Raw genomic sequence first — 57671 nt, forward strand, 5'->3', positions numbered from 1 at the left:
GTCGGTCCACCAGCCGGCCACCGGCGGCCCGCAGCGCGGCCAGCCCTGCGGCATGCGCCCGTCCGGGGGCGAGCAGCAGAGCGGACACGGCGACGCCCCGGCGGGCCAACCGCTCCCCGGCGTACAACGCGTCGCCGCCGTTGTCACCGGAGCCGACCAGCAGCAACACCCGCCCGCCGTACAGACCACCCCGCTCGACGAGCAGCAGCGCGGCCCGTCGGGCCAGCCCGGCGGCGGCCCGCTGCATCAGCGTGCCCTCCGGCAACGTGCCCATCAGTCCCGCCTCGGCCGCCCGTACGTCAGCCACCCGCCACACCGGTCTCATGCCACCGTGTCCCATTCCCCTCGCGGGCGGGCCGGGACGGCCCACCCGACCGACGTCACCGTTCCGCGACCACCATCGCCGACGCGATCCCGCCGTCGTGCGACAGCGAGAGATGCCAGCGGTTGACCCCACGCTCGAGCGCCACCGCCGCGACCGTGCCGGAGACGGTCAGCCAGGGGCGGCCGTCCGGATCGGGCACGACCTCGCAGTCGTGCCAGCTCAGCCCGGACGGCGCGCCGAGCGCCTTGGCGACGGCCTCCTTGGCGGCGAAGCGGGCGGCGAGCGACTCCGGCGAGCGCGGGTTGCCGGAGCGGGTGTACCGCTCGGCCTCGGTGAAGAGCCGGTCGGCGAGCAGCGGCGTCCGCGCCAGTGCCCGGGCGAACCGGTCCACCAGGACGACGTCGATGCCGACAGCGACGATCACCAGTTCACCCTACCGGCGGCGAAGGCGGCAGATTAGCCGTCGGGCCCGTGGTGGGCAACGCCTGTGGACAGGCCGGGGTACGGCCGCAGCCGGCTGTCCACAGGGCACTTCCGGGCGTCCGTGCCACGCCTAGCGTCGGCGCGTCGATATCGATCGTCCACGGGGGTGTGGTCATGACCGAGGAGCCGTTCGCCGTCCGGCCGGAGGAGCTGCGCGCCGTGGCCGTCGCGCTCGACAACGCGGCGCACCGCTTGGCGCTGGGCCTGGCCGGGTTGCCCGGGCTGCTGGTGCCGGCGCCCGAGTGGCGGGCCGCCGCCGCCCTGGCTGAGCTGGAGGCGGCCGGGCACGCCTGGCTCTGCCGGCTGGGCACCCGGGTGGCGGCGACCGCCGGTGGGGTCCGGGCGGCGGCCGAGGCGTACGAGACGGTGGACGACCGGGCCGCCGGCCGGTTCGCCGGCCTGCCCCGGTGACCACCGTCGGCTACCGGCAACTCTGGGCTGCGGACCCGGGCGGGTGGCGGGCCGCCGGGGCGGCGTGGGCCGGGTTGACCGGGCCGGTCGAGCGGCGCGCAGGCGAGCTGGGTGGGGCCACCGGGCGGCTGCGGGACGGCTGGTCCGGTGCGGCCGCCACGGCGGCGGACGCCCGGCTCGCCGGCCTGCGCGACGAGCTGACCTCGGTCGTTCCCGCGTTGATCGAGGCCGACCAGGTGCTGGCCGAGTTGGCCGGCCGGCTGGTGGTGGCGAAGGCGCGGCTCGGCGAGGCGGTCGCCCTGGCCGATGCGTCCGGCCTGGTGGTGGACCGGGCGGGCGGGGTGCACGTTGATCCGACCCGGGCGCGGCCGACCGAGCGGGCCGGCCTGGCGGCAGCCCGGGTGGCGGCGGCACCGCGGGACGCGCTCGACCGGGCCGGGGCGGCCGACCGCACGGCCGCCGACCGGTTGGACGAGTTGGGCCGAGCCGCCCGCTCCGGCTGGGCGTCCCCGCCACCGCCCGGCCGCCCGGCTCCCGGTGCCGCGCCGGCCCTGGTCCGGGCCTGGTGGTCCGGGTTGACCCCGGCGCAGCGGCGGTGGCTGGTCGGGCACGAGCCGACCCTGGTCGGCCGCCTGGACGGGGTGCCGGTAGCCGCCCGCGACCAGGCCAACCGGCTGCGACTCGGTGCCTGGCGCGAGGAGTTGCTGGCCGAGCGGCGACGGTTGCTGACCCGGGTGCCGCCCGGGCCGGCCGCGTCGGTCCGGCTGCGCGGGGTGGCGGCGCGGCTGGCCGGGCTGGAGGCGCTGGCTGGGCGGCTGGTGGCGGCCGGGGAGCCGCGGGCGTACCTGCTCGGGCTGGACGCGGCCGGGGAGGGGCGGGTGGTGATGGCACTCGGCGACCCGGACCATGCCGACCGGGTGTTGACCTATGTGCCGGGGATGACGGCGGGTCTGGACGACGCCCCCGGCGAGCTGGGCCGGGCGGCGCGGGTCCTGGACCGGTGTGCCGCGCTCGCCCCGGGTGAGCGCAGCTCGGCGGTGCTCTGGCTGGACTACGACGCACCGGACTTCCTGCCCGAGGCGGCCTCGGCCGGCCAGGCCCGCGACGCCGGGCCGGCGTTGCACCGCTTCCAGGAGGGGCTACGGGCCAGCCACGAGGGACCGCCGGCCCGGCAGACCGTCCTGGGGCACAGCTACGGCTCGCTGGTGGTGGGCATGGCGGCCCGGGAGCACGGGTTGGCCGCCGACGCGCTGGTCTTCGTCGGCTCGCCCGGGGTGGGTGCGGCGCACGCCGCCGAGTTGGGCCTGCTGCCCGGGCAGGTCTGGGCCAGCAGCGCCCCCGACGACGTGATCCGGCTGGCCCGCCCCGCCGACGAGCTGGCCCGGCGCGCTGCTCGGCGCTGCCCCGCTCGCCGCCGTGCTCGGCTGGCCCGACCGGGGCGGGCACGAGCTGTGGTTCGGCCACGACCCGGCTGATCCCGGGTTCGGCGGGCGGGTCTTCCCCAGCGACCGGCGCGGGCACGCCGGCTACTGGGACCCGGGCAATCCGGCGCTCGACGGGATGGCCCGCGTCGTGCTGGGCCGCTGACGGTGGCCACTTGTCGGCGGCGAATGCCGGGCTGCGCCCCGTCTGGCGGTCTCCTCGGCCAGGTCGCCACCGCCACCGCCACCGGCACCAGCACCAGCACCAGCACCAGCACCGGCTCGACAAGAAGCCCCGGCCACCGCGGGTGCGGCGACCGGGGCTCCGGAGGTCGGGCCTCGGTTACTCGACGGTGACCGACTTGGCCAGGTTGCGGGGCTGGTCCACGTCGTGCCCCCGGGCAGCGGCGATCTCGGCGGCGAGCACCTGCAACGGCACCGTGGTGACCAGCGGGGCCAGCAGCGTCGGCGTACGCGGCACGTAGATCAGGTGGTCGGCGTACCGGACGACGGCCTCGTCGCCCTCCTCTGCGATGACGATGGTCCGTGCGCCGCGCGCCCGCACCTCCTGGATGTTGGAGACGACCTTGTCGTGCAGCATGCCGCGGCCGACCGGCGAGGGCACCACGCAGATCACCGGGGTGCCCTTGTCGATCAGCCCGATGGGGCCGTGCTTCAGCTCGCCGGCGGCGAAGCCCTCGGCGTGCATGTACGCCAGCTCCTTGAGCTTGAGCGCGCCCTCCAGGGCCACCGGGTAGCCGACGTGTCGGCCGATGAACAGTATCGTCGGCTCGGACTTCAGCTCCCGGGCCAGCTCGCGGACGGGCTCGATGCGGTCCAGCAGCTCGCGCAGCTTGCCCGGCATCTCCTGGAGCTGAGCCACCACCGCGCCCACCTCGTCGGCGAACTTGATCCCGCGCACCTGGGCCAGGTGCAGGCCGATCAGGTAGCAGGCGACGAGCTGGGTGAGGAACGCCTTGGTGGAGGCGACGGCGATCTCCGGCCCGCCATGGGTGTAGAGCACGGCGTCCGACTCGCGGGGGATGGTCGAGCCGTTGGTGTTGCAGATCGCCAGCACCCGGGCCTTCTGCTCCTTGGCGTGGCGCAGCGCCATCAGGGTGTCCATGGTCTCGCCGGACTGCGAGATGACCACGATCAGCGTGGAGCGGTCGAGCACCGGGTCGCGGTAGCGGAACTCGCTGGCCAGCTCCACCTCGCAGGGGATCCGGGTCCAGTGCTCGATGGCGTACTTCGCCACCATCCCGGCGTGGTAGGAGGTGCCGCAGGCTACGATGAAGATCTTGTCCACGTCGCGCAGATCCTGGTCGCTGAGGCGGACCTCGTCGAGGGCGATCTCACCGGTCTCGGTGAGCCGGCCGAGCAGCGTGTCGGCGATGGCCTGCGGCTGCTCCTCGATCTCCTTGAGCATGAACCAGTCGTAGCCACCCTTCTCGGCGGCCGACGAGTCCCAGTCGACGTGGAAGTCCTTGCCGCTGGCGGGCTGGCCGTGGAAGTCGGTGATCTCGATGCTGTCACCGGTGATCAGGACGATCTGGTCCTGGCCCAGCTCGACCGCTTCCCGGGTGTGCTCGATGAACGCGGCGACGTCGCTGGCCAGGTAGTTTTCCCCGTCGCCCCGACCAACCACGAGCGGCGAGTTGCGCCGGGCGCCGACGACCGCGCCGGGCACCGAGGCGTCGACGGCGAGCAGGGTGAAGGCACCCTCCAGCCGCTGGCAGACCACCCGCATGCCGGCGGCGAGCAGCTGCGGGCTGTCCGGCTGACCGGCTGCGCGCAGGTCGGCCAGCGCGGCGGAGAGCAGGTGGGCCGCGCACTCGGTGTCGGTGTCGCTGGTGAACTGGACGCCGTCGGCCTCCAGCTCGGCGCGCAGCTTGGCGAAGTTCTCGATGATGCCGTTGTGGATCACCGCGACCCGGCCGTCGGGGGCGAGGTGCGGGTGGGCGTTGCGGTCGGTCGGGCCGCCGTGGGTGGCCCAGCGGGTGTGGCCGATGCCGGTGGTGCCGTCACCGATGCCGATCGGGCTGGCCGCGCAGGAGGCCGGGTCGTCGGCGGCCCGCTCGGAGAGCACCTTCTCCAGGTTGGCCAGCTTGCCGGCCTTCTTCTCGATCAGCAGCTGGTCATCGCAGACGATCGCGACGCCCGCTGAGTCGTAGCCGCGGTATTCCAGCCGCCGCAGCCCGTCGAGCACGATGCCGAGTGCGGGGCGCGCGCCCGCGTATCCCACGATTCCACACATGGCCCGCAGCCTAACCCAGTTTCGCTCATCATGGTTGCTCGAAAGTCGGCTAAACGAACATTGAATTTGAGCGAACATCCGACGCAGTGCGCCGCCCTGGCCGAATCGCCGGCCGGGCGTGCGACAACACGGGCGTTCGCCGCTCCCCGCCTACCCGTACATTGAGGGCCGCAACCGGCCGGCGGGCGACAACCTCGTCCCGCCGGGGCGGCAGCCTCGCCCCGGCGCCGTGAGCGCGGTGCCCGGGACCGGACGGGGCGCCAGCCGCCTCGGCTGGGCGGCCGGTTGGACCGCTGTCCGCCGTCCGTAAACTGACGGCCGCCGGCCGAGAACCGCGCCGGTCACCCTGAGAGCGGAGTAGTCATGTCCGAGGGACCGTCGCCCTCCGATTCGTTCACGCCTCCACCGACCCCCGTGCACCCGCACTCCGGCGATCCGGCTCCCCTGCCGGGGCACCCCGGTTCGGCGCCGGGTGGGCGCCGGCAAACGGTGATCGCCGCGGCACTCGCCGCCGCGCTCCTGCTCGGCGGCGGTTTCGGCGTGTACGCGTCCTTCCGCCCGGACGACCAGCCGCCCCAGGGTGACCCGGCCGCCGGCGCTGGCGTCCCGGATGCCCCCGCTGCCGCGCCGGCGCCGACCCCGTCGGCCAGTCCCGCGACGACCCCGTCCGCCGGTCCCGGCCAGATAGAGGTGGTCTACGAGGTCACCGGGCAGGGACGCGCCGACATCCTCTACTACGACGCGAACGGCGAAGGCATCTGGCTGGACGGGGCCGCGCTGCCGTGGCGGACGAGCATCCGCACCGACCACCGGGACCAGGTGATGGTGCAGGCTGGCAAGACCGTCGGCAGCGGGGAGCGGATCGCCTGCTCGGTCACCGTCGAAGCGGGCAAGCCGGTGACCGAGGAGACCAGCAGTGCGGGATGGCGGGCGAGCTGCTTCGGCTGAGCGGCCGTGTTGAACCGACAGCGCTGGCCCGTAGGCTGACGCAGGTGACGACGAGCACCGATGTCGACCCGCTGGTGGCCCGGATGCGGCCGTTCGGCACGACGATCTTCGCCGAGATGTCCGCCCTCGCGGTACGGACCGGGGCGGTCAACCTCGGCCAGGGCTTCCCGGACACCGACGGCCCACCCGAGATGCTGGCCGCCGCGGCCGAGGCGCTGCGTGGCGGGCAGAACCAGTACCCGCCAGGGCCGGGCATCCCCGCCCTGCGTGCGGCGGTCGCGGAGCACCAACGGCGGTTCCACGACCTGGCGTACGACCCGGACGGCGAGATCGTGATCACCGCAGGCGCGACCGAGGCGATCGCGGCCAGCATCCTCGCCCTCTGCGAGCCGGGCGACGAGGTGGTCTGCTTCGAGCCGTACTACGACTCGTACGCCGCCTCGATCGCGCTGGCCGGCGCGGTCCGGCGGCCGGTCACGCTTCGTCCCGCCGCCGACGGCCGGTACGCCTTCGACCCGGCCGCGCTGCGCGCGGCGTTCGGCCCCCGCACCCGGCTGGTACTGCTCAACTCGCCGCACAACCCCACCGGCAAGGTGTTCACCCCGGCCGAGCTGGCAATGATCGCCGAGCTGTGCCAGGAGCACGGCGCGTACGCGGTCACCGACGAGGTGTACGAGCACCTGGTGTTCACCGACGCGGCGAGCCCGCACGTGTCGCTGGCCAGCCTGCCCGGGATGCGAGAGCGAACGCTGCGCATCTCCTCCGCCGGCAAGACCTTCTCCTGCACCGGTTGGAAGGTCGGCTGGGTGAGCGGTCCGGCGGCGCTGGTCTCGGCGGTGTTGCGGGTGAAGCAGTTCCTCACCTTCGTCAACGCGGCACCGCTGCAACCGGCGGTCGCCGTGGCACTGGCCCTGCCGGACGACTACTACATGGGCTTCCGGGACGGGCTCCAGCAGCGCCGTGACCAGCTCGTCGGCGGCCTCACCGACGCCGGGTTCGAGGTGCTGGTGCCGGAGGGGACGTACTTCGTCACGGCCGACGTCACCGCCCTGGGCGGCCGGGACGGGGTGGAGTTCTGCCGCTCGCTGCCGGAGCGCTGCGGCGTGGTGGCAGTGCCCACCCAGGTCTTCTACGACGACGCCAACGCGGGCCGGCGGCTGATCCGCTTCGCCTTCTGCAAGCGTCCCGAGGTGCTGACCGAGGCGGTCACCCGACTGCGCGCTCTGAGCCCGAGCCACTGACCGGCCCGGGGAGGGCCGACCCGGGGTCGCTCGACGACTGATCCGCCGTCGATGTCGCGAGCCGGGTCAGCAGTTGGCCCTCGTCACCGAGCAGCACCGACTCGGCGTCGTCCACGAACGACAGGTCCGCCGTCACGTGCCGGCTTGCCGCCGTGAGCAGCAACCCGACCACCGGGTCCTCGACGGCACGGCGTAGGCCGTCCAGATTGCGCAGCTCGCGCAGCAGGTGCCCGCGCTGGTTGCTGAGCACCGCGCGAACCGTGGCTGCCGAGCCGGACCGGGCGGCGGCGGTGACCTTGAGGAAGAAGTCGTCCCGGAATCCGCCGCTGCGCGGACTCGGCTCGGCCAACCACCGCGCCAACTCCGCGCGGCCGTCCGGGGTGATCTCGTAGACCACCCGGTCCGGCTTGATCGGCTGCGGTTGCCGTTCGGCGACGACCAGCTCGTCCCGGGAGAGCCGGTCGAGGATCTGGTAGAGGTGGCCGATGTTCAGCGGCCCCCACTGCGGGCCGACGGCTGCCTCGAACGCGCCCTTGAGCTGGTAGCCGTGGCTGGGGCCACCAGCGAGCAGGGCGAGGACGGCGTGCTGGATCGCCATGTCACCTCCGGTACGGGTCTTGCATTGTCACAATGTATCGCGCAGAGTGGGAGACAGCACACGGGGAGGCGCGACATGCTCGGCTTCATCTGGAGACAGCTGCGCGGCCGTGCGGGGCGGTCGGTGGCGCTGTTGGTCGGCGTGCTGGTGGCCACCACCGGCTTCGTGGTCCTGACCGGCGCCACCACCACCTCCCACCTGGACGTCACCGGCACGGTCGAGCGCAACACCCAGGTCGCCTACGAGATCCTGGTCCGTCCGAAGGGGACCCGCACTCCGCTGGAGGCCGAGCGCGGGCTCGTCCGCCCCAACTATCTCTCCGGGCTCTTCGGCGGCATCACCACCCAGCAGTACGAGCAGGTACAAGCGGTCCCCGGCATCGAGGTGGCGGCCCCGATCGCGATGCTCGGCTATTCCACCACCCTGCTACCGACGCCAATCGACCTCACCGACGCCGTCGACCGATCGCTCGATCGTCAGGTCATCCGGGTCGACCCGACCTTCCACGCCGAACGTGGTCTCTCCCGCGCGCCGGGCAAACCCCGGTACGTGTACGTGACCACGAAGCCGCTGATCTACCCCCGGCTCGACGGGGAGATCGACAGCAGTGCCACGCCGTACTCCGATGGGCGGTCGTACCCCTGGTCGGACACCTGTGGGCTTACTACCCGGGAGGTGCAGCCGGACGGGCGCAGCCTTCCCATCTGCGATCCGCAATTCGCCCTGCTCGGAAACCCGGGCACGCTCTCCGAGCGCGAGCACTGGTCCCTGGACGCCGTGCAACTGCTGCCCGACGGCCGGTTCCAAGGCCCGCCCTACCTGCTGGCGACCGACCGGGACGGCTCCTCGACACCCGCCGACCGGCTGGTGCTGGCATACGACCTGACCGTGCCGTTCCTCCTGGCGGCGGTGGACCCGGCGGCCGAGGAACAGCTGGTCGGCCTCGACGATGCCGTGGTCACGGGCCGAGCCGTCCGCGTGGACGACACGGTCGCCGTCAGACGCCTCGGCACGGCGGAGAACCACGAGGTGCCGGTCCTCGTCACCAACCGACCCTTCATCGACGAGTCGCTGGCGGCCAGATTCACCCGGCTCGCGATCAGTCCCGTCGGCGTGGAGGCAATCGACCTGGAAAAGACGTTGAGCCGCCCTGGTGGGACTCCGGCCGGGTCCAGCCGGTACGACCTCACCGCCGGCCACCAGGCAATGCTGACCGAGGAGCTGTCGCCGGCCGGGTGCTGTGTCGGCCAACTGCAAACCGTCGTGCAGTCGGCCGACGTGCAGTACGACCGGCTACCCGACGGCAGCCTGCGCGCTCGCCAGCAGCCGCCCGGCAACCCCGAGGTGTACGGCGAAGAGGAAGCCTTCAACCCGATGCCCCGACCCTGGCTCGCCGACGACAGCGGTTCGCGATCGGTACGGGCGCTGCCGCTACCCACGGGCGGAAACACCCCCAATCGCTTCTGGCGGGCCATCGGTGTCTTCGACCCGGGCCGGCTGACCGGGTTCAGCGACCTCGGCCAACTGCCGCTGGAGACCTACCAGGCGCCGATGGCGCAGGGTGCCGACGACCGCAGCCGGGCAGCACTGGGCGGTCAGCCACTGGCGCCCAGCGGCAATCCCGCCGGCTACCTCTCGGCGCCGCCGCTGCTCCTCACCAACCTCGGCAGCGTGCCGAAACTCCTTCAGGGCGGCGGCGGGCCACAGGCCAAGGCGCCGATCAGCGCGATCCGGGTGCGGGTGGCCGATGTGGGCGGCTACAGCGAGCATTCCGCCGAGCGGGTCCGGCTGGTCGCCGAGCAGATCGCGGCACGCACGGGGCTGGACGTCGACATCACGCTCGGCTCCTCGGCCGCACCACAGACCGTGGAGTTGCCCGCCGGCTCGTTCGGACGGCCGATGCTGCGGCTGACCGAGAACTGGTCGGCACTCGGCGTGGCATCGGTCATCACGCAGGCGGTGGACCGTAAGAGCCTGGTGCTCTTCGTGCTGGTGCTGGTGGTCTGCGTGCTGTTCCTCGGCAACGCGGTCAGCGCTGCCGTCCGCGACCGGCGCTCCGAACTGGCGGTGCTCTCCTGCCTCGGCTGGCCGGTCCGTCGGATCGCGGCGCTGATCCTCGGCGAGGTCGCCCTGCTCGGGCTCATCGCCGGCCTGTTGTCGCTGACGCTCGCGGTGCCGCTCGGGATGGCGCTCGGCATCGACGTCGACTGGCGGCGGTCGGCCCTGGCCGTACCCATCGCCCTGCTGCTCGCTCTGGCCGCGGGCCTGGTGCCGGCGCTGCGGGCCGCGCGCGCCCACCCGGCCGCCGCCCTCCGCCCGATGGTCGCTCCCGCCGGCTGGGCACGTCGGCCGCGGACCCTCTTCGGGCTGGCCCTGGTCAACCTGGCCCGCACCCCCGGGCGCACATTCCTCGGTGCCGGTGCGCTGGCGATCGGGGTGGCCGCGCTGACGCTGGTCGCCGCTGCCACGTGGGCGTTCCGGGGCGCAATCGTCGGCAGTCTGCTCGGCGACATGGTCTCGCTGAGCGTGCGCGGCGCGGACACCGTGGCCGCTGCCGCCACGGTGCTGCTCGGTGCCGCAGCGGTCGCGGACGTGCTCTACCTGAACATCCGCGACCGGGCCGCCGAGCTGGCCACCCTGCGCGCGATCGGCTGGACCGACGCCGAGCTGGGCCGGCTGGTCGGCTACGAGGGGCTGGCGCTGGGGATCGTGGGGGCGACGACCGGAGCGGCGATCGGCCTGGCCAGCGCGGGCTGGCTGATCGGCGACCTTCCCGGCGCGCTGGTCCTGGTCGCCGCGCTGACGGCGCTGGCGGGCGCGTTGGTCAGCGCCGTCGCCGCGCTGGTGCCCGCCGCTCTGTTGCCGCGCCTGCGGCCCGCCCGACTACTGGCAGAGGAGTAGCAGATCATGAGCGAGCAGAGCGGCAGCGCGATCGCGGTCGACCACCTGATCCGACAGTTCGGCACCGGCGCGGACCGGTTGACGGCCGTCGACGACGTGTCCCTGACCATCGCGGCCGGTTCGGTGGTCGCGCTGACCGGGCCGAGCGGGTCGGGCAAGTCGACGCTGCTACACCTGATCGGCGCGATCGAGCAGCCCGACGAGGGCACCGTCACCGTCGACGGCGTGGTGGTCAGCAGCCTGCGCAGGGCGGCGCTGGCACGCTTCCGGCAACGGGTCGGCTTCGTGTTCCAGCGTTATCACCTGCTGCCCGCGCTCACCGTGCTGGACAACGTGATCGCGCCCGTCCTCCCCCGCCGGGGCCGGGCCGATCACGCGGCCCGAGCCCGGGAGTTGCTGGACGCGGTTGGCCTGGCCGGGCGGGAGCGCGCGCTGCCCGCGCAGCTCTCCGGCGGTCAGCAGCAACGGGTCGCCATCGCCCGGGCGCTGATGGGCGCACCGGGCCTGCTGCTGGCCGACGAGCCCACCGGCAACCTCGACTCGACCACCGGCGGGCAGATCCTCGATCTGCTGCTCGACCTTCGCGACCGGCACGGCATGACCATCCTGCTCGCCACACACGAACAGGCCATCGCCGCCCGCTGCGACCGACTGGTCCGTCTGAACGACGGACGCGTCACCGAGGACCTGGACCTCACCGACGGCGAGGACCCGGCCGAGACGTACGAGCGGGCGGCCCGGCTACGGCTGTGACGGCGCAGCGGGACGGCGGTTTCAGCCGACAGGGCTGGCGGTGCGGACCTGCTCGGCGATCCGCTCGGCGACCTCGCGGGCGGTCTGCTCGGTGGCCGCCTCGACCATCACCCGGACCAGCGGCTCGGTGCCCGACGGGCGCAGCAGCACCCGGCCGGTCTCGCCCAGTTCCGCCTCGACCCGCTCGACCTCGGCGCGTACGGCCGGTGCGTTGGCGCCGACGGTCCGGTCGCCGACGGGCACGTTGATCAGCACCTGGGGCAGCTTGGTGACCACCGAGGCCAACTCGGCCAGGGACCGGCCGGTGGCCGCCATCCGGGCCATCAGGTGCAGGCCGGTGAGCACCCCGTCGCCGGTGGTGGCGTGTGCGGGCATGACGATGTGGCCGCTCTGCTCGCCGCCGAGCGCCAGCCCGGAGCCGCGCAGCTCCTCCAGCACGTACCGGTCGCCGACCTTGGTCTCGATCAGCCGGATGCCCTGTGCGGACATGGCCAGCCGCAGCCCGAGGTTGCTCATCACGGTGGCCACCAGGGTGTCCTGGGTGAGCGTGCCGGCGTCCCGCATGGCCAGCGCGAGGATCGCCATCACCTCGTCGCCGTCGACCTCGTCGCCGTCGGCGGTGACCGCCACGCAGCGGTCGGCGTCACCGTCGTGGGCGATGCCCAGGTGGGCGCCGTGCTCGACCACGGCCTCGCGCAGCGCCTCGATGTGGTTGGAGCCGCAGTCGTCGTTGATGTTCAGCCCGTCCGGCTCGGCGTGGATCGCCACGACCTCCGCGCCAGCCTCCCGGTAGGCGACCGGGGCTACCTCGGCGGCGGCTCCGTTGGCGCAGTCGACCACGACCTTGATCCCGTCGAGCCGGTGCGGCACGGTGCCGACCAGGTGCTGGACGTAGTGGTCCGCACCGTCGAGCAGGTCGTGCACCCGGCCGACGCCGGCGCCGATCGGCCGGTCCCAGGCGGTGGTGGCGTTCGTCTCGACGGCCGCCTCGATCTGCATCTCGATCTCGTCGGGCAGCTTGTGCCCGCCGGCGGCGAAGAGCTTGATGCCGTTGTCCGGCATCGGGTTGTGTGACGCGGAGAGCATCACGCCGAGGTCTGCCTTGGCCTCTGCGGTGAGGTACGCCACCGCCGGGGTGGGCAGCACGCCGACCCGCACCACGTTGGCACCGGCGCTGGTGAGCCCGGCCACCACGGCAGCCTCCAGCATCTCCCCGCTGGCCCGGGTGTCCCGGCCGACCACCGCGAGCGGCGGATGGCTGCGGTCCGTCTCGGCGAGAGTGTGCGCGGCGGCCACGGCCAGCGCGAGCGCCAACTCGGGGGTGAGATCCGCGTTCGCCCGCCCGCGTACGCCGTCCGTGCCGAACAACCGACCCATAGCCGCCAACCTCCGATGACACTGCTGTTGAGGAGAAAGCGGAACGGCCGGCCCACCTCCCCGTTGGAGGGGAGGCGGACCGGCCGTCCGTCAGAAGTACAACGCGCTGGCGAAGATCAGCGCTTCGAGTACTGGGGAGCCTTACGGGCCTTCTTGAGGCCGTACTTCTTGCTCTCCTTGACCCGGGCGTCCCGAGTGAGGAAGCCGGCCTTCTTCAGGGCCGGGCGGTCGTCCGGCTCGTTCACGATCAGCGCCCGGGCGATGCCCAGCCGCAGCGCGCCGGCCTGGCCGGTGGTGCCGCCGCCGCGCAGGTTGGCGATGACGTCGAACTGCTCGGGCTTCTCGGCGGTGACCAGCGGGTCCTTGATCAGCTGCTGGTGCACCTTGCTCGGGAAGTAGGCCTCAAGGTCGCGGCCGTTGCAGGTGATCTTGCCGGTGCCCGGAACGATACGGACCCGGACGATGGCCTGCTTGCGCCGACCCACGGTCTGGATCGGGCGGTCACCACGCGGCGCGCGGGCGACGGGCGCGGGCGCCTCGGTGGCCTCGGGGGCAACCTCGGTCTCGGTGATGTCGGTCATGCTGCTTCCTTCGCCCGCGCTCACTGCGCGATCTGCTTGATCTCGAACGGCATCGGCTGCTGAGCGCCGTGCGGGTGCTCGGCACCGGCGTAGACCTTCAGCTTCTTGATCAGCTGACGGCCGAGCTTGTTGTGCGGGAGCATCCCCTTCACGGCCAGCTCGATGGCCCGCTCGGGGCGCTTGGTCAGCAGCTCGTCATAGCCGACCTGCTTCAGACCACCCGGGTAACCGGAGTGGCGGTAAGCAACCTTGGTCTGGCGCTTGTTGCCGGTCAGCGCAACCTTGCCCGCGTTCACGATGACGACAAAGTCGCCCGTGTCGACGTGCGGCGCGAAAGTCGGCTTGTGCTTACCACGCAGCAACGTGGCGGCGTGGGTGGCCAGGCGGCCCAGCACGACATCAGAGGCGTCGATGACGTGCCACTGACGCTCGATCTCACCCGGCTTCGGGCTGTACGTACGCACAGGTCTACCTTGTCTCGTCGTCGGTCTGGGGTCGCGCGCCGAGGTGACCAGATCTTGCAGGCCGGACCAGCGCGCACGAACGACCAAGCGTACCTGATAGGGCACGCCTCTGGATGTCGTACAACAGCAGGCAACGATACCGGGCGCCCGGTCGGCAGGTCAAAACGGGGGTACGGCCCCGCGCGGCGACCCAACGGCCGTGGCCCAGCTCACACGCCAGCGAGCCCTTCGGCCCTCGGACGACGATACGCGACCCAGGTCACCGCGACACACAGCGCGTACCAGCCGATGAACGCCAGGTAGGCGGCGTCGGCCTTGCCGGAGCCGAGGAACGACTGGCGGAACGCGACGTTGACCAGCACGCCGCCGGAGGCGCCGACCGCGCCGGCAATCCCGATCAACGCGCCGGTCATGCGCCGCGCCCAACGGGCTGCGGCCTCCGGGTCGCGCCGGCCCGCGGCCACCGCGTCCGCCGCCCGGGCCCGGAAGATGGCCGGGATCATCTTGTACGTGGAGCCGTTGCCGATGCCGGAGAAGACGAAGAGGGCGAGGAACCCGGCCAGGTAGAGCCCGAACGAGCGCTCCCGGGCCGCGTACAGCACCGCTCCGGCGCCGGCCGCCATCGCCACGAAGTTCCAGAAGGTCACCCGGGCTCCGCCGAGTCGGTCGGCGAGGTGCCCGCCCAGCGGCCGGATCAGCGAGCCCACCAGCGGGCCGAGGAAGGTCAACCAGGCAGCGTCGACGGGGGTCGGGAACCGCTCGGCGAACTGGAGCTGGAGCACCTGACCGAACGCGAAGCCGAACCCGATGAACGAGCCGAAGGTGCCGATGTAGAGGAGCGACATGATCCAGGTGTGCGGGTCGCGGGCGGCCTCGCGCAGCGCGCCCGACTCGTTGCGCACCCCGGGCACGGTGTCCAACCAGCGGGCCGCCGCCAGCGCGGCCAGCACGATCAGCGGCAGGTAGACCGCCGGAACCAGCCGGGGGTACGCGGCACCGGCGGTGGCCAGCACCGCCAGCCCGACCAACTGCACCGCGGGTACGCCCAGGTTGCCGCCACCGGCGTTGAGCCCGAGGGCCCGGCCTTTGAGCCGCTGTGGATAGAACAGGTTGATGTTCGCCATCGAGGATGCGAAGTTGCCACCTCCGACGCCGGTGAGGCAGGCGAGCACCATCAGCGTGGTGTAGGACACCCCGGGCTCCAGCAGCAAAGTCATCGGCACCGCGGGCACCAGCAGCAGCAGTGCGCTGACGATCGTCCAGCGCCGCCCACCGAAGCGGGCCACCGCCAGCGTGTACGGCAGCCTCAGCACTGCGCCCAGCGCGGCCGGCACCGCGGTGAGCAGGAATTTCCCGGCCGGATCGATGCCGTACTCGGGGCCGAGGAAGAGCACGGTCACCGACCAGAGGCTCCACACCGAGAAGCCGACGTGCTCGGCGAAGACCGAGACCCAGAGGTTGCGCCGGGCGATCGGTGCGCCCGTTGTCCGCCAGAAGTCGGGGTCCTCGGGGCGCCAGTCGTCGAGGCGGTGCCGGCGCCCCGTGGCGCCCGGCGGCACGGCGGTGACTGCGGTGCTGGTGAGCGTGCTCACTGCGGCTCCTCCTCGTCGATGTGACCAGGGGGAACGCTAGGAACACCGGGTTACCGGGCGGTGCCCGTCGCGGGTCGGCCCGGAAACGGTAACCGCACCGGGGGCCGGCAGCGGTAGTGAGCGGGGCACCCCGGTCGGAGGTCAGAGCTCCTGGAGGATGCGCAGCGCGCGGCCGACCCGGAGCATGGTGTCGGTGTCGGCGACGTCCACGCAATCGGTGAACCACTTCTTCATCGGCGAGGAGAGGCGGTCGGGCATCACCACGTAGCGGCCCATCGTCACGGCGAGCGGGGAGTCCCGCAGCAGCGACTCCTCGACCACCTCGACGACGATCACGATCGGCACGTCGGTGGAGTTGTAGACGTCCGAGCTGATCACGAGTCCGAGGCGTTCCCGAGCGCCCTCGATGCGCCAGACCTCACCCCTACGCAGCACGCGGCCGGCCGCGGAAGAGCAGGTCGTCGACCATGCCCACCTCGCGGGCGTCGGCGAGGGCGGCGGACTCCAGGTCCATGCCGGCGCGACCCACGGCGGCGGCGTGCGCGGTGAAGACCTCGCGCAGCGCCTTCTCCCGGGCGGCCTGGTCCATCCACGCGGAGAGCGACAGCCCTTCGCGCTTGGCGAACCGCCGGGCCTCCTCGATCGTCTCGTCTGTGAACGACAGGGTCACCTTGGCAGTCATGCCGAGGAGACTACCCATCGGTATGACCACCAGTCATCCGCGCGCCCGCCAACTCACCCCCGGTCGTCGAAACGCACATTCCGGCCCTCACCGGGTCGACTCGGCAGCCCGGCCGCCGAACACCGCGAAGCGCCATTCCTTGAAGTAGCAGTCGACGTCGACCAGGCCTGCCTCGGCGAGCCACTGGCACTGCTCGGCGACCGTCGTCGGCCGGTCGTGCCGCATCCGCTCCCGGGCGGCGGCGATCTCCTCGGGGGGCGAGCCCAACTCGGTGATCCGTGCCGTCCACACCTCGTCGTAGCGCCGGTCCAGGGCCGGGGTCGGGCCGGCCACCTGCTCGGCGTTGACGAACACCCCGCCGGGCACCAGCGCGGCGGAGGCCCGCCGGTAGAGCGCACGCTTGTCGGCGTCGTCCAGGTGGTGGATCGCCAGCGCGCTGACCACCGCGTCGTACCGACCGGCCGGTAGCGGGTCGGCCAGGCCGGCCCGGACCGTCCGGTGCGGTATGGACCGGGCGTTCAACTGGTCGGCGGCGCGGGCGAGCATCGCCGGCGCGGCGTCCACCAGGGTCAGCCGCACCCCCGGCACCGCCTCGGCGAGCAGGAGCGAGAGCAGGCCGGTGCCGGCGCCCAGATCCAGCACCTCCGGGGCACGCCCGGCGGCCAGTGCGGCGCGCAGGGGTGGAGCGGCCACCTGGACGGCGGTGCCGTAGAAGGCGTCGAAGCAGGGCACCAGTCGCCTGCGTGCCTCGTCGTAGCTGCCGGCAACCGCGTCGAAGGCGTCCGCCACGCTCATCGCACTCTCCCATTCCATGAGAAAACCTTCCCATATGTTAGACACGAACCGCGTGACTGGCGTAGCACCGACCGCACGGTGAGACGCGGACGGCGCAGGCCACGGCTGGCGGACAGCAGGCCGACGGACACCACCCACCCGTCACGTCCGCTGCCCCTGTGCGGTGTGAGCCCCACTTGACAGGACCGAAACAGAAGAGACCCGGACCGGAAACCGCCCGGCGGCACGCTTTCCCGACATGACAGACGGTGCGCGGTCGGCAACTCGCCCGGGGCGGACGCCCCGAGAGGTGGCGACACACTGCCCGTACTGCGCGCTCCAGTGCGGCATGGTGCTGCGCCAGGACGACGACGGGGTGACGGTGCACCCCCGCCAGTTCCCCACCAACCGGGGCGGGCTCTGCCAGAAGGGCTGGACCGCCGCCGACCTGCTCGACCACCCGGAGCGGCTGACCACCCCGCTGCTGCGCGACCCGGCCACCGGCGAGCTGCGCCCGGCCAGTTGGGACGCCGCGCTGGATCGGGTCGTCGCCGGCATCCGCACCGTCCAGGACGGCGCCGGCCGGGACGCGGTCGCCGTCTTCGGTGGCGGTGGCCTGACCAACGAGAAGGCGTACGCGTTGGGGAAGTTCGCCCGCATCGCACTGCGCACCCGGCACATCGACTACAACGGACGGTTCTGCATGTCTTCGGCGGCGGCTGCCGGCCTGCGCGCCTTCGGCGTCGATCGGGGGCTGCCGTTCCCACTGGCCGACCTGGGCCAGGCCGACACCCTGCTGCTGGTCGGCGCGAACCCGGCGGAGACCATGCCGCCGCTGGTGCGCTGGCTCACCGAGCAGCGCCGTAACGGTGGCCGGCTGATCGTCGTGGACCCCCGGGTCACCGCCACCGCCCGCCTGGCCGATCTGCACCTGCAACCGTTGCCCGGCACCGACCTCGCGGTGGCCAACGCGCTGCTGCACATCGCGCTCATCGAGGGCTGGATCGACCAGACCTACGTGGCCGAGCGGACCACCGGCTTCGAGGTGGTCCGTCGCAGTGTCGCCGCCTGGTGGCCGGCCCGCGCGGAGCAGCTCTCCGGGGTGCCGGTGGCCGACCTGGAGGCGACCGCCCGGGCGCTGGGCACCGGCGGGCGAGTGATCATCCTGACCGCGCGCGGTGCCGAACAGCATGCCAAGGGAGTGGACACGGTCACCGCGTACGTGAACCTGGCGCTTGCCCTGGGCCTGCCCGGCCGGACCGGCTCGGGGTACGGCTGCCTCACCGGCCAGGGCAACGGCCAGGGCGGGCGGGAGCACGGGCAGAAGGCCGACCAGCTCCCCGGCTACCGGCGGATCGACGACCCGGTGGCCCGGGAGCACGTGGCCGGGGTCTGGGGGGTACCGGCCGACGAGCTGCCCGGCCCGGGTGTGCCCGCCTACCAACTGCTCGACTCCCTCGGCACTCCCGACGGTCCCCGCGCGCTACTGGTGTTCGGCTCGAACCCGGTGGTCTCCGCGCCCCGGGCGGCCCGGATCGAGCGCCGGCTGCGCGACCTCGACCTGCTGGTCGTCGCCGACCTGCTGCTCTCCGAGACGGCCGCGCTGGCCGACGTGGTGCTGCCCGTCGCGCAGTGGGCCGAGGAAGACGGCACGATGACCAACCTGGAGGGTCGTGTGCTGCGTCGGCGCGCGTTACGCCCGCCGCCACCGGGCGTCCGGACCGACCTGGCCATCATCTCCGACCTCGCGGTCCGGCTGGCCGCTGCCGACCCGGCGGCTCCCGGCGCGGCTGACCCGACAACCGAGGTGCGGAGCCGACCCGCGGCCATCGGGCCGGCCGCGGGGGGACCCGATGCCCCACCGGACGCCATCGCGGCGGCTCGGTTCCCGGCCGACCCGGCCGCCGTCTTCGCCGAGCTGCGCCGCGCCTCCGCTGGCGGGGCCGCCGACTACGCCGGCATCAGCTGGGCCCGGATCGACGCCGCTGACGGCGTCTACTGGCCCTGCCCGGCCGAGGATGGGCCGGACACGCCACGGCTCTTCACCGACCGGTTCGCCACCCCGGACGGCCGGGCCCGGTTCCACCCCGTCGACCACCGGCCGGCCGCCGAGGAGGTCTGCGCCACCTACCCGCTGCACTTCACCACCGGCCGGGTGCTGGCCCAGTACCAGTCCGGCACCCAGACCCGCCGGGTGGCCGCGCTGCGCCGCGCCGCGCCCGAGGCGTTCGTCGAGCTGCATCCCGACCTGGCCGCCCGGCTGGGCATCGACGACGGCGACCCGGTGCGGGTCACGTCGCGCCGAGGCGAGATGCTCGCTCCGGCCCGGCTCAGCGCGGGGATCCGACCAGACACCGTCTTCGCCCCGTTCCACTGGGCCGGGGTGGCCCGCGCCAACTCAGTGACCAACGACGCGGTGGACCCGATCTCCGGGATGCCCGAGTTCAAGATCTGCGCGGTCAGGGTGGAGAAGGCATGACCGCCCGAGTGGTGATCGTCGGCAACGGGATGGCGGGCGCCCGGCTGGCCGGCGAGCTACGCGTCCGGGAAGGGGACCGGAAGGTCACCGTGCTCGGGGCGGAGCCGCACCGCGCGTACAACCGAATCATGCTCTCCACACTGCTGGCAGGTCGGATCGGCGAGCCGGACGTGGAGCTGACCGAGACCGCCGTGCACGGCGTCGACCTGCGCATCGGCGTACCGGTGACCGCGGTGGACCGGTCCGCCCGGGAGGTCCGCACCGCGCACGGCGAACGGATCTCCTACGACCACCTGGTGCTGGCCACCGGCAGCCGGGCGGTGGTGCCGCCACTGCCCGGCCTCGACCCGGGCGACCTACCGGAGCGGGTGGTCCCGTTCCGCACCCTGGACGACTGCCGGCGGATCCTCGCCGCGGCGGACGGCGCGCACAGCGCACTCGTGCTCGGCGGCGGGCTGCTCGGCCTGGAGGCCGCCCGAGGGCTCGCCACGCGCGGGCTGGCCACAACCGTGGTGCACCCGACCGGGCACCTGATGGAACGGCAGCTCGACCCGGCGGCCGGCGCCGTGCTCGCCGGCACGCTCGCCGGTCTCGGCGTCACCATTCAGCTCGCGGTGCCGGCGACCGGCGTGGCCGCGGACGCCGACGGCGTACGCCTCGACCTGGCCGACGGCCGATCGCTGCGCGCCGACCTCCTGGTGCTCTCCTGCGGGGTACGCCCGGACACCGCCCTCGCCGAGGCCGCCGGGTTGACCCTGCGACGCGGCGTGGTGGTGGACGACCGGCTGCGCACCAGCGACCGGCGCATCTCGGCGATCGGCGACTGCGCCGAGCACGACGGCGCGCTCACCGGACTGGTCGCACCCGCCTGGGCCCAGGCCCGGGTGCTCGCCGATGTGCTGACCGGGGCGGACCCGCTGGCCCGGTACCGGCCACGGCCTGTGGTGACCCGACTCAAGGCGGCCGGGATCGACCTGGCCGCGATGGGCGACGCGGTGGGTGGCGGGCCGGGCGAGGAGCTGACCTTCACGGACCCGACCCGGGGCACGTATGCCCGGTTGCGGATCCGGGACGAGCGACTGATCGGCGCGATCCTGCTCGGTGACAACCCGGCGGTCGGCACGGTGATCCAGCTCTTCGACCGCGGTCACCCGGTGCCGGCCGACCGGCGGACGCTGCTGTTGGGCCGGTCGCTCGGCGCGACCGGTGCGGCGCCGGCCGCGTCACCGGCGCTGATGCCGGACGCGGCCACCGTCTGCCAGTGCAACACGGTGACCAAGGGCGCGCTGGTGCGCAGTTGGCGCTCCGGGGCCCGGACGGCCGGCGCGGTGGCGGCGGCGACCCGAGCCGGCACCGGCTGCGGCGGATGCCGGGACGCGGTGGGCGGGATCGTCGACTGGCTGGCCGAGGCGGAATCGGTGGAGGTGACGCGATGAGCGGCGGTGACCTGGTCGTCATCGGCAATGGGATGGTCGGGCAGCGCTTCGTTGACGCGCTGCGCGCCCGTGACCCGCAGGGGCGCTGGCGGGTGACCGTGCTGGGCGAGGAGCGACGTCCGGCGTACGACCGGGTGCGGCTCTCGGCGTTCTTCGACGGGGTGAGCGAGAGTGAGCTCAACCTGCACACCCCGCACGACGGGGTGCGGCTGCGTCTCGGTGAGCCCGCCACCGCCATCGACCGGAGCCGGCGGGTGGTGACCACCGCCACCGGCGAGTACCGCTACGACATGCTGGTACTGGCCACCGGGTCCTACCCGTTCGTGCCGCCGGTGCCCGGCACGGAGCTGCCCGGAGTCTTCGTCTACCGGACCCTGGACGACCTGGCGGCGATCCAGGCGTACGCCCGAGGCCGGCGGGCCGGCGCGGTGATCGGCGGCGGGCTGCTCGGGCTGGAGGCGGCGAACGCCCTGCGGCTGCTCGGCCTGAGCACCGACGTGGTCGAGTTCGCGCCCCGGTTGATGCCGGTGCAGGTGGACCAGGCCGGCGGTGCGATGCTCCGCCGCTACGTCGAGGAGCTGGGCGTGCGGACCCACCTAGGGGTCGCCACCACCGCGATCCGGCCCGGCCCGGACGGCGCCGTTGCCGCCCTGGGGCTCTCCGACGGTGCTGATATCGACGCCGATCTGGTGGTGGTGGCCGCCGGCATCCGGCCCCGGGACGAGCTGGCCCGAGCCGCCGGCCTGCCACTGGGTCCGCGCGGCGGGGTGCTGGTCGACGCGACCTGCCGCACCGCCGACGAGCGGATCTGGGCGGTCGGCGAGTGCGCGGCGGTCGACGGCACCTGCCACGGCCTGGTCGCACCGGGATACGCGACGGCCGAGGTGGTGGCCGACCGGCTGGTGGGCGGCGCGGCGACCTTCCCGGGCGCGGACAGCGCGACCAAGCTGAAGCTGCTCGGCGTCGACGTGGCCTCGTTCGGCGACGCGCACGGCACGACCCCGGGCTGCCTGGACGTCACGTTCACCGACCCGGCCACCCGGGTCTACGCGAAGCTGGTCCTCTCCGACGACGCGCACACCCTGCTCGGCGGGGTGCTGGTCGGCGACGCCAACGCGTACCCGACGCTGCGGGCGAGCGTGGGTGGTCCGCTGCCGGCCGCGCCGCTGGCGCTGCTCGCCCCGGACGGCGGCGGCGCGGACGCGGGCGCGCTGCCCGCCGCCGCCCAGGTCTGCTCCTGCAACGCGGTGACCCGGAGCGACGTGGACGCCGCCATCGCCGGCGGCTGCGCGGACGTACCGGCGTTGAAGGCGTGCACCAGGGCCGGCACCAGCTGTGGCTCCTGCGTGCCGACGCTGAAGCAACTCCTGGACGCGGCCGGGGTGGCGCAGTCCACCGCGCTCTGCGAGCACTTCGACGTCAGCCGGCGGGAGCTGTTCGAGATCGTCCGGGTGCGCGGCATCCGCACCTTCTCCCGGCTGGTCGCCGAGCACGGTCGGGGGCGCGGCTGCGACATCTGCAAGCCGGTGGTGGCTTCGATCCTCGCCTCGCTGGGCGCCGGGCACGTGCTCGACGGGGAGCAGGCGTCGTTGCAGGACACCAACGACCACTTCCTGGCCAACCTGCAACGCGACGGCAGCTACTCGGTGGTGCCCCGGATCCCCGGCGGCGAGATCACCCCCGAAAAGCTGATCGTGATCGGTGAGGTCGCCCGGGACTTCCAGCTCTACACGAAGATCACCGGCGGGCAGCGGATCGACCTGTTCGGGGCGCGGGTGGAGCAGTTGCCGCAGATCTGGCGGCGGCTGGTGGACGCCGGCTTCGAGTCCGGCCACGCGTACGGCAAGGCGCTGCGCACAGTGAAGTCCTGCGTCGGAGAGACCTGGTGCCGGTACGGGGTGCAGGACTCGGTGGGGTTGGCCGTGGCGCTGGAGCTGCGCTATCGGGGGTTGCGCGCCCCGCACAAGATCAAGTCAGCGGTCTCCGGCTGCGCTCGGGAGTGCGCCGAGGCACGTAGCAAGGACTTCGGCATCATCGCCACCGAAAGCGGCTGGAATCTCTACGTCGGTGGCAACGGTGGCTTCCGGCCCCGGCACGCCGATTTGTTCGCCACCGACCTGTCGACGGAAGCGCTGATTTCGCTGATCGACAGATTCTTGATCTATTACATCCGCACCGGCGACCGACTGCAGCGCACGGCCGGCTGGATCGAGGCGATGGACGGCGGCCTGGACCACCTGCGCTCGGTGATCGTGGACGACTCGCTGGGCCTCTGCGCCGAACTGGACGCGGCAATGGCCCGGCACGTGGCGTCGTACTCCGACGAGTGGCGCGACGTGCTGAACGACCCGGATCGGCTGCGCCGCTACACCTCCTTCGTCAATGCTCCCGAGGTACCCGACCCGTCGATCACCTTCGCGCGGGAACGCGGCCAGCCGGTGCCGGCGGGCGGCCACACCCCGACCCGACCCCAGCCGGTCGCGCTGGGCCTGCCGGAGGTGCGGCGATGAACCACGCCACCACGCTGGGCTGGGCCCCGGTCTGCCCCCTCGACCGGCTGGAACCGGACCGGGGGGTCGCCGCCCTGGTCGACGGGGTGCAGGTCGCCCTCTTCCGGACCGCGGACGGGCTGTTCGCGATCGACAACCGCGATCCGGTCTCCGGGGCGTACGTGCTGTCCCGGGGCATCGTGGGCAGCCGCAGAGGGGTGCCGACGATCGCCTCGCCGCTGCACAAGCAGGTGTACGACCTCCGCACCGGGCACTGCCTCGACCTGCCCGGGGTGGCCGTGACCCGGCACGACGCGCGCTGCCGCGGCGGGCTGGTCGAAGTGCGGCTGCGACAGGAGGGCTGATGCGGGAGGAACTGGCCGGCTTCACCATCGGGGTGACCGCCGACCGGCGGCGCGACGAGCTGGCCGCGCTGCTCGAACGGCGAGGCGCCCGGGTGGTGCTCGCCCCGGCGCTGCGGATCGTGCCGCTGTCCGACGACACCGAGCTGCGCGAGGCGACCCGGGCCTGCCTGGACCAGCCACCGGACATCCTGATGGCCAACACCGGCATCGGCATGCGTGGGTGGCTGGAGGCGGCCGAGGGCTGGGGGCTGGCCGAGTCGCTGCGCTCGGTCCTGGCCAGCTCGTACGTGGTCGCCCGGGGCCCCAAGGCACGCGGTGCGGTCCGGGCCGCAGGGCTGCACGATCAGTGGTCGCCTGCCTCGGAGAGCTGCGACGAGGTGGTCGACCACCTGCGCCGGCGCGGCGTGGCCGGGCAGGTGATCGCCATGCAGCTGCACGGCGAGCGGCAGCCGGAGTGCACGCTCGCGCTGGAGGCGGCCGGTGCCACGGTCATCGAGGTGCCGGTCTACCGCTGGGCCCCGCCGACCGACCCGGCGCCGCTGCACCGACTGATCGACCTGATCGCCGGCCGGCTGGTGGACGCGGTGACGTTCACCTCGGCGCCGGCGGCCGAGGCGCTGCTGCGGGCGGCCGGGGACCGCACCGACGCAATGGTGTCCGCGTTTCACAAGGACGTACTGGCCAGTTGCGTCGGCGCGGTCACCGCCGAGCCGCTGCTGCGGCGCGGGGTGCCGGTCTGCGCGCCCAGCCGGGCCCGGTTGGGCGCGCTGGTACGGACCATCGTCGAAGAACTGCCCCGCCGAACCATGACGTTCAAGGCCGATGGGCACCTGCTCACCCTGCGCGGGCACGCCGCGGTGATCGACGGCGAGCTGCGCCCGCTCGCCCCTGCCCCGATGGCGGTGCTGCGGGCGCTGGCCCAGTCGCCCGGCCGGGTGCTGTCGCGCACGGCGCTGCTGCGGGCCCTGCCCCGTGGCGCGGACGAGCACGCGGTGGAGATGGCCGTGGCCCGGCTCCGGGCCGCCCTGCGCGCTCCCCGCGTGGTGCAGACCGTGGTCAAGCGCGGCTACCGGCTCCGGGTCGACTGACGCGTCGCGGCCGGCCGGAACGGACCGGCCGGCCGCCTCGGGTCAGCCGACCGGCGTGGGGAAGCCTCGACCCTGCTCGGACTGGAGCCGGAGCATGGCGTGCTCGACCACCGTCACCAGCACCTGCTTGACCGACTCCCGGTGCCGGGCGTCGGTCATCACCAGCGGCACGTGCGGCGAGATGGCCAGTGCCTCGCGGACCTCGTCCAGGTCGTACTGGGGAGCGCCGTCGAACCGGTTCAGCGCCACCACGTACGGCAGGTTGCGGTTCTCGAAGTAGTCCAGCGGGGCGAACGCATCGGTGATCCGGCGGGTGTCCACCAGCACGGCGGCACCCACCGCACCCCGGATGATCTCGTCCCACATGAACCAGAACCGGGTCTGGCCGGGTGTGCCGAAGAGGTACAGGATCAGGTCCTGGGCCATGGTGATACGGCCGAAGTCCATGGCGACCGTGGTGGTCTCCTTGCCCGGCACCTTGGACGGGTCGTCGATGCCGACACCGGCCGCGGTCATCACCGCCTCGGTGGTCAGCGGTGTGATCTCGGAGATCGAACCGACGAGTGTCGTCTTGCCGACGCCGAAGCCGCCCGCGACGACGATCTTCGCGGAGACGATTCCCCGGCTCTGCCGCCCCCCAGCGGGGTCATAGCCTGCGAAGTCCACTTAGCACCCTTCCAAGCAGTTCCATTCGCTCCTCGAATCCCTCGGCGGGAGCAGCAGTGTGTAACGTCAGCAGGCTCTCGGTCACCATGTCGGCGACCAACACCCGGGCGACGCCCAGCGGCATCCGGGTGTACGCGGCGATCTCCGCCAGCGACTGTGCCCGGCCTTCACAGACCGTGGCGATGCGGTGCTTGTCATGCCCGGCGAAGCGGGACTCGGCGACCTGGGTGGGAGAAGCCGTGAGGACCGCCTCGAGAGCGATGTCCTGCCGGGGCTCGGTACGACCACGGGTGACCGCGTACGGACGCACCAGAGCGCCGCGCGGGTCAGCGCGTCGTTGGTCCATCCCCGATCACCTCCTCGTCCCCCTGCGGAGCCGGTCCACACCGCCTCCCGTCCCTGGTCCGGCACGCGGGCCGCGCGCCGTGTCTAGTCGCTACGAGCGCACCGCATCCCGTGGCAGCGGCACCAGCGCGGCACCCACCCGTTCGACCAGCAGCGCCATCTCGTAGCCCACCTGGCCCACGTCGCAGCTACGCGCGGCCAGCACGGCCATCGACGAGCCGTCGCTGATCGACATGAGGAAGAGGTAGCCGCTGTCCATCTCGATGACGGTCTGCAACACCCCGCCCGCGCTGAACATCCGGGCCGCGCCCTCGGTCAGGCTCACCACGCCGGAGGTGATCGCGGCGAGCTGGTCCGCCCGGTCCCCGGGCAGATCCCGGGAAGAGGCGAGCAGCAGCCCGTCGGCGGACACCGCCACCACGTGGGCGATGCCCGCCACGCTGTCGGCGAAGTTGGTGAGCAGCCAACCCATGTCCTGCATGGCAGCTGGCCTGTTCATCGGCTCTCCTTGGTCGAGGTGCTGTTCAGGTCCGTACCGGCCGTCCGGCCGCGCTGTACGCCGCGGTGGTAGGCCGACAACAGGCCGCGTACTTCATCGGGGGTCCGCCGGCTGCGATCCCGGCCGCTCTTCGGTTCGATACCGCCCGGCACGAGCTGCGCCTGCGGCACCCGCTTGGGCAGCCCGGAGCGCGTTGTTCCGGCCGGGGCCGGCTCGGCGGCCCGGCTGGCCCGGGACCAGCCCTCGTCCGCCGCCGTCCGCCAGGCGTCCGGGTCCGTGGCCGGCCTGGCGGGCGTGCTCGGACCGGCGGGCGCGGATGGCGCCGTTCGGGCGGCCGGCGGAGGGTTGTACGACGGCGGCGCCGTGCCGGCTCCACCCGTGTCGAACCCGTTGATGCTCGCGGTGCCCGACGGCCCGAGACCGTCGGCGTTGGAACTGCCCGGGGTACGGGTGGGCAGCGGCGGTCGGGCCGGTGCCGCGGCCGGCGCGGACGCGGTTGCCGGATAGCCGCCGTTGCCCGTGCGCAGACCCGCATCGGCCGACCCGGCGCTGACGGTGGCCGGCGGCGAGTCGAACTTCGGTCGGGTGAAGATCGCGGTGGCGTCGTCGCCGTGCGACCGGAACCAGACCGCCTCCATCTCCCGGAAGATCGGCGCCTCGGCGGGGAACTCCGGCCGGGTGCTGATCGGTGCGGCCGGCGCCGGCAGCGTGGCCGGCGGTGCGACCGCGCCGGGGCCGGCGACCGGCCCGACCGGCAGCACCGGAGCGCTCCGCCCGTCGGTGGCGTCCGCCGCGGAGCCGCGCCGGGGCAGCGGGTCGATCGTCGGGTAGGCCACGGTCGGGCTGCCCACCGAGGCACCCGTGGTGTTGCTGTACGCCGGCCGGGCCGGCGCGGCCGTGTTCGCTCCGCTGAAGCTACCGGCCTGCACGGCCGGGGCGGTGTCCCGCGCATCCAGCGGGGACTGCCACTGTGCCGGCGCCGGCGCGCTGGTCCGCCACTGGTCGGGCAGCGTCGCTGCCGCGGTGGTGGCGCCGGCGAACGGCTCGCTGTGGCCGGCCGGGGTGAGCGGCGCCTGCTCGACCGCCATTGGCTGGCGTGGCCGGGTGAGCACCTGGTCGCGGCCCCGGTTGGCGGGCAGCACCACGGTGGCGGCGGGCAGCGTCACCTGAGCGACTGTGCCGCCCTCGACGTTGCGGCGCAGCTCCACCCGGATGCTGTAGCGGGAGGCGAGCCGGCTCACCACTGCCAGACCCATCAGCCGGAACGCGGCGACGTCCACGCTCGGTGGCGCGGCCAGTCGCCGGTTGAGTGAGTCGAGCTGCTCGTCGCTGAGGCCGAGCCCCCGGTCCTCGATCTGGATCAGCACGTAGTCGCGGATCCGGCGACCGTCGGCGACCACCGTGGTGTTCGGCGGCGAGAACCGGGTGGCGTTGTCGAGCAGCTCAGCGACGAGCCGCACGACGTCGTTGACCGCGTGCGCGGCGACCGAGATGTCGGTGTCGACGGTGCCGAACTCGATCCGGTTGTACAGCTCCACCTCGGACTGGGCGGCGCGCAGCACGTCCACCACCAGCGCGTCGTCGCGACGCGGTACGGCGGAGTCGGCGCCGGCCAGGACCAGCAGGTTCTCGTCGTTGCGGCGCATCCGCGTGGCCAGGTGGTCCAGCTCGAAGAGCTGTGCCAGCCGCTTCGGGTCCTCCTCGCCGCGCTCGATCGCGTCCAGCTCACCGATCATCTTGTCGACCAGGCTCTGACTACGGCGGGCCAGGTTGAGGAACATCGCCGAGACGCTGGTACGCAGCGCGGCCTGCTCAGCCGCGACCCGTACCGCCTCCCGGTGCACGACGTTGAATGCCAACGCCACCTGACCGACCTCGTCGCGGTTGGTGAGCTGGATCGGGTCCCGGACCTGCCGGACGATCTCCTCCACCCCGCCGTCGCCCACGCTGCCCATGTTCTGCAGCCGCTTGACCGCGTCGGGCAGGTCGTGGTTGGCCACCGAGAGCGCGCCCTCACGCAGCCGTCGCAGCGAGTGGTTCAGCGACCGGGCCAGCACCACGGCCAGCGACACGGCGATGAACAGGGTCAGCAGCACCAGCACCGACTCGACCACGGCCTGCTGGATGACGTCCGAGCGCGCCTGGTCGGCCTGCTCGAACAGCCGGTTCTGCAGTTGGACCTCGGCCCAGCGCATCAGGTCGTTGACCGCGCCGATGGCGGCGGTGGCGTCCTGCACGCCGACCAGCGAGCGCCGCCCCACCGAGCGGGTGATGTCGGTGGCCACCCGGTCGGCCAGGCCGACCGCGTCACCGGAGACGGTGCTGTTGACCAGGGACCGCTGCACCGGGTCAGCGGCGAGCGAGAAGGAGACCAGGGCCTCCTGTTGGCTGGTCAGCGTGGCCACGAAGGAGGAGAACTGCTCCGAGTCGAGCTGGCCGGCGGTCAGCGCGGTGAAGGCGACCGCCTGCTCCTCGGCGACGGACGCCTTGGCCCGCGCGAAGGCGGCGACCGCCCGGCGGCTGTCCGACAGGCTCTCCTCGCCAGGCAGCTGGGCCAGCCCGTCGCCGTAAGCGACCAGGTCGGTGAGGATGACGCCGTAGCGCAGCACTGCCTCGGCGACGGCCATCTGCCGACGGTCGAGCACCTCCTGACGGGTGGCGTCCAGGGTGGCCAGATGGTCGTCGATGGCCGCCAGCCGGCCCCGCAGCGCCGCCGGCACCTCGCCGATCCGGCCCCGCTCGGTGCGGTACTCGTCCACCCGCTGCTGCGTCTGGCGGACCCGCAGGTTGTACGAGTCGGCCGGCTGCTGCGGGGTGGCCAGGTAGGCCGCCGCGGCCATCCGCTCGGAGTGGAGGTCCTGCGTCAGCGCGCTGACGTCGATGGAGAGTGCGGTGAGTGACCGCGCCCGAGTGGCGTCGAGGGCGCCCTCGCCAACCGAGATCAGCCGGACCGTGGCCAGCGCGATCACTGCCGCCACCGGGACGACCAGGATCAGCGCCAGCTTGGACCGGATCCGGGCGTCACGCAGTCTCGGCAACCGTCGGCGCGAGGGCCGAGCGCTGTCGCCGAGCGCGGGCAGGGTCGTCGGTCCGGTGCTCACGACATCGCCTCCGTCGTTTCTTCCCCGCCTGACCCGCCGAGCCGTGCCGTAGGCGGAGGGGACCACGCGCGGCACGGCCGCGATTTCATCAGAGAAGATCCTGTTTGGGAAGCCGCAGTGAGGCAGGAAACGGTCGGACGGCGCGCAACCCGTGATCCGGTCAACTGATACCTTCATTTCCGCAAGCCCCTGAACAGGGCATGTGACTCCAGAGTGGTCACGCGTGTATGCAAAGTGAGCTTTTGCAAACATTGCGTTACCCCAGCATGTGGGATGGTCGTCCCGAAAGTGCAACCAGGGTCCGCGCTTGACCACAGCGCCGGCCATTGGCAAGGTTTTGCAGGCTTCGCGTCACACCGTACGGCAGACCGATCCCGTCCCTCTACTGAGGACGGATTAGCGGCGGTGACCGGGCAGCGCCCGCGCCCGCACCTGGAGGACTGAGTTGAGCCCCATCCGCTCCGCGACCATCGCGGCGCTCGCATCGGCCGTAATGGCCACCACGCTCACCGGCTGCCAGTTCGGCGAGGCAGAGCAGGACACGAGTCCGATCGTGATCGCCGCGGACCTCGAACTCTCCGGCGCCGCCGCCCCCGTCGGGCGGGCATACCAGCGCGCGCTGGAACTCAAGAGGGACCAGTTGAACTCCTCCGGAGCACTGAACGACCGGAAGATCGAGCTGAAGGTGAAGGACAACCGTTCCGACGCCGCCGAGTCACTGCGCAACGTCGTCGACTTCAGCAGCGATTCCCGGGTCAGCGCCATCATCATGGGTGGCTGCAACGAATGCGCGGTCGGCGCGGTCGGGACCATCAACGAGAAGAAAATCCCCACCATTGCCCTCGCCGCTTCCGGGACGATCGCCAGCCCCGCCGCCGAGCGGCGCTACATGTTCAAGCTGGGCCCGAACGCCGTGGACAGCGCCTCCGCGCTCACCACAGAACTGCGCCGCAAGAACATCCGCAAGGTGGGTCTGCTCTACACCGACGATGACTACGGCCGGGAGGGCGCCGTCGCGCTCCGCCGCGAACTGACCAAGGCCAATATCAAGCCGGTCGGCGAGGAGTCGGTGAAGACCACCGACACCGAGGTCGGTCAGCAGGTCGGACGGCTCGCCGAGGAAAAGCCCGACGCGCTGGTCATCTGGACCCCGCCGGAGCAGGCGACGCTCGCCGCCACCAGCGCCCAGCAGGCCGCCTTCCGTGGGTCGCTCTTCTTCGACGCGGGCGCGGCCGGCGACCTCTTCCTCGGCGCGGCGGCCCAGGCCACCGAGCGCGCCACGCTGATCTTCACGCAGACCATGGTGATCGATGACGTGATCGCCACCACACCGGCCAAGGCGGCCCGGCGGCAGTGGTTCCAGGACTACACCGCGCGATTCGGCGGGTACAACGGGTCCTCGTCCTTCGCCGCCGACGCGGTCCAGCTGATCGCCGATGCCGAGCTGCGTGCCGGCGGTCCGGTCGGGAAGGTGGACCGCGACGGCCTCCGCGACGTGCTGGAAACGTCCCAGATGGACGGTCTCTCCGGCCCGATCCGGATGACGCCGGACAACCACTCCGGGCTGATGCCGCAGGCGCTCACCACGCTGGTTGCCCGCAACGGCCGGTGGCGGCTGGCGGGCTGAGGCCGACTCAAAGCCAAAGGGCCACACCGTTCTCCGACGCTCTCGGGCGTCGAAGGGCGGTGTGGCCCTGCCGTATCCGGCTCGGCTTCGGCGACGACCTCGGTGGTCAGCGGCTGCTGGTGGTCTCCCGTACCCAGGGCAGGGCGAGCCGCTCGACCAGCACCAGCGTCGAGTAGAGCAGGATGCTCACCAGCGCCACCAGCATGATCGCCGACCAGGCGGTGGCGGTGTCGCCGACACCGGCGTACTGAAGGATGACGTAGCCCAGGCCAGTCTCGCCGGCCTGGAACTCACCGATCACCGCGCCGATCGCCGCCAGTGGCATGGCCACCTTGAGCCCGACGAAGATCTGCGGCAGCGCGGCCGGGAAGCGCACCTTGCGGAACGCCTGCCAGCGGGAGGCGTTCCAGGAGCGCACCAGCTCGGCCAGGTCGGCCGGGGTGGTGGTCAGCCCGGTCGCGGTGGAGAGCACGATCGGGAAGAAGCAGAGCAGGAACACCATGGTCAGGATCGGCTTCTGACCCCAGCCGAGTGCGACCACCAGCAGCGGACCCAGTGTGATCTTGGGCACCGCGTTGATGGCGACCAGCAGCGGGGTGAACATCCGCTCCACCGTGCGGGAGCTGGCCAGGGAGAGTCCGATCAGGACACCCGCCGCCGCCGACAGGACGAAGCCGATCAGGATCTCCAGCAGGGTGTCCCAGGTGTGCTCCAGCATCCGGGCCGGCTTGTCGGTGAAAGCGGCGAGCACATCGCCCGGCGGTGGCAGGGCCGCCGGGTGGACCAACTCCAGCCGGGCGATCAACCACCACGCCGCCAGGGCGACCAGGAGGCCGGCCACGGGCAGCAACGCCGCCCCGGCCCCGGAGCGGAGGCCGGCGCCCCGACCCGCTCGCCCCACCTCGGGGCCGGCACCCGGGGGCGTGGGCACCCCCGCCACCGGCTCCGCTGCCCGGACGTCGGTCATCTTGTCCTCCTCGAAATCCCACGGCCCAATGGGCCGACGGGGGTACGCCCCACCGGAATCGGCGGGACGTACCCCTGGTGACGGCGCGCGATCAGGCCTTCGGCGTGAGGCTGAAGTCGATGATCTGCTCGGGGGTGATGTTCTGCTTCAGGGCGCCAGCGCCCTGCAGGATCGCGATGCTCTTGGCTACCCGGCCGTTGTCCAGGGTGCCGATCGCGGTGCCGGAGTTACCGGAGCGGACGTACGCCGCCATCAGCTCAAGCTCGGCGGCGGCCGAGGCCGGGTTGGTGGCGTCGACGTTCTTCTTCAGGATGTCGGCGGCCTCCTTCGAGTTCGCCAGGCTGTACTCGAGGCCCTTGAGCAGCGCCGCGGTGAACCGCTTCACCATCTCGGGCTTCTCCTTGGCGATCTTCGAGGAGGTGATCAGCACGTTGCCGTAGAGGTCCTGCATCACGTTGCTGTACGGCAGCATGACGGCCTTCTTCTTGGCCACCGCCTCGATGGTCGGCTGACCCACGACGAACTGGCCGATGCCGTCCACCGAACCGGAGGCGAGCGTGCCGATCAGCGCCTGCGCCTCACCGTTGACCCAGGTCACCTTGTTGACGTCCACGCCGGCGAGCCGGGCGTACGTCGGGAACAGGTTGCGGACCACGGACCCGGGAGTGTCGGCGAGCTTCTTGCCCTCCAGGTCCTTCGGGGAGGCGATGTTCTTGCCCTCGACGGTGGCGATGCCGGCCATCGTGCGCTGCTGGATCGCGGCCACCGCGACGAAGTCCTTCGCCTGGCCGTTGCCGAGCTGGAGCAGACCGCCGGTGAGGTCGATCGGCCCGAAGTCGGCCTGGCCACCGACGACGGTCTGGATCACACCACCGGTGCCCTGACCGGCCTTGATCTCGACGTCGAAGCCGGCCTCCTTGAAGAAGCCCTTGTCCTTCGCCACCCAGGCGTAGGAGTCACGGCCGAAGTTACCGAAGGAGGTGAGGTAGGTCACCTTCTCCAGAGCCCCGCCGTTGCCGCCCTTGGCGTCGTCGGACGAGTCCGACCCGCTGCTGCAGGCGGAGACGAGGGCGAGGGCGGTGGCCAGCGCGGCCGTAGCGACCGTACGGGTCAGCCTTCTCATCAGTGCACCATGTCCTTTCCGACCGGGGCCGGCAGGCCACCGGAGGGGGTTGTCGTGGCGGGACCGGCGAGGGGGGTGGAAGCCGGGCACCGCCGTCGTGAGGGGACTCTTCGCGGGCACAGCGTACGAGAAACCCACCTTTGCGACGCCAGGCGTACCGCGTTGCGGAACGGAAACAACCTGACGACCACCCCGGACGGTGCGATAGGGAGACGAGCCGGATAACCTTTGCCGGATTCCTGACCGTCCACTCAGCGGAGGTCCGCCGGAGATGATCCGACTGTCCGGGGTGTCCCGTACCTTCGAGGGCCGATCCGGCCGGGTGGAGGCGTTGCGGGGCATCGACCTCGACGTCGCCGATGGCGAGTTCGTCGCCGTGCTCGGGCGCTCCGGGTGCGGCAAGTCCACCCTGCTGCGGCTGGTCGCCGGGCTGCTCCCGCTGACCGCCGGCGAGATCACCGTGGCCGGTACGCCGATCACCCGGCCCCGCCGGGACATCGCCATGCTGTTCCAGAAGCCGGCGCTGCTGCCCTGGCGCACCGTGCTGGACAACGTCCTGCTGCCGGTGGAGATCTTCGGCTGGAGCCGCGCCAAGCACCGCGAGCGGGCCCGGCGACTGCTCGACGTGGCCGGGCTGTCCGGCTTCGAGAAGCGGCTGCCGCACGAGCTCTCCGGCGGCATGCAGCAGCGGGTGTCGCTGTGCCGGTCGCTGATCGGCGAGCCCCGGGTGATGCTGATGGACGAGCCGTTCTCCGCGCTCGACGCGCTCACCCGCGAGGAGCTCTCGGGCGAACTCCAGCGGGTGCACATGGAGAACCGGCCGAGCATCATCTTCGTCACCCACTCGATCGACGAGGCGGTGCTGCTCGCCGACCGGGTGGTCGTGCTGAGCCCCCGGCCCGGCCGGATCCGCAAGGTGGTCGAGGTGAACATCCCCCGGCCCCGCACCCTGGGCCGCAACGCCCACCTCGCGGACGTCGCCCAGGTCAGCGCCGACCTGCACGAGCTGTTGATGGAACGTGACCAGCCGGCCGTGGCCGGCGCGGAAGGACGATGAACATGCGGGTGTCGGTCTTCACCGAACCGCACCGGGGCGCCAGCTACGACGACCAGCTCCGGTTCGCCCGGCTGGTCGAGGCGGGCGGCTTCGAGGGCTTCCTCCGCGCCGACCACTACCAGTCGATGGGCACCGACCCGGGCCTGCCCGGCCCCACGGACGCCTGGCTGACCCTCGCCGCGCTGGCCCGCGAGACCCAGCGGATCCGGCTCGGCACCCTGGTGACGTCGGCCACCTTCCGGCCACCCGGTCCGCTGGCGGTGATGGTCGCGCAGGTCGACCAGATGAGCGGCGGCCGGGTCGAGCTGGGTATCGGCGCTGGCTGGTACGAGCGCGAGCACCTCTCGTACGGCATCCCGTTCCCGGCGGTGGCCGAGCGCTTCGACCGGCTGGCCGAACAGCTTGAGGTGATCACCGGGCTGTGGCGGACCCCGGCGGGCGAGACGTACAGCTACTCCGGCGACCACTACCAGCTGGTGGACGCCCCTGCCCTGCCGAAGCCGGTGCAGGTGCCCGGGCCGCCGATCATCGTGGGCGGGCGCGGTCCCAAGCGCACCCCCGAGCTGGCCGCCCGGTACGCCGACGAGTTCAACATGCCGTTCAAGTCCGTGGCGGAGACCGCCGGGGCGTACGAGCGGGTGCAGGAGGCGTGCGACCGGACCGGCCGGACCGAGTCCGGACGGGCACCGCTGGTGCTCTCCGCCGGGATCGTGGTGGCCATCGGGCGGACCGACGCGGAGGCGCAGCGGCGGGCCGCGCCACTGCACGAGAAGAGCGCTCTGCCCCCGGAAGACCCGGTGGTCGGCTCGCCCGCGCAGCTCGTGCAGCGGATCGGCGAGTTCGCCGCGATCGGCGCCACCCGGGTCCACCTGCGCCTGATCGATTTCGCTGACCTCGACCACCTTGAGCTGATCGCCGCCGAGGTGCTCCCGCAACTGGACGGAGAACGATGAGCGACGTGATCGACAGCACCGAACTCGGGCCGGTGGGCCAGGAGATCGTGTACGAGAACGATCGGGTCCGGGTCTGGCACATCCGGCTCGAACCGGGCGAGCGACAGCCGCTGCACCGGCACGACCACCCCTATCTGGTGGTGGCGATCGAGGGCGCGAAGAACGTCATTCAGACGGTCGACGGCACCCGGATCGACGCCGACGAGCCCACCGGTGGAGTGGTCTACCGGGACCCGGGCGCGGTGCACATGCTCACCAATGTCGGGGACACGACTTACCTGGCTCGGCTGGTCGAACTCAAGTAGACCCGCCGGCGGCGGGCCGCCACGCCGCGCGGCGCGCCGGTGGCGATCGGGTGTACCGGGTGCGTAACGTGCCGGACATGGCCTTTCGGACCTGGGGCAGACTGCTGCTCACGGCGCTCGGGGTGAGCGTGCTGGCCGGAGCCGGCCAGCTCGGCGTCGCGTACGGTTTCGGCATCGTCCGGCTCACCGGCGCCTTCACCGGTACGACCGTCAACCAGTGGCCGGCCCAGCTCGTCTGGGTGGGCTGGTTCGCCGCGAACGCCGCAGTGGTCGGCGCCGTCCTGACCGGACGGCTGGCCCGCCGGGACGGGCTGCCGACCACCACCGGTCGGCAGTTGGCCGTCGGGGGTGCCGCCGCGCTCGGCGCCACCATCGTCGCTCCGCTCTGCATGCAGCCGGCCCGGGCCGCCGAGTTGATCTCCGTGGACCCGGTCTGGGCGGTCGGCATCTGCGCCGTGCTCGGCGCGGTGATCGGGGCCGGCGCGGCTATCGGCGTCCTGCTCCGACCCGAGCTGGGCTGGAACATGGCGGCCGTGGCCGGCATCGTCTGGGTGCTTGCCCTGATCTCCGTCCTGCCGTCGCTCGGCACCACCGGCCCGCTGCCCACGGTCCGGCTCGGCGTACTCGAGCCGAGCTGGCTGGACGACGGCGCGGCACAGCGGCTGGGGCTGCTCCTGCTGCCCACCACGGCACTGCTCGCCGGTGCGGCGACCGCCGGCTTTTCCCGCTGGCGGGGCCAGATCCCGCTGATCAGCGGGGCCACCGGGGTGGCCGGCCCGGCGCTGGTGGCATTCGCCTATCTGACCGCCGGCCCCGGCGACGCGGTGGGCCGCTACCAGGCCACCCCCTACTACGGTGCGCTGATCGCCGTCCTCGCCGGCGTGCTCGGCGCGGCCGCCGCCGCCCTGCTGCGCTGGCCGGTGCATGCCCGCACCTCCGATCCGCAGGCGATCGAACCCACCGACATCCTGCGGCCGCTGCCCGCCGGCCCAGCCCTGCCCGGCGCCGGGCCGGCGGGTTCGGCCGACGACCGGGAAACCGTCGCGCCTACCGGCGCCGAACTGGCCGGCACCGGCCAGGACCGGCGCGACGGCGACTCCACCGGCACCGTCCGCACCGTCCCGGCATACTGGGACTGGCCGGTTACCACGGCGAGCGGCCAGCACGGTCCGGTCCCCATCGACCCGACCGGCCCCGAGGACGCCACCGTTCCCCGACCGGCCGGCCGCCCCCGCCACCACACCGACGCCGCACCGGACCCCGCCGTGACCGCCCCAGCGGGCGAGCCGATCACCGGTCGGACGGCCACCGGCGAGCCGGTCCAGGACGGCCCGGCCGGGGGCCGGTCACCCCGCCGCGCCGGTGGTCGTACCCCGAGCGAGGCCGCCCCGGCGGCCACCACCGCCACGTCGGACCGGACCGACGCCAAGGCCGCCAGTCCGACGGGCAGCCCCGGCGATGACGGTGCGGCCAGCACCGCAGTGCCGGCCACAACCAGCACGGCCACGACCGACATGGGCACGACCGACGCGGGCACGGCCGCCGCCCCGGCACCCAAGCCGCGCCGGACGCGCAAGCCGAAGGCCACCCCGGCGGAAACGACCACGGACGTGTCCGACGGCACGACCGCTGCGGACACCGCGAAGGCCAGCCGGACCGGCAAGGGAACGGGTGCCGGGTCCGGCAAGGCCAGCACTGTTTTCCGGCCGGGCAAGGAGACCCAGGGCACCGCATCCGGCCGAGGCACCGGGACTCCGGCAACCCCGGTCGCCGCCACCGGCCCGGCGGCGACCTCGGAGCCGACCGCCACGGCCAACCCGGCGGCGACCTCGGAGCCGGCCGTCACGGCCGACCCGGCCGCTCAATTCGTTGCCGCCAACACGGCCGGGACCGACCGGGCCACCGACACCGAGCGACCCGTGACCGAGAGCGGTTCCGTCGGCCGGCTGTTCGGGACGGCGACCGCCGGCAACCCGGCGGCGGACCGGTGGACGCCGGCCGCGCCGGTCTGGCCGGTCACCGCAGCATCCACGGCAACGCCGCAGACGAATGACGCCGAACCGACCGCATCGGACGCCGCGACCGGGCCGGAGGAGCCCGAGTGGACGCCCCGGCCCCGGCACCGCGCCCCGCTGCCAGACCTGGGCCGAGCCACCCGTTGGGACGCCTTCACAGCCCCCCGACCCGCCGGGCCGGCAGACCCGCAGGACAGCTCGGCGGCACCCACCACCCCGACCGCTGCGTCTCCGGTCATACCGGAGCAGGCCGTCGGGCCGGCCCAGGCGGGTGACGCCACCGGCGGCCCGGCGAGCGCCGACGGTGGGGCGGCCACGCCGACGGATGACGCCGAGCAGCCCTCCCGCCGGGGACGCATCGGCGGCCTGTTCCGCCGCAACCGGTCCCGGGCCGACGAGGAGAGCCAGACCGCACCGGAAACGGCGGAGCCGCTGCCGACCCAGGACGAGGAGTTCGTCGACTGGGTCGCCGGCCTGAGCAAGCCGGTGGCGGACAACGAGCCGGAGCAGGAGAACGGTCGTCGCTCGCTGCGCTCCACCGGTCGACACCACCGCGACTGACCCCGACCGACGACCTGCACCGCCGCACCCGAGCGCCGGCCCGCCACCTTTCGAGCGGGCCGGCGCCGTGCGGTTGATCAGGCCAGCGGCAGGTAGACCCGGCCACCGCCGGAGACGAACTCCTCCGACTTGTCCTTCATGCCACGGGCCGCGTACTCCTTGAGCTCCTGGGTGATCTTCATGGAGCAGAACTTCGGGCCGCACATCGAGCAGAAGTGCGCCGTCTTCGCCGGCTCGGCGGGCAGCGTCGCGTCGTGGTACGAGCGCGCCGTCTCCGGGTCCAGCGACAGGTTGAACTGGTCCTCCCAGCGAAACTCGAACCGCGCCTTCGACAGCGCGTCGTCCCACTCCTGCGCGCCGGGGTGCCCCTTGGCCAGGTCCGCCGCGTGCGCCGCAATCTTGTACGCGATCACGCCCGCCTTCACGTCGTCCCGGTCCGGCAGGCCCAGGTGCTCCTTCGGGGTGACGTAGCAGAGCATCGCGGTGCCGAACATGCCGATCATCGCGGCGCCGATCGCCGACGTGATGTGGTCGTACGCCGGGGCGATGTCGGTGGTCAGCGGGCCGAGCGTGTAGAACGGCGCCTCGTGGCACCACTCCTGCTGCAGGTCCACGTTCTCCTTGATCTTGTGCATCGGCACGTGCCCCGGACCCTCGATCATCACCTGCACGTCGTGCTCCCAGGCCACCGTGGTCAACTCGCCGAGGGTGCGCAGCTCGGCGAACTGCGCCTCGTCGTTGGCGTCGGCGATCGAGCCGGGCCGCAGCCCGTCGCCGAGGGAGAAGGTCACGTCGTAGCGGGCCAGCAGCGCGCACAGTTCGGCGAAGTTCGTGTAGAGGAAGTTCTCCTCGTGGTGCGCCAGGCACCAGGCCGCCATGATCGAGCCGCCCCGGGAGACGATCCCGGTCACCCGGTCCACCGCCAGCGGCACGTACGGCAGCAGCACCCCGGCGTGCACCGTCATGTAGTCCACGCCCTGCTCGGCCTGTTCGATCACGGTTTCCCGGAACACCTCCCAGCTGAGCTTCACCGGGTCGCCGCCGACCTTTTCGAGGGCCTGGTAGATCGGCACCGTCCCGATCGGCACGGGCGAGTTCCGCACGATCGCCTCGCGGGTCTCGTGGATCCGCTTGCCGGTGGACAGGTCCATCACGGTGTCCGCACCCCAACGGGTGGCCCAGGTCAGCTTCTCCACCTCCTCGGCGACCGACGAGCTGACCGCCGAGGTACCGATGTTGGCGTTCACCTTGACCAGGAACGCCTTTCCGATGATCGCCGGCTCGCACTCCGGGTGGTTCACGTTGAGCGGCAGCACCGCCCGACCGGCCGCGATCTCGGCCCGGACGAACTCCGGGTCGACGTTCTCCCGGATCGCCACGAACTCCATCTCCGGCGTCACCACTCCGGTCCGCGCGTAGGCGAGCTGGGTCGGGCGGCGCCCGGCCACCCCGGCCAGTGGCGTACCCGCGCCCCGCACCGGGGCGACGTCACCCCGCTCGGCGATCCACCGACCCCGCAGCGGCGGCAGCCCCACCTCCGGGTCCGAGCCGGGGCCGGACGTGTCGTAGAGCCGTACCGGTGGATGGTCGCCGGTCAGCGCCACCTCGGCGAACGGCACCCGGAGATCCGGCCGCGACCCCTCGACGTACGCCTTGCCTCGTGCCTGCATGACAGCCTCCCTGGTGATCAAGCGGACCAGCCGAAGTGGTCCAGCGGCCCGCGTCCCGCGCCCAGCTCCCAACTCCGCGCGCCGGTCAGCGCGCGGAGCACGTATTCCTTGGCGGCCCCGACCGCCGCCGGCACCGGATCGCCCAGCGCGAGCCGCACGGCGATCGCCGCCGAGAACGAGCACCCGGTGCCGTGGGTGTGCCGGGTGGCAACGCGTGGGGCGCGCAGCAGGGTGGTCACGCCGCCGCCGTGCAGCACGTCGACCGCCTCTCCCCCGTCCAGGTCGCCGCCGGTGACCACCACGTACTCCGGACCGCCGGCCACGAGGGCCTCGGCGGCCACCACCATCCCGGCCACGTCGTCCACCGGGCGTCCGGTGATGGCCGCGGCCTCCGCGCAGTTCGGCGTCGCCACCCGGGCGTACGGAAGCAGCCGCTCCGCCGCACTGACCACGCCGAGCCGGTGGCCGCTGGTGGCGACCAGCACCGGGTCGACGACGAGCTGGGGCAGCCGGCCGTCCCGAGCGGCCTCGGCCACCGCGTCGGCGACGGCGGGGGTGCCGAGCATGCCCGTCTTGACCGCACGGACCGTGAAGTCGCTGAGCACGCTGTCGAGCTGTTCGGTGACCGTGCGCGGGGGCAGCGGCAGGACGGCGTCGACGCCCCGGGTGTTCTGTGCGGTGACGGCGGTGAGGACGCTGGTGCCGTACACGCCGAGCGCCGCGAAGACCTTGAGGTCGGCCTGGATGCCGGCGCCGCCGCCGGAGTCGGAGCCGGCGATGGTGAGCACTGTGCTCGGTGTCATCTTGGGTCTCCGGTGGTTGCTGTTGAGGGCTGCGGCCGACCGTGCCCACTCCGGGCGGTCAGGCTTGATCCCTGCGTGGGCACGGTCGGCCGCAGCCCCGTCGTGGGGACCTGCGCGGCTCCGCGCCGGGTTTGCGTCATCGGGGTGACCGCCTTTTCGAAGGCTCTGGTCAGGGTCGTGGCTGCTTCGGTGGGGTCTTCGGCTCGCATCATTGCGCCGAGTACCGCTACTCCGATGGCTCCCGCCTGGACGCAGGCGGTGACCTGGGCCGGGGTTTCGATGCCTCCCAACGCGAGGGTCGGCACCGGGCTGGCCTGGATCAGCTCTTGCAGCCCTGCCGTGCCCAGGGGTGGGCCGTAGCCCGGCTTTGTCCTGGTGGGGTGGACCGGGGAGAGGGTGGTGTAGTGCTCGGTGGTGAGGCGGCGCAGCTCGGCCTGGTTGTGGCAGGATCGGCCGACCAGCGGGTGGGTCGGTGGCGGGTACGGGCCGGCGGCGGGCAGGTGGACGGCGTCGCCGCCGAGCGGGTCGGGACCGGCCACGATCAGGGTTCCGCCGGCTTCGCTGAGGATCGCGCGCAGGTCGGCGGCGAGGGCGGCACGCTCGGCGCGGGGCAGATCCTTCTCCCGCAGCACCACCCATCGCACTCCCCCAGCCACGGCCCCCGCCACGACCAGGTCAAGCGGCCCCCGCGCCACCAGCCGATCCGTCAACACCACGACGCCCGACGGCACGGTCCCCGCCGAGGTCTTGGAAGAATCCGGTCCAAGATCTGCGGGGCTTCGTCCCGGCGCCGACGGAGGTGGGGTGGGGGTCACAGGTCGGGTCTTCCCTCGTCCGGAGTGGACGGGAGGGCGTGGAAGCGGCGGGCGATCCGCCCGGCGCCTGCGGCCAGGCGGCCCGCCTCGACCGCGTACCGCATCGCGGTGGCCATCGTCACCGGGTCGGCGGCCCGGGTGACCGCGCTGGCCAGCAGCACCGCGTCGCAGCCCAGCTCCATGGCCAGGGCCGCGTCGGACGCGGTGCCGATGCCGGCGTCGAGGATCACCGGCACGTCCACGCCCTGCCGGATCAGCCGGATGTGGTGCGGGTTGCCGATGCCGAGCCCCGAGCCGATCGGCGCGCCGGCCGGCATCACCGCGGCGCAGCCCACGTCGGCCAGCCGGCGCGCGAGCACAGGGTCGTCGCTGGTGTACGGCAGCACGGTGAAGCCGTCGGCGACCAACTCCTCGGCGGCGCGGAGCAGTTCCACCCCGTCGGGCAGCAGCGTCCGCTCGTCGCCGATCACCTCCAGCTTGATCCAGTCGGTGTCGAACGCGTCCCTGGCCAGTCGGGCCACCTTCACCGCCTCGGGGGCGGTGTAGCAGCCGGCGGTGTTCGGCAGCAGCCGTACCCCGCACCGGTCCAGCAGCTCCAACAGCCCACCGGCTGAGCCCGGGGCGGTGTCCACCCGGCGCAGTGCGAGGGTGACCAGCTCCGTGCCGGACGCCCGGATCGCCTGCTCCAGCACGTGCAGATTCGCGGCTCCGCCGGTGCCGAGGATCAGCCGCGAGGTGAACGTCACTCCGCCCAGCTCGAACGGCACGCCACTCACCCGCCCTGCGCGGCGGTGAGCACCTCGACCCGGTCACCGTCGCGCAGCACCATCGCCGGCCAGCCGGCCCGGGGCACCACCTCGCCGTTGACCGCGACCGCCACCCCGCGCTGCTGGGGTGCGACGTCGCGGACCAGGTCGGCCACCGACGCGCCACCTGGGACGCTGCGTCCGGCGCCGTTAACCGTCAACTCCATCGGTCCTCCTCCATCGTCCGATCGCCAACACCGACCGCACCGGACCCAGCCAGCCCACCGACACCGACCGCACCGGTGGATTCCGGGAAGTCGCTGGAGAAGCGGTCGGGCCGGAAGGGCGCGAGCAGCGGATCGGGCACGCCGGTGGTCACCCGGTCGGCGATCAGGTCGGCGGTGACCGGGGTGAGCACGATGCCGTGCCGGTGGTGCCCGGTGGCGGCCAGCACGTCCGGCCGGCCGGGCAGCGGCCCGAGGATGGGCGCGTTGTCCGGGGTGCCCGGGCGCAGCCCGGCGACCGCCTCGACCAGGTCGTACTCGGCCAACTCGGGGAGCAGGTCGACGCCGGCACGGAGCAGGCGCAGCACCGCGCCGGCGGTGACCGTGGTGTCCGACCGCTCCTCGACCGTCGCGCCGAGCACCACCTCGCCGTCGACGCGGGGCACCAGATAGACGTGCTCGCCGTCGGCGTACCCCCGGATCACGTGCCGGAAGCCCGGCGCAACGCCGTCGGGCGCGCGCAGCCGGAGGACCTGGCCCTTCACCGGCCGCACCGGCAGGCCGGTGAGGGCGGCGGCGCCGCAGCCGGCGGCGACCACGGTGATCCGGGCGTCCACCTCGGAGAGGTGCCGGACCGGCTGCGGCACGAGCACCGCGCCGGCCCGCCGGGCGGCCGTGCGCAGCGCCGGCACCAGCAGCCGGGGGTCGACCTGGTGGTCGGTGGGCGCGAGCGCGCCGCCGCGCACCCGCGGGGCGAGCGCCGGCTCGCGGTCGCGCAGCTCGGTGGGGCGCAGCGGGGTCACCGGCAGTCCCAACCCCTGCTGGTACGCCCAGAGCCGGCGCGCCTCGGCCAGGTCGTCGCCGGTCAGCCCGACCATCAGGGTGCCCTCGGTCCGGTAGCCGAGCTCGGCGCCGGTCGCCTCGGTCAGCTCGGCGGCGAACGCCGGCCAGCGGGCGGCGGACGCCAGCAGCAACCCAGTCAACTGCCGTTCACCGAAGTACGCCTCGGCGACCGGGGAGAGCATGCCCGCGGCCACGGCCGACGCCCCCGAGCCGGAGGCCGGATCGTGCACCTCCACTCGCAGCCCGCGCGCGGCGCACCGCCAGGCGATCGCCAACCCGATCGGGCCCGCCCCCACCACCGCCACGTCCGGCCGGGCCCGGTCGTCGGATCGCGTCGACGGGGACCGGCCGGTCAGCACGTCAGCGCCCCGAGCAGCTCGGCGGTGGCCCGGGCGGGATCGGCGGCGGCGGAGATCGCGCCGACGACGGCCACCCCGTACGCCCCGGCGTCGCGCAGCGCCGGCACCCGGTCGGCGGTCACCCCGCCGATCGCGATGACCGGCACGTCGACGGCGCCGGTGACCGCGCGTACCCCCGCTGGGCCGATCGGGTCGGGTAGCCCGGACTTGGTGCTGGTGGCGTGGCACGGCCCGACGCCCAGGTAGCTGGCCCCGGCGGCGACCGCCTCGACCGCCGTCCCCGGCGCGCGGGCGGTGGCTCCCAGCACACCGGTGGGGCCGAGCACCCGGCGGGCGGCGGCGACCGGCAGGTCGTTGGCCCCGACGTGCCCACCGGCGGCGCCCACCGCCAGCGCCACGTGCAGCCGGTCGTTGACCAGGCAGTTCGCCCCGTACGGCGCACAGAGCGCCAGCACCCGGCGGGCCAGGTCGTACGCCTCGCGGTCGGTGGCGGAGTCCTCGACCCGGACCTGCACCACCAGGTCGGCGCGGGCCGCCGTGAGGGCGGCCCGGACCACGGTGAGCGGATCCCGCCCAGGTCGGGTGTCGGTGATCAGATGCAGTCGCCCAAGGGACGGCACGGCAACTCTCCTCCCTGCGCCGGCATTACCCGGATCAGGTTCGACGGTCGGGGGCTGTCAGCCCCCCTCTCAGCCCGGTACACCGGGCTCCCGTGGGTTACTTGCGTGTCACCGTACGACAGTTCCGCCGGTCTGCCAAGGCGGGGTCGGCGGCTGGTCGGCGGGCCCCGGCCGTGGCGCGTGGCGAGATCCGCTGGGCGCTTCATGCGGTCCTGTTCGGAATGTCGCCCGCCGTTGCAGAACCGTTACCCGTCGGCATCTTGCCCGACATTGATCCAACCGAATTAATTTGTTCAGCGATTCGACAAAATGCTGGAGTGGACGCCCTGGCACGGCGCCCGCACCGGCTCCATCTGGGACGGTCTTCGGCGAGCCGGCCCCCGCGATTCCTGTCCACCGCGACATAGGAGGCGGCGTGTCCCATTCTCGTCGTGCCCGCGTACCCATCACCGCAACCCTGATCTCCCTGACCCTCGCCTCAACGACCCTCTTCGGTCTGCCCGCGCAGGCGGCACCCGCCGCGCAGGCCGCACCGGCCGCACAGGCCGCGCCAGCGGTCGTGCAGGCCGCCCCGGCCACCCAGCCACTCCCCCGGGCGGCCCAGGCCGCCGACGAGCCCTTCTCCGTCCTGGTGTTCTCCAAGACGGCCGGCTTCCGCCACGACTCCATCCCCACCGGTCTCGCCGCCATCCAACAACTCGGCGCTGCCAACGGATTCACCGTGGACAGTTCGGAGGACGGTGCCGCGTTCACCGATGCCAATCTGGCGAAGTACAAGGCGGTGATCTGGCTCTCCACCACCGGCGACGTCCTGGACGCCGAGCAGCAGGCGGCGTTCGAGCGTTACGTGCGTGCCGGCGGCGGTTACGTCGGCATCCACGCCGCCTCGGACACCGAGTACAGCTGGGCCTGGTACGGCGACCTGGTCGGCGCGTACTTCGCCAACCACCCGGCGAACCAGCAGGCCACGGTCAAGGTGGAGGACCACGCCCACCCGTCCACCGCTGAACTGCCGGACCGCTGGTCCCGGTTCGACGAGTGGTACAACTACCAGACCAACCCCCGGCCGGACGTGCACGTGCTGGCCACCCTGGACGAGAAGAGCTACACCCCGGGCGCCGGCGCGATGGGCGCCGACCACCCGATCGCCTGGTGCCAGGACTTCGACGGCGGTCGTTCCTGGTACACCGGGGGCGGGCACACCCGGGAGTCGTACGCCGAGCCGGAGTTCCTCAACCACCTGCTCGGCGGCATCCGGACCGCCGCCGGCGTGGCGGACGCCGACTGCGGCGCCTCGAAGACCACGAGCTTCGAGAAGGTCGCCCTGGACAGCAACACCAGCAACCCGATGGAGCTGGACATCGCGCCCGACGGGCGGGTCTTCTACATCGAGCGCGACGGCCGGGTGCAGATCGTCAAGCCGGACACCGGCAGCACCGTCACCGCCGTCGACCTGGACGTCTTCACCGGCAACGAGGACGGCCTGATCGGCATCCGGCTCGACCCGGACTTCGCCACCAACAAGTGGGTCTACCTCTACTACGCCCCGAACGACGGCATCGCGCGCAACCTGCTGTCCCGGTTCACCGTGACCGGCGACACCATCGACCCGGCCAGCGAGAAGCAGGTGCTGCGGGTCGACACCCAGCGCAACACCTGCTGCCACGCCGGCGGCAGCATGGCGTTCGACGGCGACGGCAACCTCTACCTGGCCACCGGTGACAACACCAACCCGTTCGAGTCCAGCGCGTACACGCCGATCGACGAGCGGCCGGGACGCCAGGACTTCGACGCGCAGCGCACCTCTGGCAACACCAACGACCTGCGCGGCAAGGTGATCCGGATCCACCCGGAGGACGACGGGACGTACACCGTCCCGGCGGGCAACCTCTTCCCGTCCGGCACCGAGAAGACCCGTCCCGAGATCTACGCGATGGGCTTCCGCAACCCGTTCCGGATCGGCACCGACCCGGGCACCAACACCCTCTACGTCGCGGACTACGGGCCGGACGCCAACGCCGACAACCCGAACCGGGGCCCCCGGGGCCTGGTCGAGTGGAACATCGTCACCCCCGGCAACTACGGCTGGCCGTACTGCACCGGAACGAACGAGGCGTACAACGACTACACGTTCCCGTCCGGCCCGAGCGGGGCGAAGTTCGACTGCGCGGCTCCGGTCAACAACTCGCCCAACAACACCGGCCTGACCAACCTCCCGCCGGTCGTACCGGCGACCGTCGACTACGGCTACGCCGGTGACGCGCGGTACCCGGAGATCGGCGGCGGCGGAGCCCCGATGGGCGGCCCGGTCTACCGGTACGACGCCGACCTCGACTCCGACCGGAAGTGGCCGGCGTACTACGACGGCAAGGCGCTGCTCGGCGAGTGGAACCAGTCGAAGATGTACACCATGCAGGTGACCGCCGACGGCAAGTCGTTGGTGGACATCAACCAGCTGCTCACCGGGATGAGCATGATCCGGCCGATGGACTTCGAGTTCGGCCCGGACGGCGCGCTCTACCTGATCGAGTGGGGCAGCGGCTTCGGCGGCAACAACGACAACTCCGGCGTCTACCGGATCGACTACATCGCCGGTGACCGCGCACCGATCGCGGTGGCGGCGGCCACCCCGACGTCGGGGCCCGCACCGTTGACGGTCGCCTTCTCCAGCGCCGGCTCGCGGGACCCGGACGGTGGCACGCTCACCTACGCCTGGGCCTTCGGCGACGGGCAGACCTCCACCGAGGCCAACCCGACGCACACCTACGCCACGGCGGGCAGCTTCACCGCCCAGCTCACCGTGACCAACCCGAAGGGCCGTACCGCGGTGGCCAACGTGCCGGTCACCGTGGGCAACACCGCGCCGACGGTGACCATCGAGTTCCCGCCGGACGGCGGCTTCTTCGACTGGGGTGACCAGGTCCGCTACACGGTCACGGTGACCGACCCGGAGGACGGGCAGATCGACTGCGACCGGGTGCAGCTCCAGGTGCTGCTCGGTCACGACGAGCACGCCCACCCGCTGGAGCAGCACACCGGCTGCACCGGCACGGTCCAGACGTCGCTCGCCTCCGGGCACGGCGCCGAGGCGAACGTGTTCGCGGTCTTCGAGGCCACCTACACCGACGAGGGTGGCGCTGGTGGGGCCGGACCGCTCACCGGGCGGGCCATCGAGCAGTTGCAGCCCAAGCGCAAGCAGGCCGAGTACTTCACCGCCACCGGGCGGGCGCCGGTGAGCACCGGCGGCGGCGACGCCGGCGTGCAGCGGGAGACCACCGGCGACACCGCCGGCGGCGGCCAGAACATCGGCTTCATCGAGGACGGCGACTGGTGGTCGCTCGCCCCGGCGAACCTGACCAACGTCACCGACATCCGGTTCCGGGCCGCCTCGGCCGTCGCCGGAGGTCGGGTCGAGGTCCGGGCCGGCGCGGTCGACGGGCCCCTGGTCGCCTCGGCGACTGTGCCGGGCACCGGCGGGTGGCAGACGTACACGGACGTGACCGCGCCGGTGACCGGCGCAGCGAGCGGCACGCTGTACTTCGTCGCCCGGGACCCGAACGGCGGCGCGGGGTCGCTGTTCAACGTCAACTGGATGGACTTCCTCGGCCGCGGCGTCACCGAGAACGCGCCGCCGGTGGTCAGCGCCACGGCCACCCCGGCCACCGGGACGGCGCCGGTCACCGTCGCCTTCGACGGCACGGCCACCGACGCCGAGGGGAACACCCCGCTGACGTACGCCTGGGACTTCGGTGACGGCGGCACGGCGACCACCCTGGACGCCAGCCACACGTACACCAGCCCCGGCACCTTCACGGCCACCCTGACCGTGACGGACAGCAAGGGCGCGAAGTCGTACGCCACGGTGCCGGTGCGGGTGGACGCGCCGAACACGTCCTGCTTCGGGGCGCGCTCGGACGACTTCACCGGCGCCAGCCTCGACAAGAGCCGGTGGACCAGCGTGGTCCGGGAGAACCAGCTCTACTCGGTCTCCGGCGGCGCGCTGCGGCTGCCCACCGCGGTGGGCGACCTCTACGGCGGCCGCAACGACGCCACCAACCTGGTGCTCCAGCCGGCTCAGAGCGGAGCCTGGCAGGTGACCACCCGGGTCACCCTGCCGGTGACGACCAACTACCAGCAGGCCGGCCTGCTGGTGTACGGCGACGACGACAACTACGCCAAGCTGGACCTGCTCTACTCGGGCAGCCGGCGGGTGGAGTTCATTCGCGAGACGGCCGGCACGCCCCGCAACGAGGCCGCCGACAGCACCGCGGCACCCGCCGGTGACACCCTGCACCTGCGGCTCAGCAGCGACGGGACGAACCTGACCGCGGCCGTCTCGGCCGACGGGCAGACCTTCACCCCGGTCGGCCGGTCGGCCGCACTCGCCGGCATCACCAACCCGCGGATCGGGCTCTTCGCGCTCAACGGCGGCACCGAGGCGCCGGTGGTGGACGCCAGCTTCGACTGGTTCCAGATCACGCCGGACGCCCCGGCCGGACCGGTCGTGCCGTCGGACGAGTTCACCGGCGACACGCTGGACAAGTGCCGGTGGAACGCGATCCTGCGGGAGGACCCGAACGGTTACCGGGTCACCGGTGGCGCGCTGCGGGTCGACGTGCCCAACGGTGACATCTACGGCGGCGACAACACCGGGCCGAAGAACTTCATCCTCCAGACCGCGCCCTCGGGCGACTGGACCCTGGAGACGAAGGTCGACGGCAGCCTGCTGAACGAGCAGTACCAGCAGGCCGGCCTGATCGTGCACGGCGACGACGACAACTACCTGAAGTTCGACTACATCGCGGACAACCAGCCCGGCCAGCCGGTGACGCGGCGGATCGAGTTCCGCAGCGAGATCGGTGGGGCGGTCCAGAACCCGCAGCCCGAGGCGGGCAACCTGACCAGTGCGGTGTGGCATCTGCGGCTGGCCCGCAGCGGCGACACCTTCACCGCGTCGTACTCGGCTGACGGGACGACCTGGACCGCGTTGACGACGCTCACCAACAGCGCGGTCGGGGCCACCCCGAAGGTCGGGCTGTTCACCCTGGGCGCCAACCAGACCGCCTCGAAGACCGCCGGGTTCGACTACTTCCGGCTCAGCACCGAGGTGGCCGACGAGACCGCACCGGTGACCACGGCGGCGGTCTCCGGCACCCCGACCGACGGGTGGTACACCGGGCCGGTGACGGTCACCCTGACCGGCGTCGACGAGGCCGGCGGCAGTGGGTTGGCCGGTACGGCGTACCAGCTGGACGGGGCCACCACCTGGACGGATTACACCGCTCCGGTGGCGGTCAGCGGAGACGGCGAGCACGAGCTGCGGTTCCGCTCGACCGACGAGGCGGGCAACGTGGAGTCGACGAAGACCGTCGCGGTCAAGATCGATGCCACCGCGCCGGTCACCTCGGCGACGTTCGCTCCCGCGAACGACGCCGGCTGGCACAACGGGACCATCCCCGTCGTGCTGACCTCGACCGATGCCGGGTCCGGGGTCAGGACGGTGGAGTGGTCGCTGGACGGTGGCGCCTGGACGCCGTACTCGGCGCCGGTCGGGGTGACCGGTGACGGGCAGCACGAGCTGCTGTTCCGGTCCACCGACAAGGCGGGCAACGCCGAGACGCTCAAGTCGGCGGTGCTACGGATCGACGGCACCAAGCCGACGCTGCTGGTGTCCGGGATCGCCGATGGTCAGCTCTACGGGGACAGCCAGGATGTCCGGGTGTCCTGGCAGGCCGTCGACCCGACCTCGGGCATCGCGACCGTGGTCGGCGACCTGGACGGCCGGCCGTACGTCAGCGGCACTCTGCAGGCCATGTACGAGCTGCCACTCGGCCTGCACGAGCTGACCGTGACCGCGACCGACAAGGCGGGCAACAAGACCACCTCGGAGGTCCGGTTCTTCGTCACCACCTCGTTCCGGGACATGCAGAACCTGCTGGACCGGTTCAAGGCGACGGGGCGGCTGTCGGCCAAGGCGCACAAGCAGTTGACGGCGAAGCTCGACGCGGCTCGGAAGGCCGAGGCGTCCGGCAAGGACGCTCAGGCGATCAACCAGCTGACCGCGTTCCGGGCGCTCGCCGCCGACGCCACCCTGGTGGCGGAGGCCGAGATCCGGGATGTCCTGATCCGGGACGCCGACGCCATGATCGTCCGGCTCGGCGGCGCGGCCAGCCAGGCCGGGGTCCGGGCCAACGACGGCGAGCCGGTCAAGGGTGCCGGGCGGCTCGGTGGCGACGCCACCCGGCTCGCCCCCGGTCGCCAGCTCTGATCCGACGAGGCCCCTCCCCGACGCTCCAGCGCCGGGGAGGGGCCTCCCTCATCCGTAGTGAGGAGACGTCCGTGACGCGTATCCGCAAGGGATTCGCCGCCCTGCTCGTCGGACTGGCCCTGATCCTGTTCTCGGCGGCTCCGGCCGCCGCGCACACCGGCAAGCTCAAGCTGACCGTGGCCGGCGACGGGGCCGACGGGGTCACTGTGCAGGCCACCTACGCCGACGGGCATCGGCTGGACAAGCCGGTGCGGTTGACCCTCACCGGCACGGGCCCGGAGGGTCGGCGGCTCGGCCCGGTGCAGTTGGAACCGGCACCCGAGGGGCAGGGCTTCTACAGCAGCGGCCCGCTGCTCTCCCCCGGCGCGTGGCGGGTGACGGTGAGCGCCCCGGCGCCGAACCCCGGTCAGGCCGGGGCCCAGGTGCAGGCGCGGCCGGCGCAGTCGCCTCCGCCGGCTCCCGCGCGGGTCGCCGTGACGGCGCCGGCGGCGGCCGACGGTCGCGCCGCCGCGGACGGGAGCGCCTGGTGGTGGCCGGTCGGGCTGGCCGCCCTGGTGCTCACCGCGCTGGCGGTGGCGGTGGCGATGCTGGTCAGCCGCCGCCCCGACTGACCGTCTCGGATGATCGGGCCGGGCCGCCATGAGCGGCCCGGCCCGTCGCCCGACCAGGCGTCTCAGAGGATGGCGCGCAGCGCCGCCAGGTCCTCGTCCGTGGGCTCCCAGGTGCCGGCGGCGGCGTTGGCGTGCACCTGCTCGGGCGTGGTGGCGCCGGCGATCACCGAGGTCACCGCCGGCTGGGCGGCCAGCCCGCCGATCGCCACCTGGAGCATGGTCAGCCCCCGCTCGGCCGCGTACGCCTCGATCGCCTCGATGGTGTCCCAGTCGGCGGCGGCGAGCCGTTCGGCGTACCGGCCACCGCCGGAGAGCCGGCTGCCGGCCGGCGGCTGCCCGTCGCGCCGGTACTTGCCGGTGAGCAGACCGTTGGCGAGCGGGAAGAAGGGCAGCATGCCGAGCCCGAACCGCTCACAGGCCGGGATCACCTCGGTCTCCACGGACCGCTCCACCAGGCTGTAGTGGTTCTGCGCGCTGATGAAGCGGGCCCGGCCGTTGGACGAGGCGACCCAGTCCGCGTCGGCGATCTGCCACCCGGCGAAGTTGGAGTTGCCCAGGTAGCGCACCTTGCCGTCGCGGACCAGGTCGTCCAGGGCCGCCAGCGTCTCGTCGATCGGGGTGCCCGGGTCGGGCTCGTGCATCTGGTAGAGGTCGATGTGGTCGGTGCCGAGCCGGCGCAGCGACGCCTCCACCGCGCGGGCGATGTAGCGCCGCGAACCCCGGGCGCCGAAGTCCGGCCCGTTCAGGCCGTTCATGTCCATGCCGAACTTGGTGGCCACCACCACGTCGTCCCGGCGGCCCTTGAGCGCCTGCCCGAGCAGCTCCTCGGAGCCGCCCTGCGGCTCGCCGTAGATGTCGGCGGTGTCGAACAGGGTGATCCCGGCGTCCAGGGCGGCGTCCACCACCGCGCGGGTGCCGTCGAGGTCGAGCTTGCGGCCAAAGTTGTTGCAGCCGATGCCGACCACGGACACCACGAGCCCGGAGTCGCCCAGCCGGCGATAGGTCATCTCAGTCACGAGATCCACCCTATGCCGGCCGGTTGTGGGCCACCTCGGCGGTGGCTCAGCCGACCACCTCGGTGACCAGCTCGCGGGCGGCGCTGAGGGTGGCGGTCAGCTCGGCGGGGCTGCGGCCGACGGCGCCGAGCAGTGCCTGCGCCCGCTGCTCGAAGTCCGGCGGCGCGCCGGGCAGCCGCCCCGCGGCGGCGATCATCCCCTTCTCGTTGACCAGCCACCGGCCCGCTCGGGCGTGCAGCACCTGGGCGAGCACCCCGACCACCCGGAACAGGCAGCCGGCGACGTACCCGCTGTCCCCGCCGGCGCTGGCCTTGGCCGCGCCGGCCAGCAGGAACCCGGCCTCCCAGCCGCCGGCCACCAGCGCGTCGGCCAGCGCGGGCGGATACTCCCGGGTCTGCTCCTTCAGCCGGGTCAGCTGGCCGGTCGGGTCCGCCAGCACCTGGCACAGCGCCACCTCGCCCACGTAGGCGGACGAGTAGAACCCGAGAGGATGCCCGGCCTGCACCCCGACCTCGTACCGACCGGCCCGGCAGTCCGTCCAGACGCGGTGCACCCGGTCGAGGTCCCGGTAGATCCAGTCCACGGCGGACCCGTCGACCCGCAGCCAACCACCGCCGTCGACCCAGCGTCCCCAACCACCCGGGGCGGTGAGCGCGACGCCGGTGTCGTCGGCGACCGTCGCGGCGACCGCACGCAGCGCCGGTACGTCCAACTCACCCCGGTAGTACAGACCCAGGTCCCAGTCGGAGTCCGGGCGATGCTCGCCGCGTGCCCGGCTACCGCCGAGCGCCACGGCCACCACCCCCTCGACGGCGCACAGCCGGTCGGGCAGGTCGGCGGGGATCACCCGACGTCCCAGACCGGCTCCGGGGTCTCCGCCACCTCGCTGTCGCCACGGAACAGCACGAACCGGTCGAAGGAGCGGGTGAACCAGCGGTCGTGGGTGACCGCGATCACGGTCCCCTCGAACGCGTTCAGGCCCGCCTCCAGCGCCTCGGCGCTGGCCAGGTCGAGGTTGTCGGTGGGCTCGTCCAACAGCAGCAGGGTCGCCCCGGACAGCTCCAGCAACAGCACCAGGAACCGGGCCTGCTGCCCACCGGAGAGGGTGCCGAAGCGCTGGTCGCCCTGGGCGGCCAGTTCGTACCGGCTGAGCACACCCATCGCGGCGTGCCGGTCCATCCCGGTCCGGTGCTCGTCGCCCCGCCAGAGGATCTCGACCAGCGTCTTCGACATCAGCTCCGGCCGGTCGTGGGTCTGGGAGAAGTGCCCGGGGCGGACGCGGGCACCGAGCCGGGCCGTGCCGTCGTGCGCCACCGGGGCGAGCGCGCCCGCACCGTCGACCGGCCCGTTCGCCGGGTCGGGGTCGGTGCCGCCCCGGGCCAGCAGCCGCAGGAAGTGCGACTTGCCGGTGCCGTTGGCACCGAGCACAGCCACCCGGTCGCCGTACCAGATCTCCAGGTCGAAGGGGTAGGTCAGGCCGTCCAGCTCCAGCTGCTCGCAGACGACCGCGCGCTTGCCGGTCCGCCCGCCGGTCAGCCGCATCCGGATGTCCTGGTCCTTCGGCGGTACGGGAGGCGGCCCGGCCTCCTCGAACTTGCGCAGCCGGGTCTGCGCGGCCTGATAGCGCGAGGCCAGCCCGTCGTTGTACGCCGCCTTCTGCTTGTACATCAGCATCAGCTCGCGCAGCTTCTGGTGTTCCTCGTCCCAGCGCCGACGCAGCTCGTCGAGACGGGCGTGTCGGGCCACCCGCGCCTCGTACCAGCTGGCGAAACCACCCGGGTGCACCCAGGCGCTGCCGCCCTCCACGGCGACCACCCGGTCGGCGGTCTGGGCCAGCAGCTCGCGGTCGTGCGAGACGTAGAGCACCGACTTGGTCGACTCGCGCAGCCGCGCCTCCAGCCAGCGCTTGCCCGGCACGTCGAGGAAGTTGTCCGGCTCGTCGAGCAGCAGCACCTCGTCGGGGCCGCGCAGCAGCAGCTCCAGTGCGAAGCGCTTCTGCTGTCCACCGGAGAGGGTGCGGACCGGCCGGTCCCGGACGCCGTCCCAGGGCAGGTCAAGCACGATGGTGGCGACGGTGTCGAAGAGCACCTCGGCGTCGTACCCGCCGGCCTCGCCCCAGGCGCCCAGCGCGTCGGCGTACGCCAGCTGGGCCTTGCCGGCGGCGGTGCTGTACTTGCCGCGGACCTCGGCCGCCCGCATGGCCGCCTCGGTCTCGCCGAGCCGGCGGCCGGCCTCACGCAGTGCCGGTGGGGCCAGCGACAGCGCCATGTCGGCCAGCGTCGACTCGTCGCCGATCATGCCGATGAACTGGCGCATCACGCCCAGCCCGCCGGCCCGCGCGACGGCGCCGGTACGCACCGGCAGGTCGCCGGCGACCATCCGCAGCAGCGTCGTCTTACCCGCGCCGTTCGGCCCGACCAGGGCGACCTTGCTGCCCTCCCCGACCCGGAACGACACGTCGGCGAAGAGTTCCCGACCGTCGGGCAGGATGTGCCCGACCGCTGCCACATCCACGTATCCCACGCCGGGATCCTGCCCCAGTGAGGGCCGGGGGGACATCCAATTACCGGGTGACCCGCAGCACCCGGAAGCCCTTCTGGCTGGCGCACCGCTCAACCTGCCAGCCCTGTTCGGTGAGCCAGCGGTGCAGTGAGTCGCCGCCGAGGTGCCGGGCGACCACCAGCCAGCCGACGCCGTCCGGGGCGAGCCGGGGCAGCCAGCGCAGCAGCAGGTCGTGCAGCCCGTCCTTGCCGATCCGGATCGGCGGGTTCGACCAGAGCTGGGCGAAGCGGATCTCGGCCGGTACGTCGTCCGGTGCGCTGACCCGGACCCGGTCGGCGGCGCCGACCCGGACCGCGTTGGCCGCGGTCAGCTCGCGGGCGCGGGCGTTGACGTCGACCGCCCAGACGGTGCTCGCCGGTGCCGTGTCGGCCAGCACACAGGCGATCGGCCCGAACCCGCAGCCGAGGTCGAGCAGATCGCCGGTGGTGTCGGCGGTGGGCAGGTCGGCCTTCCGCAGGAGCACGGCGGTGCCCGGGTCGAGACGGCTGGCGGAGAAGACCCCGCCGGCCGAGGCGAGCCGGTAGTCGCGGCCGGCCACGGAGAACTCGACCTCGCGCGGCGGGGCGTCGCTGGCGGGCTGAGCGCTGAAGTAGTGGTCGCCGGTCACGCCGGCAATTCTCGCACCGGCCCGTGCACGCCATGACACGGCCCACGCGTACATTTCCCATTATTACCCCCTAAAGGGACAATGCCTCTTACTCTGGGCGACATGGTGTATCGGTACGAGTCCGATGAGGACGCTTTCGAGGAGTACCCGGAGCCCGGGTCCGACCTGGCGGTGCCCGGCGGCCCGCCCCCGCCGGCCGGGCCCTCTCCGTCGCGCTTCCCCACCCCGTCGCTGCGCCGGCCGAACCAGATCGCGCTGCCGTCGTCCCAGCCGCCGCCGGCCCGTGCCGACATCCCGCCCGCCGCGCCTCGCGATCAGGTCTACACCTCGGCACAGCCGATCGAGGCGCCCCCCGAGCGCAGCGGTGGCCGACTCTGGCAGGTGCTGATCGGCGGCGCGGCCGTCCTGGTCCTGCTCGCGCTCTGTGGCCTGGGCGTCGCCGCGCTGCTGATGGATCGCGACCCGCAGCCGCAGGCCACCCCGACCTACCAGCCGAACGCCGCCGCCGCGTCCGCCGCCCCGGCGGAACGGGAGGACCTCGACTCCCGGGACACCGACCAGGCTCCGCTCACCGCCAAGGAACTCTTCCCCGGCAAGGAGCTGAAGGTCACCGACGGCCAGCCGGCCTACAAGGTGCTCAAGACGCACTCCAGCGGCAGCTGCGCCGTCGCCGCCACCGACGAGGTGGCCGACCTGCTGGTCCGGCTCGGCTGCAACCAGGTGGTCCGGGGCACACTGCGGACTCCCGACGGCGACCACCTGGTCACCACCGGGCTGTTCAACCTGACCGACAAGGTCAGCGCGGAACGGGTCCGGGACCGGATCCGGCAGTTGCTCGACGAGCGGCAGGGCCGGTTCCGGGGCCTGGTCGGCAGCGACGGCGACGGCAGTGACGTGGTGGCCACCGCCCCGGCGCGGGTCGGCTGGCAGGTCCGCGGCCACTACCTGGCGTACGCGCTGGTGGTCCGTGCGGACGGGACCGCGGTCAAGTCCGGCGACACCAAGGTCCGGGAAATCCTCTTCGACATGATCGAGCTGCACCTCAGCCAAGGCGTGCTGCAGAAGCGGGTCGACGGCGGCACGGCCGGGCAACCGACCCCGGGCCCGACGGAGAGCGGCGCAACGCAGAGCGGCGGCACCCGCAACGACAGTCTGCCGGGCGACTGACCTCGCCCCGCCGGCTACGGTCCCGGCCGTCGGCGGTCCAGCCCTCGACCGGGGGTCGGCCGTCGGCGGTCAGCCCTCGACCGGGACCCGTAGCCGGCGGGTGAGGTCGGCGCGGCGGGCGTACTCGGCCGGGTCGGCCGGGTAGCCGACCTCGACCAGGGTCAGCCCGTGCGCCGGAGCGACGGTCACCTCGCTGGACCGCTCCTGGCGGGTGAGCAGGCTGCCCGGCCACTCCACCGGGCGGCGGCCGTCCCCGGCCACCAGCATCGCCCCCACCAGGCTGCGCACCATGGCCTGGCAGAACGCGTCCGCCTGCACGGTGGCGATCAGGATGCCGTCCGGGTCACGGCGCCAGTCCAGCCGGGTCACCTCGCGCAGGGTGGTCGCGTTCTCCTTGCGCCGGCAGTACGCGGCGAAGTCGTGCTCCCCGACCAGGCCGGTCGCCGCGGCGTTCAACGCGGCCAGATCCAGCGGCCTCGGCCAGGCCAGCACCTCGTGCCGGCGCAGCGGCTCCGCGCCGTACCGGGCGTCGGTGACCCGGTACTCGTAGCGGCGGAAGGTGGCCGAGAAACGGGCATCGAAGTCTGCCGGCATCTCGGTCATCGCCCGTACCCGCACGTCGGTGGGGAGCAGCCGGGCCAGCCGGCGCAGCAGCCGCTGCTCGTGCTGCCGCCACACGTCGGCGGTGAGGTCCAGGTGGCAGACCTGCCCGGTCGCGTGCACCCCCGCGTCGGTCCGCCCGGCCACGGTCAACCCGGTGGCCGTGCCGGCACCGAGCACCAGGTCCAGGGTCTCGACGAGCACCCCGGCGACCGTGCGCCGGGTCGGCTGGGCGGCCCACCCGGAGAAGCCGGTGCCGTCGTACGAGACGTCCAGCCGCAGCCGGATCCGCTCGTCCACCTCGTACCTCCAGTTATGGGTCGGGCCCGACACCCCGATGGGGTGCCGGGCCCGACGTTGCCCTTGATCAGGCCTTGTTCTCGGTGGCCTCGTCGCTGTCCTCGCGGGCGGCGGCGGTGTCACCGGACGCCGACACCGGCGCCTCGGAGTCCTGGTCGGCCTGGGCCGACTGCGGGGTCTCCTCGGCCGGGGCGAGCGCCTCGACCTTGTCCTGCTGCGCGGCCTTGCGGGCGGCGGTCTTCTTGTTCGCCTTCGGCTCGGCGACCTGAAGCTCCTCCACCAGCTCGATGATCGCCATCGGCGCGTTGTCACCCTTGCGCGGACCGGTCTTCACGATCCGGGTGTAGCCGCCGGGGCGGTTGACGTACCGGGGCGCGATCTGGTCGAACAGGGCGTAGACCACGTCCTTGTCCTTGACGACGCCCAGCACCCGCCGCCGCGCGGCCAGGTCACCGCGCTTGGCCTTGGTGATGAGCTGCTCGGCCAGCGGACGCAGCCGCCGGGCCTTCGTCTCGGTGGTCTTGATCTTGCCGTGCTGGAACAGCGCGGTGGCCAAGTTGGCCAGCATCAGCCGCT

General features: G+C 72.9%; 50 protein-coding genes and 1 riboswitch (2 of these 51 only partly in view). Of the genes, 20 read left to right on the forward strand and 30 right to left on the reverse strand.

Annotation, left to right across the window (positions count from 1 at the left end; translation table 11 throughout):
* Together OG470_RS02685 and OG470_RS02690 are read right to left on the reverse strand one after the other, a co-directional pair.
* Nucleotides 1–325: the start of an NAD(P)H-hydrate dehydratase gene (locus tag OG470_RS02685; RefSeq protein WP_328420404.1), read on the reverse strand. It extends 1145 nt beyond the left edge of the window; the window shows 325 of its 1470 coding nt (coding positions 1–325); its start codon is at nucleotides 323–325; its stop codon lies beyond the left edge, outside the window.
* Nucleotides 326–380: 55 nt separating this feature from the next.
* A complete protein-coding gene (locus OG470_RS02690) occupies nucleotides 381–749 on the reverse strand; it encodes a holo-ACP synthase (protein ID WP_328420406.1) in 369 nt (122 codons plus the stop codon).
* Nucleotides 750–922: 173 nt separating this feature from the next.
* Between OG470_RS02690 and OG470_RS02695 the strand changes: the two genes are divergently transcribed.
* From OG470_RS02695 to OG470_RS02705, 3 genes are read left to right on the forward strand one after another with little or no spacing between them, the layout of a single operon-like run.
* Entirely contained in the window at nucleotides 923–1219 is a 297-nt protein-coding gene (locus tag OG470_RS02695) for a hypothetical protein (protein ID WP_328420408.1), read from the forward strand.
* The gene (locus OG470_RS02700; RefSeq protein ID WP_328420410.1) at nucleotides 1216–2694 is read left to right on the forward strand and encodes an alpha/beta hydrolase; all 1479 of its coding nucleotides are present in this window, start codon (nucleotides 1216–1218) and stop codon (nucleotides 2692–2694) included. Before OG470_RS02695 ends, OG470_RS02700 begins: the two co-directional genes overlap by 4 nt.
* Nucleotides 2636–2806: a hypothetical protein gene (locus OG470_RS02705; RefSeq protein WP_328420412.1), complete on the forward strand. Its 171-nt coding sequence runs from the start codon at nucleotides 2636–2638 to the stop codon at nucleotides 2804–2806. The genes OG470_RS02700 and OG470_RS02705 overlap by 59 nt, the downstream gene beginning before the upstream one ends.
* A gap of 177 nt (nucleotides 2807–2983) precedes the next feature.
* Here OG470_RS02705 and glmS read toward each other — a convergent pair whose 3' ends face one another.
* Nucleotides 2984–4897: a glutamine--fructose-6-phosphate transaminase (isomerizing) gene (gene glmS / locus OG470_RS02710; RefSeq protein WP_328420414.1), complete on the reverse strand. Its 1914-nt coding sequence runs from the start codon at nucleotides 4895–4897 to the stop codon at nucleotides 2984–2986.
* 363 nt (nucleotides 4898–5260) lie between these two features.
* Between glmS and OG470_RS02715 the strand changes: the two genes are divergently transcribed.
* Both OG470_RS02715 and OG470_RS02720 read left to right on the forward strand, forming a co-directional pair.
* On the forward strand, nucleotides 5261–5845 hold the full coding sequence (locus OG470_RS02715) for an MmpS family transport accessory protein (RefSeq protein WP_328420416.1): 585 nt from the start codon (nucleotides 5261–5263) through the stop codon (nucleotides 5843–5845).
* 83 nt (nucleotides 5846–5928) lie between these two features.
* Nucleotides 5929–7086 carry a pyridoxal phosphate-dependent aminotransferase gene (locus OG470_RS02720; protein ID WP_328426105.1) on the forward strand — a complete coding sequence of 386 codons (1158 nt, stop codon included), beginning with the start codon at nucleotides 5929–5931 and terminating at the stop codon, nucleotides 7084–7086.
* Here the strand turns inward: OG470_RS02720 and OG470_RS02725 are convergent.
* Nucleotides 7052–7684: a PadR family transcriptional regulator gene (locus OG470_RS02725; RefSeq protein WP_328420418.1), complete on the reverse strand. Its 633-nt coding sequence runs from the start codon at nucleotides 7682–7684 to the stop codon at nucleotides 7052–7054. The two genes, OG470_RS02720 and OG470_RS02725, sit on opposite strands and share 35 nt — an antisense overlap.
* A gap of 75 nt (nucleotides 7685–7759) precedes the next feature.
* Between OG470_RS02725 and OG470_RS02730 the strand changes: the two genes are divergently transcribed.
* Entirely contained in the window at nucleotides 7760–10585 is a 2826-nt protein-coding gene (locus OG470_RS02730) for an FtsX-like permease family protein (protein ID WP_328420420.1), read from the forward strand.
* A 6-nt stretch (nucleotides 10586–10591) separates the two neighbouring features.
* Entirely contained in the window at nucleotides 10592–11338 is a 747-nt protein-coding gene (locus OG470_RS02735; protein ID WP_328420422.1) for an ABC transporter ATP-binding protein, read from the forward strand.
* 21 nt (nucleotides 11339–11359) lie between these two features.
* Here OG470_RS02735 and glmM read toward each other — a convergent pair whose 3' ends face one another.
* From glmM to OG470_RS02770, 7 genes are all read right to left on the reverse strand, one after another.
* The gene (glmM, locus tag OG470_RS02740; protein ID WP_328420424.1) at nucleotides 11360–12715 is read right to left on the reverse strand and encodes a phosphoglucosamine mutase; all 1356 of its coding nucleotides are present in this window, start codon (nucleotides 12713–12715) and stop codon (nucleotides 11360–11362) included.
* A gap of 116 nt (nucleotides 12716–12831) precedes the next feature.
* Entirely contained in the window at nucleotides 12832–13296 is a 465-nt protein-coding gene (gene rpsI, locus OG470_RS02745) for a 30S ribosomal protein S9 (RefSeq protein ID WP_328420426.1), read from the reverse strand.
* A gap of 20 nt (nucleotides 13297–13316) precedes the next feature.
* Nucleotides 13317–13760: a 50S ribosomal protein L13 gene (gene rplM / locus OG470_RS02750; RefSeq protein WP_109815637.1), complete on the reverse strand. Its 444-nt coding sequence runs from the start codon at nucleotides 13758–13760 to the stop codon at nucleotides 13317–13319.
* A 209-nt stretch (nucleotides 13761–13969) separates the two neighbouring features.
* Nucleotides 13970–15352 (reverse strand): MFS transporter, encoded by a 1383-nt coding sequence (locus OG470_RS02755; protein WP_442931033.1) that lies wholly within the window; start codon nucleotides 15350–15352, stop codon nucleotides 13970–13972.
* A gap of 141 nt (nucleotides 15353–15493) precedes the next feature.
* Nucleotides 15494–15787, reverse strand: coding sequence for a hypothetical protein (locus OG470_RS02760; RefSeq protein ID WP_328420431.1), 294 nt, complete (start codon nucleotides 15785–15787; stop codon nucleotides 15494–15496).
* Complete coding sequence (locus OG470_RS02765) at nucleotides 15777–16034, reverse strand: DUF6364 family protein (RefSeq protein WP_328420433.1); 258 nt, start codon at nucleotides 16032–16034, stop codon at nucleotides 15777–15779. Before OG470_RS02765 ends, OG470_RS02760 begins: the two co-directional genes overlap by 11 nt.
* Before the next feature lie 87 nt (nucleotides 16035–16121).
* Nucleotides 16122–16847 (reverse strand): class I SAM-dependent methyltransferase, encoded by a 726-nt coding sequence (locus OG470_RS02770; protein WP_328420435.1) that lies wholly within the window; start codon nucleotides 16845–16847, stop codon nucleotides 16122–16124.
* 220 nt (nucleotides 16848–17067) lie between these two features.
* Between OG470_RS02770 and OG470_RS02775 the strand changes: the two genes are divergently transcribed.
* From OG470_RS02775 to OG470_RS02795, 5 genes are read left to right on the forward strand one after another with little or no spacing between them, the layout of a single operon-like run.
* Complete coding sequence (locus OG470_RS02775) at nucleotides 17068–19287, forward strand: molybdopterin oxidoreductase family protein (protein WP_328420437.1); 2220 nt, start codon at nucleotides 17068–17070, stop codon at nucleotides 19285–19287.
* Nucleotides 19284–20723 (forward strand): FAD-dependent oxidoreductase, encoded by a 1440-nt coding sequence (locus OG470_RS02780; RefSeq protein ID WP_328420439.1) that lies wholly within the window; start codon nucleotides 19284–19286, stop codon nucleotides 20721–20723. The genes OG470_RS02775 and OG470_RS02780 overlap by 4 nt, the downstream gene beginning before the upstream one ends.
* Complete coding sequence (gene nirB / locus OG470_RS02785) at nucleotides 20720–23233, forward strand: nitrite reductase large subunit NirB (protein ID WP_328420441.1); 2514 nt, start codon at nucleotides 20720–20722, stop codon at nucleotides 23231–23233. Before OG470_RS02780 ends, nirB begins: the two co-directional genes overlap by 4 nt.
* The gene (gene nirD / locus OG470_RS02790) at nucleotides 23230–23577 is read left to right on the forward strand and encodes a nitrite reductase small subunit NirD (RefSeq protein WP_328420443.1); all 348 of its coding nucleotides are present in this window, start codon (nucleotides 23230–23232) and stop codon (nucleotides 23575–23577) included. Before nirB ends, nirD begins: the two co-directional genes overlap by 4 nt.
* On the forward strand, nucleotides 23577–24665 hold the full coding sequence (locus OG470_RS02795; protein ID WP_328420445.1) for a uroporphyrinogen-III synthase: 1089 nt from the start codon (nucleotides 23577–23579) through the stop codon (nucleotides 24663–24665). Before nirD ends, OG470_RS02795 begins: the two co-directional genes overlap by 1 nt.
* A gap of 42 nt (nucleotides 24666–24707) precedes the next feature.
* On the opposite strand, the gene OG470_RS02800 is transcribed toward OG470_RS02795, so the two are convergent.
* The 4 genes from OG470_RS02800 to OG470_RS02815 form a co-directional block, all read right to left on the reverse strand.
* Complete coding sequence (locus OG470_RS02800; protein ID WP_328420446.1) at nucleotides 24708–25331, reverse strand: GTP-binding protein; 624 nt, start codon at nucleotides 25329–25331, stop codon at nucleotides 24708–24710.
* A complete protein-coding gene (locus OG470_RS02805) occupies nucleotides 25312–25677 on the reverse strand; it encodes a DUF742 domain-containing protein (RefSeq protein ID WP_328420448.1) in 366 nt (121 codons plus the stop codon). Before OG470_RS02805 ends, OG470_RS02800 begins: the two co-directional genes overlap by 20 nt.
* Before the next feature lie 90 nt (nucleotides 25678–25767).
* Nucleotides 25768–26175: a roadblock/LC7 domain-containing protein gene (locus tag OG470_RS02810; protein ID WP_007465177.1), complete on the reverse strand. Its 408-nt coding sequence runs from the start codon at nucleotides 26173–26175 to the stop codon at nucleotides 25768–25770.
* Nucleotides 26172–29276 (reverse strand): sensor histidine kinase, encoded by a 3105-nt coding sequence (locus OG470_RS02815; protein WP_328420450.1) that lies wholly within the window; start codon nucleotides 29274–29276, stop codon nucleotides 26172–26174. The genes OG470_RS02810 and OG470_RS02815 overlap by 4 nt, the downstream gene beginning before the upstream one ends.
* A gap of 445 nt (nucleotides 29277–29721) precedes the next feature.
* Here OG470_RS02815 and OG470_RS02820 point away from each other — a divergent pair, with 445 nt between their 5' ends.
* Entirely contained in the window at nucleotides 29722–30903 is a 1182-nt protein-coding gene (locus tag OG470_RS02820; RefSeq protein WP_328420452.1) for an ABC transporter substrate-binding protein, read from the forward strand.
* Between the two features lie 106 nt (nucleotides 30904–31009).
* Here OG470_RS02820 and OG470_RS02825 read toward each other — a convergent pair whose 3' ends face one another.
* On the reverse strand, nucleotides 31010–31870 hold the full coding sequence (locus tag OG470_RS02825; RefSeq protein ID WP_328420454.1) for an ABC transporter permease: 861 nt from the start codon (nucleotides 31868–31870) through the stop codon (nucleotides 31010–31012).
* A 91-nt stretch (nucleotides 31871–31961) separates the two neighbouring features.
* The gene (locus tag OG470_RS02830; RefSeq protein WP_328420456.1) at nucleotides 31962–32993 is read right to left on the reverse strand and encodes an ABC transporter substrate-binding protein; all 1032 of its coding nucleotides are present in this window, start codon (nucleotides 32991–32993) and stop codon (nucleotides 31962–31964) included.
* A 271-nt stretch (nucleotides 32994–33264) separates the two neighbouring features.
* Between OG470_RS02830 and OG470_RS02835 the strand changes: the two genes are divergently transcribed.
* The 4 genes from OG470_RS02835 (at nucleotide 33265) to OG470_RS02850 (ending at nucleotide 37884) form a co-directional block, all read left to right on the forward strand.
* Nucleotides 33265–34050: an ABC transporter ATP-binding protein gene (locus OG470_RS02835; protein ID WP_328420458.1), complete on the forward strand. Its 786-nt coding sequence runs from the start codon at nucleotides 33265–33267 to the stop codon at nucleotides 34048–34050.
* A 2-nt stretch (nucleotides 34051–34052) separates the two neighbouring features.
* On the forward strand, nucleotides 34053–35003 hold the full coding sequence (locus OG470_RS02840) for an LLM class F420-dependent oxidoreductase (protein ID WP_328420460.1): 951 nt from the start codon (nucleotides 34053–34055) through the stop codon (nucleotides 35001–35003).
* Nucleotides 35000–35308: a cupin gene (locus OG470_RS02845; protein WP_328420462.1), complete on the forward strand. Its 309-nt coding sequence runs from the start codon at nucleotides 35000–35002 to the stop codon at nucleotides 35306–35308. Before OG470_RS02840 ends, OG470_RS02845 begins: the two co-directional genes overlap by 4 nt.
* 77 nt (nucleotides 35309–35385) lie before the next feature.
* Nucleotides 35386–37884, forward strand: a complete 2499-nt coding sequence (locus tag OG470_RS02850; RefSeq protein WP_328420464.1) for a hypothetical protein — start codon at nucleotides 35386–35388, stop codon at nucleotides 37882–37884.
* A 77-nt stretch (nucleotides 37885–37961) separates the two neighbouring features.
* On the opposite strand, the gene thiC is transcribed toward OG470_RS02850, so the two are convergent.
* From thiC to thiE, 7 genes are all read right to left on the reverse strand, one after another.
* Entirely contained in the window at nucleotides 37962–39554 is a 1593-nt protein-coding gene (gene thiC, locus OG470_RS02855) for a phosphomethylpyrimidine synthase ThiC (protein WP_328420466.1), read from the reverse strand.
* 17 nt (nucleotides 39555–39571) lie between these two features.
* Nucleotides 39572–40357: a bifunctional hydroxymethylpyrimidine kinase/phosphomethylpyrimidine kinase gene (thiD, locus tag OG470_RS02860; protein WP_328420468.1), complete on the reverse strand. Its 786-nt coding sequence runs from the start codon at nucleotides 40355–40357 to the stop codon at nucleotides 39572–39574.
* Nucleotides 40354–41088 (reverse strand): thiamine phosphate synthase, encoded by a 735-nt coding sequence (locus OG470_RS02865; RefSeq protein ID WP_328420470.1) that lies wholly within the window; start codon nucleotides 41086–41088, stop codon nucleotides 40354–40356. Before OG470_RS02865 ends, thiD begins: the two co-directional genes overlap by 4 nt.
* Before the next feature lie 80 nt (nucleotides 41089–41168).
* Nucleotides 41169–41948 carry a thiazole synthase gene (locus tag OG470_RS02870; RefSeq protein ID WP_328420471.1) on the reverse strand — a complete coding sequence of 260 codons (780 nt, stop codon included), beginning with the start codon at nucleotides 41946–41948 and terminating at the stop codon, nucleotides 41169–41171.
* A complete protein-coding gene (gene thiS / locus OG470_RS02875; RefSeq protein WP_328420473.1) occupies nucleotides 41945–42145 on the reverse strand; it encodes a sulfur carrier protein ThiS in 201 nt (66 codons plus the stop codon). The genes OG470_RS02870 and thiS overlap by 4 nt, the downstream gene beginning before the upstream one ends.
* On the reverse strand, nucleotides 42136–43344 hold the full coding sequence (thiO, locus tag OG470_RS02880; RefSeq protein ID WP_328420475.1) for a glycine oxidase ThiO: 1209 nt from the start codon (nucleotides 43342–43344) through the stop codon (nucleotides 42136–42138). Before thiO ends, thiS begins: the two co-directional genes overlap by 10 nt.
* Nucleotides 43338–43964 carry a thiamine phosphate synthase gene (gene thiE / locus OG470_RS02885; RefSeq protein WP_328420477.1) on the reverse strand — a complete coding sequence of 209 codons (627 nt, stop codon included), beginning with the start codon at nucleotides 43962–43964 and terminating at the stop codon, nucleotides 43338–43340. The genes thiO and thiE overlap by 7 nt, the downstream gene beginning before the upstream one ends.
* Nucleotides 43959–44068, reverse strand: a riboswitch (TPP riboswitch). It overlaps the preceding gene by 6 nt.
* Before the next feature lie 311 nt (nucleotides 44069–44379).
* On the opposite strand from thiE, the gene OG470_RS02890 reads away from it, so the two are divergent.
* Together OG470_RS02890 and OG470_RS02895 are read left to right on the forward strand one after the other, a co-directional pair.
* Nucleotides 44380–50232 carry a ThuA domain-containing protein gene (locus OG470_RS02890; RefSeq protein WP_328420479.1) on the forward strand — a complete coding sequence of 1951 codons (5853 nt, stop codon included), beginning with the start codon at nucleotides 44380–44382 and terminating at the stop codon, nucleotides 50230–50232.
* Between the two features lie 71 nt (nucleotides 50233–50303).
* Nucleotides 50304–50843, forward strand: a complete 540-nt coding sequence (locus tag OG470_RS02895; protein ID WP_328420480.1) for a hypothetical protein — start codon at nucleotides 50304–50306, stop codon at nucleotides 50841–50843.
* Nucleotides 50844–50905: 62 nt separating this feature from the next.
* Here the strand turns inward: OG470_RS02895 and OG470_RS02900 are convergent, their stop codons facing one another.
* Genes OG470_RS02900 through OG470_RS02915 form a run of 4 tightly spaced genes read right to left on the reverse strand, consistent with a single transcriptional unit; the run spans nucleotide 50906 to nucleotide 55028 of the window.
* Complete coding sequence (locus OG470_RS02900; RefSeq protein ID WP_328420482.1) at nucleotides 50906–51868, reverse strand: aldo/keto reductase; 963 nt, start codon at nucleotides 51866–51868, stop codon at nucleotides 50906–50908.
* A gap of 37 nt (nucleotides 51869–51905) precedes the next feature.
* Nucleotides 51906–52706, reverse strand: coding sequence for a nucleotidyltransferase domain-containing protein (locus tag OG470_RS02905; protein ID WP_328420484.1), 801 nt, complete (start codon nucleotides 52704–52706; stop codon nucleotides 51906–51908).
* Nucleotides 52703–54382, reverse strand: a complete 1680-nt coding sequence (locus tag OG470_RS02910) for an ABC-F family ATP-binding cassette domain-containing protein (protein WP_328420486.1) — start codon at nucleotides 54380–54382, stop codon at nucleotides 52703–52705. The genes OG470_RS02905 and OG470_RS02910 overlap by 4 nt, the downstream gene beginning before the upstream one ends.
* A gap of 40 nt (nucleotides 54383–54422) precedes the next feature.
* Nucleotides 54423–55028 (reverse strand): class I SAM-dependent methyltransferase, encoded by a 606-nt coding sequence (locus OG470_RS02915; RefSeq protein WP_328420488.1) that lies wholly within the window; start codon nucleotides 55026–55028, stop codon nucleotides 54423–54425.
* 102 nt (nucleotides 55029–55130) lie between these two features.
* Between OG470_RS02915 and OG470_RS02920 the strand changes: the two genes are divergently transcribed.
* Complete coding sequence (locus OG470_RS02920) at nucleotides 55131–56195, forward strand: hypothetical protein (protein ID WP_328420490.1); 1065 nt, start codon at nucleotides 55131–55133, stop codon at nucleotides 56193–56195.
* Nucleotides 56196–56264: 69 nt separating this feature from the next.
* Here the strand turns inward: OG470_RS02920 and truA are convergent, their stop codons facing one another.
* Together truA and rplQ are read right to left on the reverse strand one after the other, a co-directional pair.
* Complete coding sequence (gene truA, locus OG470_RS02925) at nucleotides 56265–57095, reverse strand: tRNA pseudouridine(38-40) synthase TruA (RefSeq protein WP_328420492.1); 831 nt, start codon at nucleotides 57093–57095, stop codon at nucleotides 56265–56267.
* Nucleotides 57096–57162: 67 nt separating this feature from the next.
* Nucleotides 57163–57671, reverse strand: partial view of a 50S ribosomal protein L17 gene (gene rplQ, locus OG470_RS02930; RefSeq protein ID WP_328420494.1) — the 3' portion only. Its footprint extends 49 nt past the window's final position; the window shows 509 of its 558 coding nt (coding positions 50–558); the start codon falls outside the window, past its right edge — the gene reads right to left on this strand; its stop codon occupies nucleotides 57163–57165.

This window comes from Micromonospora sp. NBC_00389, from assembly GCF_036059255.1.
GTDB lineage: Bacteria > Actinomycetota > Actinomycetes > Mycobacteriales > Micromonosporaceae > Micromonospora.

Bases quoted from the DNA above. Each gene is read 5' to 3' on its own strand.
- OG470_RS02780 (WP_328420439.1), top strand. From the start codon at position 19,284: ATGACCGCCCGAGTGGTGATCGTCGGCAACGGGATGGCGGGCGCCCGG.
- OG470_RS02765 (WP_328420433.1), bottom strand. From the start codon at position 16,034: ATGACTGCCAAGGTGACCCTGTCGTTCACAGACGAGACGATCGAGGAG.
- OG470_RS02830 (WP_328420456.1), bottom strand. From the start codon at position 32,993: ATGAGAAGGCTGACCCGTACGGTCGCTACGGCCGCGCTGGCCACCGCC.
- OG470_RS02725 (WP_328420418.1), bottom strand. From the start codon at position 7,684: ATGGCGATCCAGCACGCCGTCCTCGCCCTGCTCGCTGGTGGCCCCAGC.
- OG470_RS02810 (WP_007465177.1), bottom strand. From the start codon at position 26,175: ATGAACAGGCCAGCTGCCATGCAGGACATGGGTTGGCTGCTCACCAAC.
- OG470_RS02845 (WP_328420462.1), top strand. From the start codon at position 35,000: ATGAGCGACGTGATCGACAGCACCGAACTCGGGCCGGTGGGCCAGGAG.
- OG470_RS02805 (WP_328420448.1), bottom strand. From the start codon at position 25,677: ATGGACCAACGACGCGCTGACCCGCGCGGCGCTCTGGTGCGTCCGTAC.
- OG470_RS02920 (WP_328420490.1), top strand. From the start codon at position 55,131: ATGGTGTATCGGTACGAGTCCGATGAGGACGCTTTCGAGGAGTACCCG.
- OG470_RS02840 (WP_328420460.1), top strand. From the start codon at position 34,053: ATGCGGGTGTCGGTCTTCACCGAACCGCACCGGGGCGCCAGCTACGAC.
- OG470_RS02730 (WP_328420420.1), top strand. From the start codon at position 7,760: ATGCTCGGCTTCATCTGGAGACAGCTGCGCGGCCGTGCGGGGCGGTCG.
- rpsI (WP_328420426.1), bottom strand. From the start codon at position 13,296: ATGACCGACATCACCGAGACCGAGGTTGCCCCCGAGGCCACCGAGGCG.
- OG470_RS02825 (WP_328420454.1), bottom strand. From the start codon at position 31,870: ATGACCGACGTCCGGGCAGCGGAGCCGGTGGCGGGGGTGCCCACGCCC.
- OG470_RS02775 (WP_328420437.1), top strand. From the start codon at position 17,068: ATGACAGACGGTGCGCGGTCGGCAACTCGCCCGGGGCGGACGCCCCGA.
- thiC (WP_328420466.1), bottom strand. From the start codon at position 39,554: ATGCAGGCACGAGGCAAGGCGTACGTCGAGGGGTCGCGGCCGGATCTC.
- OG470_RS02795 (WP_328420445.1), top strand. From the start codon at position 23,577: ATGCGGGAGGAACTGGCCGGCTTCACCATCGGGGTGACCGCCGACCGG.
- thiD (WP_328420468.1), bottom strand. From the start codon at position 40,357: ATGACACCGAGCACAGTGCTCACCATCGCCGGCTCCGACTCCGGCGGC.
- glmM (WP_328420424.1), bottom strand. From the start codon at position 12,715: ATGGGTCGGTTGTTCGGCACGGACGGCGTACGCGGGCGGGCGAACGCG.
- nirD (WP_328420443.1), top strand. From the start codon at position 23,230: ATGAACCACGCCACCACGCTGGGCTGGGCCCCGGTCTGCCCCCTCGAC.
- OG470_RS02835 (WP_328420458.1), top strand. From the start codon at position 33,265: ATGATCCGACTGTCCGGGGTGTCCCGTACCTTCGAGGGCCGATCCGGC.
- OG470_RS02720 (WP_328426105.1), top strand. From the start codon at position 5,929: ATGCGGCCGTTCGGCACGACGATCTTCGCCGAGATGTCCGCCCTCGCG.
- OG470_RS02715 (WP_328420416.1), top strand. From the start codon at position 5,261: ATGTCCGAGGGACCGTCGCCCTCCGATTCGTTCACGCCTCCACCGACC.
- nirB (WP_328420441.1), top strand. From the start codon at position 20,720: ATGAGCGGCGGTGACCTGGTCGTCATCGGCAATGGGATGGTCGGGCAG.
- OG470_RS02850 (WP_328420464.1), top strand. From the start codon at position 35,386: ATGGCCTTTCGGACCTGGGGCAGACTGCTGCTCACGGCGCTCGGGGTG.
- thiS (WP_328420473.1), bottom strand. From the start codon at position 42,145: ATGGAGTTGACGGTTAACGGCGCCGGACGCAGCGTCCCAGGTGGCGCG.
- OG470_RS02695 (WP_328420408.1), top strand. From the start codon at position 923: ATGACCGAGGAGCCGTTCGCCGTCCGGCCGGAGGAGCTGCGCGCCGTG.
- OG470_RS02735 (WP_328420422.1), top strand. From the start codon at position 10,592: ATGAGCGAGCAGAGCGGCAGCGCGATCGCGGTCGACCACCTGATCCGA.
- OG470_RS02770 (WP_328420435.1), bottom strand. From the start codon at position 16,847: ATGGAATGGGAGAGTGCGATGAGCGTGGCGGACGCCTTCGACGCGGTT.
- glmS (WP_328420414.1), bottom strand. From the start codon at position 4,897: ATGTGTGGAATCGTGGGATACGCGGGCGCGCGCCCCGCACTCGGCATC.